Origin of the sequence: Paenibacillus faecalis, assembly GCF_900289175.1 — a bacterium.
In the GTDB taxonomy this organism is placed as follows: Bacteria; Bacillota; Bacilli; order Paenibacillales; family Paenibacillaceae; genus Paenibacillus_AQ; species Paenibacillus_AQ faecalis.
The window spans coordinates 1607807-1663409 of the sequence record NZ_LT985747.1 but is presented as its reverse complement, the minus strand read 5'-3'; the positions used below and the strand labels follow the sequence as shown (position 1 = coordinate 1663409).

70 protein-coding genes, 1 pseudogene and 2 other annotated features (2 of these 73 cut by a window edge) are annotated in these 55603 nt (G+C 46.1%); of the genes and pseudogenes, 68 read left to right on the top strand and 3 right to left on the bottom strand.

All coding sequences use genetic code 11. The features are described 5' to 3' along the window. The 5 genes from C8268_RS08130 to pssA form a co-directional block, all read left to right on the top strand. Nucleotides 1-135, top strand: partial view of a protein-arginine kinase McsB gene (locus C8268_RS08130; protein ID WP_106767198.1) — the 3' portion only. 945 nt of this gene lie to the left of the window's left edge; 135 of the gene's 1080 nt are visible here — the last part of the coding sequence; its start codon lies beyond the left edge, outside the window; the stop codon is at nt 133-135. 110 nt (nt 136-245) lie between these two features. After that, nucleotides 246-2699, top strand: coding sequence for an ATP-dependent protease ATP-binding subunit ClpC (gene clpC / locus C8268_RS08125; RefSeq protein ID WP_106767197.1), 2454 nt, complete (start codon nt 246-248; stop codon nt 2697-2699). 269 nt (nt 2700-2968) lie between these two features. After that, entirely contained in the window at nt 2969-4336 is a 1368-nt protein-coding gene (gene radA, locus C8268_RS08120; RefSeq protein WP_106767196.1) for a DNA repair protein RadA, read from the top strand. A gap of 13 nt (nt 4337-4349) precedes the next feature. Then, entirely contained in the window at nt 4350-5426 is a 1077-nt protein-coding gene (gene disA / locus C8268_RS08115; RefSeq protein ID WP_106767195.1) for a DNA integrity scanning diadenylate cyclase DisA, read from the top strand. Between the two features lie 53 nt (nt 5427-5479). Beyond that, the gene (gene pssA, locus C8268_RS08110; protein ID WP_106767194.1) at nt 5480-6208 is read left to right on the top strand and encodes a CDP-diacylglycerol--serine O-phosphatidyltransferase; all 729 of its coding nucleotides are present in this window, start codon (nt 5480-5482) and stop codon (nt 6206-6208) included. Between the two features lie 96 nt (nt 6209-6304). Here the strand turns inward: pssA and C8268_RS08105 are convergent, their stop codons facing one another. Further along, complete coding sequence (locus C8268_RS08105; RefSeq protein ID WP_106767193.1) at nt 6305-6700, bottom strand: nucleoside triphosphate pyrophosphohydrolase family protein; 396 nt, start codon at nt 6698-6700, stop codon at nt 6305-6307. A 275-nt stretch (nt 6701-6975) separates the two neighbouring features. On the opposite strand from C8268_RS08105, the gene C8268_RS08100 reads away from it, so the two are divergent. The 60 genes from C8268_RS08100 to rpsI all read left to right on the top strand — a co-directional run bounded on the left by C8268_RS08100 (nt 6976) and on the right by rpsI (nt 51716). Then, nucleotides 6976-8064 (top strand): PIN/TRAM domain-containing protein, encoded by a 1089-nt coding sequence (locus tag C8268_RS08100; protein WP_106767192.1) that lies wholly within the window; start codon nt 6976-6978, stop codon nt 8062-8064. A gap of 87 nt (nt 8065-8151) precedes the next feature. Beyond that, entirely contained in the window at nt 8152-8847 is a 696-nt protein-coding gene (gene ispD / locus C8268_RS08095; protein ID WP_106767191.1) for a 2-C-methyl-D-erythritol 4-phosphate cytidylyltransferase, read from the top strand. Beyond that, nucleotides 8844-9332: a 2-C-methyl-D-erythritol 2,4-cyclodiphosphate synthase gene (gene ispF, locus C8268_RS08090; protein WP_106767190.1), complete on the top strand. Its 489-nt coding sequence runs from the start codon at nt 8844-8846 to the stop codon at nt 9330-9332. Before ispD ends, ispF begins: the two co-directional genes overlap by 4 nt. 35 nt (nt 9333-9367) lie before the next feature. Further along, nucleotides 9368-10831 carry a glutamate--tRNA ligase gene (gene gltX / locus C8268_RS08085; RefSeq protein ID WP_106767189.1) on the top strand — a complete coding sequence of 488 codons (1464 nt, stop codon included), beginning with the start codon at nt 9368-9370 and terminating at the stop codon, nt 10829-10831. A gap of 79 nt (nt 10832-10910) precedes the next feature. Then, nucleotides 10911-11196, top strand: a binding site (T-box leader). Nucleotides 11197-11299: 103 nt separating this feature from the next. Continuing rightward, entirely contained in the window at nt 11300-12004 is a 705-nt protein-coding gene (gene cysE, locus C8268_RS08080) for a serine O-acetyltransferase (RefSeq protein WP_106767188.1), read from the top strand. 24 nt (nt 12005-12028) lie between these two features. Beyond that, nucleotides 12029-13435 carry a cysteine--tRNA ligase gene (gene cysS / locus C8268_RS08075; protein WP_106767187.1) on the top strand — a complete coding sequence of 469 codons (1407 nt, stop codon included), beginning with the start codon at nt 12029-12031 and terminating at the stop codon, nt 13433-13435. After that, on the top strand, nt 13432-13875 hold the full coding sequence (locus tag C8268_RS08070; protein WP_106767186.1) for a Mini-ribonuclease 3: 444 nt from the start codon (nt 13432-13434) through the stop codon (nt 13873-13875). The genes cysS and C8268_RS08070 overlap by 4 nt, the downstream gene beginning before the upstream one ends. An 83-nt stretch (nt 13876-13958) precedes the next feature. Continuing rightward, nucleotides 13959-14705, top strand: a complete 747-nt coding sequence (gene rlmB / locus C8268_RS08065) for a 23S rRNA (guanosine(2251)-2'-O)-methyltransferase RlmB (protein ID WP_106767185.1) — start codon at nt 13959-13961, stop codon at nt 14703-14705. A 6-nt stretch (nt 14706-14711) separates the two neighbouring features. Then, nucleotides 14712-15233, top strand: coding sequence for an NYN domain-containing protein (locus C8268_RS08060; protein WP_106767184.1), 522 nt, complete (start codon nt 14712-14714; stop codon nt 15231-15233). A gap of 160 nt (nt 15234-15393) precedes the next feature. Next, on the top strand, nt 15394-16041 hold the full coding sequence (gene sigH, locus C8268_RS08055; RefSeq protein ID WP_106767183.1) for an RNA polymerase sporulation sigma factor SigH: 648 nt from the start codon (nt 15394-15396) through the stop codon (nt 16039-16041). A 425-nt stretch (nt 16042-16466) separates the two neighbouring features. Then, entirely contained in the window at nt 16467-16616 is a 150-nt protein-coding gene (gene rpmG / locus C8268_RS08050) for a 50S ribosomal protein L33 (RefSeq protein WP_006212941.1), read from the top strand. A gap of 21 nt (nt 16617-16637) precedes the next feature. After that, the gene (gene secE, locus C8268_RS08045) at nt 16638-16829 is read left to right on the top strand and encodes a preprotein translocase subunit SecE (protein ID WP_106767182.1); all 192 of its coding nucleotides are present in this window, start codon (nt 16638-16640) and stop codon (nt 16827-16829) included. 21 nt (nt 16830-16850) lie between these two features. Then, nucleotides 16851-17384, top strand: coding sequence for a transcription termination/antitermination protein NusG (gene nusG / locus C8268_RS08040; protein WP_106767181.1), 534 nt, complete (start codon nt 16851-16853; stop codon nt 17382-17384). 171 nt (nt 17385-17555) lie between these two features. After that, complete coding sequence (gene rplK, locus C8268_RS08035; protein WP_106767180.1) at nt 17556-17981, top strand: 50S ribosomal protein L11; 426 nt, start codon at nt 17556-17558, stop codon at nt 17979-17981. 81 nt (nt 17982-18062) lie between these two features. Beyond that, nucleotides 18063-18755 carry a 50S ribosomal protein L1 gene (gene rplA, locus C8268_RS08030; RefSeq protein ID WP_106767179.1) on the top strand — a complete coding sequence of 231 codons (693 nt, stop codon included), beginning with the start codon at nt 18063-18065 and terminating at the stop codon, nt 18753-18755. A gap of 70 nt (nt 18756-18825) precedes the next feature. Next, nucleotides 18826-18984 (top strand) — a sequence feature (ribosomal protein L10 leader region). A 53-nt stretch (nt 18985-19037) separates the two neighbouring features. Then, nucleotides 19038-19544, top strand: a complete 507-nt coding sequence (rplJ, locus tag C8268_RS08025; RefSeq protein WP_106767178.1) for a 50S ribosomal protein L10 — start codon at nt 19038-19040, stop codon at nt 19542-19544. A gap of 66 nt (nt 19545-19610) precedes the next feature. Beyond that, on the top strand, nt 19611-19976 hold the full coding sequence (rplL, locus tag C8268_RS08020; RefSeq protein ID WP_106767177.1) for a 50S ribosomal protein L7/L12: 366 nt from the start codon (nt 19611-19613) through the stop codon (nt 19974-19976). A gap of 165 nt (nt 19977-20141) precedes the next feature. Continuing rightward, complete coding sequence (locus C8268_RS08015) at nt 20142-20750, top strand: class I SAM-dependent methyltransferase (RefSeq protein WP_106767176.1); 609 nt, start codon at nt 20142-20144, stop codon at nt 20748-20750. Between the two features lie 340 nt (nt 20751-21090). Beyond that, a complete protein-coding gene (gene rpoB, locus C8268_RS08010) occupies nt 21091-24636 on the top strand; it encodes a DNA-directed RNA polymerase subunit beta (RefSeq protein ID WP_106767175.1) in 3546 nt (1181 codons plus the stop codon). Nucleotides 24637-24724: 88 nt separating this feature from the next. Then, the gene (rpoC, locus tag C8268_RS08005) at nt 24725-28339 is read left to right on the top strand and encodes a DNA-directed RNA polymerase subunit beta' (RefSeq protein ID WP_106767174.1); all 3615 of its coding nucleotides are present in this window, start codon (nt 24725-24727) and stop codon (nt 28337-28339) included. A gap of 168 nt (nt 28340-28507) precedes the next feature. Continuing rightward, nucleotides 28508-28759, top strand: coding sequence for a ribosomal L7Ae/L30e/S12e/Gadd45 family protein (locus tag C8268_RS08000; RefSeq protein ID WP_106767173.1), 252 nt, complete (start codon nt 28508-28510; stop codon nt 28757-28759). A gap of 135 nt (nt 28760-28894) precedes the next feature. Further along, nucleotides 28895-29314, top strand: coding sequence for a 30S ribosomal protein S12 (rpsL, locus tag C8268_RS07995; protein ID WP_106767172.1), 420 nt, complete (start codon nt 28895-28897; stop codon nt 29312-29314). A 47-nt stretch (nt 29315-29361) separates the two neighbouring features. Beyond that, nucleotides 29362-29832 carry a 30S ribosomal protein S7 gene (gene rpsG / locus C8268_RS07990; protein ID WP_106767171.1) on the top strand — a complete coding sequence of 157 codons (471 nt, stop codon included), beginning with the start codon at nt 29362-29364 and terminating at the stop codon, nt 29830-29832. Between the two features lie 45 nt (nt 29833-29877). Beyond that, nucleotides 29878-31956, top strand: coding sequence for an elongation factor G (fusA, locus tag C8268_RS07985; protein WP_106767170.1), 2079 nt, complete (start codon nt 29878-29880; stop codon nt 31954-31956). Between the two features lie 100 nt (nt 31957-32056). Beyond that, the gene (gene tuf, locus C8268_RS07980) at nt 32057-33247 is read left to right on the top strand and encodes an elongation factor Tu (RefSeq protein WP_106767169.1); all 1191 of its coding nucleotides are present in this window, start codon (nt 32057-32059) and stop codon (nt 33245-33247) included. Between the two features lie 407 nt (nt 33248-33654). Continuing rightward, nucleotides 33655-33963: a 30S ribosomal protein S10 gene (gene rpsJ, locus C8268_RS07975; RefSeq protein ID WP_006676490.1), complete on the top strand. Its 309-nt coding sequence runs from the start codon at nt 33655-33657 to the stop codon at nt 33961-33963. Between the two features lie 40 nt (nt 33964-34003). Continuing rightward, nucleotides 34004-34627, top strand: a complete 624-nt coding sequence (rplC, locus tag C8268_RS07970; RefSeq protein ID WP_106767168.1) for a 50S ribosomal protein L3 — start codon at nt 34004-34006, stop codon at nt 34625-34627. 26 nt (nt 34628-34653) lie between these two features. Then, nucleotides 34654-35277, top strand: a complete 624-nt coding sequence (rplD, locus tag C8268_RS07965) for a 50S ribosomal protein L4 (protein ID WP_106767167.1) — start codon at nt 34654-34656, stop codon at nt 35275-35277. Then, nucleotides 35277-35570: a 50S ribosomal protein L23 gene (rplW, locus tag C8268_RS07960; protein WP_106767166.1), complete on the top strand. Its 294-nt coding sequence runs from the start codon at nt 35277-35279 to the stop codon at nt 35568-35570. Before rplD ends, rplW begins: the two co-directional genes overlap by 1 nt. Nucleotides 35571-35599: 29 nt before the next feature. After that, a complete protein-coding gene (rplB, locus tag C8268_RS07955; protein ID WP_106767165.1) occupies nt 35600-36430 on the top strand; it encodes a 50S ribosomal protein L2 in 831 nt (276 codons plus the stop codon). 70 nt (nt 36431-36500) lie between these two features. After that, entirely contained in the window at nt 36501-36776 is a 276-nt protein-coding gene (gene rpsS / locus C8268_RS07950) for a 30S ribosomal protein S19 (protein ID WP_106767164.1), read from the top strand. 35 nt (nt 36777-36811) lie between these two features. Continuing rightward, nucleotides 36812-37144 (top strand): 50S ribosomal protein L22, encoded by a 333-nt coding sequence (rplV, locus tag C8268_RS07945; protein WP_106767163.1) that lies wholly within the window; start codon nt 36812-36814, stop codon nt 37142-37144. A 13-nt stretch (nt 37145-37157) separates the two neighbouring features. Next, nucleotides 37158-37823 (top strand): 30S ribosomal protein S3, encoded by a 666-nt coding sequence (rpsC, locus tag C8268_RS07940; protein ID WP_106767162.1) that lies wholly within the window; start codon nt 37158-37160, stop codon nt 37821-37823. A 2-nt stretch (nt 37824-37825) separates the two neighbouring features. Next, nucleotides 37826-38260: a 50S ribosomal protein L16 gene (rplP, locus tag C8268_RS07935; RefSeq protein WP_106767161.1), complete on the top strand. Its 435-nt coding sequence runs from the start codon at nt 37826-37828 to the stop codon at nt 38258-38260. Then, nucleotides 38250-38447 carry a 50S ribosomal protein L29 gene (rpmC, locus tag C8268_RS07930; RefSeq protein ID WP_007132561.1) on the top strand — a complete coding sequence of 66 codons (198 nt, stop codon included), beginning with the start codon at nt 38250-38252 and terminating at the stop codon, nt 38445-38447. The genes rplP and rpmC overlap by 11 nt, the downstream gene beginning before the upstream one ends. A gap of 42 nt (nt 38448-38489) precedes the next feature. After that, on the top strand, nt 38490-38756 hold the full coding sequence (rpsQ, locus tag C8268_RS07925; protein ID WP_106767160.1) for a 30S ribosomal protein S17: 267 nt from the start codon (nt 38490-38492) through the stop codon (nt 38754-38756). A gap of 34 nt (nt 38757-38790) precedes the next feature. Continuing rightward, complete coding sequence (gene rplN / locus C8268_RS07920) at nt 38791-39159, top strand: 50S ribosomal protein L14 (RefSeq protein ID WP_106767159.1); 369 nt, start codon at nt 38791-38793, stop codon at nt 39157-39159. A gap of 47 nt (nt 39160-39206) precedes the next feature. Then, a complete protein-coding gene (rplX, locus tag C8268_RS07915; protein WP_106767158.1) occupies nt 39207-39563 on the top strand; it encodes a 50S ribosomal protein L24 in 357 nt (118 codons plus the stop codon). Between the two features lie 26 nt (nt 39564-39589). Continuing rightward, on the top strand, nt 39590-40132 hold the full coding sequence (gene rplE / locus C8268_RS07910; RefSeq protein WP_106767157.1) for a 50S ribosomal protein L5: 543 nt from the start codon (nt 39590-39592) through the stop codon (nt 40130-40132). Nucleotides 40133-40171: 39 nt separating this feature from the next. Beyond that, nucleotides 40172-40357, top strand: a complete 186-nt coding sequence (locus C8268_RS07905; RefSeq protein ID WP_062490520.1) for a type Z 30S ribosomal protein S14 — start codon at nt 40172-40174, stop codon at nt 40355-40357. 33 nt (nt 40358-40390) lie between these two features. Then, nucleotides 40391-40789, top strand: coding sequence for a 30S ribosomal protein S8 (gene rpsH, locus C8268_RS07900; protein WP_106767156.1), 399 nt, complete (start codon nt 40391-40393; stop codon nt 40787-40789). Nucleotides 40790-40819: 30 nt separating this feature from the next. Beyond that, the gene (gene rplF, locus C8268_RS07895; RefSeq protein ID WP_106767155.1) at nt 40820-41362 is read left to right on the top strand and encodes a 50S ribosomal protein L6; all 543 of its coding nucleotides are present in this window, start codon (nt 40820-40822) and stop codon (nt 41360-41362) included. A gap of 112 nt (nt 41363-41474) precedes the next feature. Beyond that, nucleotides 41475-41843, top strand: a complete 369-nt coding sequence (gene rplR / locus C8268_RS07890) for a 50S ribosomal protein L18 (protein ID WP_106767154.1) — start codon at nt 41475-41477, stop codon at nt 41841-41843. A gap of 27 nt (nt 41844-41870) precedes the next feature. Then, nucleotides 41871-42368, top strand: coding sequence for a 30S ribosomal protein S5 (gene rpsE / locus C8268_RS07885; RefSeq protein WP_106767153.1), 498 nt, complete (start codon nt 41871-41873; stop codon nt 42366-42368). 12 nt (nt 42369-42380) lie between these two features. After that, nucleotides 42381-42566, top strand: a complete 186-nt coding sequence (gene rpmD, locus C8268_RS07880; protein ID WP_106767152.1) for a 50S ribosomal protein L30 — start codon at nt 42381-42383, stop codon at nt 42564-42566. A gap of 44 nt (nt 42567-42610) precedes the next feature. Beyond that, the gene (gene rplO / locus C8268_RS07875) at nt 42611-43051 is read left to right on the top strand and encodes a 50S ribosomal protein L15 (RefSeq protein ID WP_106767151.1); all 441 of its coding nucleotides are present in this window, start codon (nt 42611-42613) and stop codon (nt 43049-43051) included. Next, nucleotides 43051-44349, top strand: coding sequence for a preprotein translocase subunit SecY (gene secY, locus C8268_RS07870; RefSeq protein WP_106767150.1), 1299 nt, complete (start codon nt 43051-43053; stop codon nt 44347-44349). Before rplO ends, secY begins: the two co-directional genes overlap by 1 nt. 79 nt (nt 44350-44428) lie before the next feature. Continuing rightward, nucleotides 44429-45073 carry an adenylate kinase gene (locus C8268_RS07865; protein ID WP_106767149.1) on the top strand — a complete coding sequence of 215 codons (645 nt, stop codon included), beginning with the start codon at nt 44429-44431 and terminating at the stop codon, nt 45071-45073. A gap of 5 nt (nt 45074-45078) precedes the next feature. Then, on the top strand, nt 45079-45831 hold the full coding sequence (map, locus tag C8268_RS07860; RefSeq protein ID WP_106767148.1) for a type I methionyl aminopeptidase: 753 nt from the start codon (nt 45079-45081) through the stop codon (nt 45829-45831). Nucleotides 45832-45840: 9 nt separating this feature from the next. Then, nucleotides 45841-46146, top strand: coding sequence for a KOW domain-containing RNA-binding protein (locus C8268_RS07855; RefSeq protein WP_106767147.1), 306 nt, complete (start codon nt 45841-45843; stop codon nt 46144-46146). Nucleotides 46147-46148: 2 nt separating this feature from the next. Beyond that, nucleotides 46149-46364: a translation initiation factor IF-1 gene (gene infA, locus C8268_RS07850; protein WP_054956046.1), complete on the top strand. Its 216-nt coding sequence runs from the start codon at nt 46149-46151 to the stop codon at nt 46362-46364. Between the two features lie 153 nt (nt 46365-46517). Continuing rightward, complete coding sequence (rpmJ, locus tag C8268_RS07845) at nt 46518-46631, top strand: 50S ribosomal protein L36 (protein ID WP_003333770.1); 114 nt, start codon at nt 46518-46520, stop codon at nt 46629-46631. Nucleotides 46632-46649: 18 nt separating this feature from the next. Beyond that, nucleotides 46650-47018 carry a 30S ribosomal protein S13 gene (gene rpsM, locus C8268_RS07840; RefSeq protein WP_106767146.1) on the top strand — a complete coding sequence of 123 codons (369 nt, stop codon included), beginning with the start codon at nt 46650-46652 and terminating at the stop codon, nt 47016-47018. A gap of 19 nt (nt 47019-47037) precedes the next feature. Beyond that, entirely contained in the window at nt 47038-47433 is a 396-nt protein-coding gene (gene rpsK / locus C8268_RS07835; RefSeq protein ID WP_106767145.1) for a 30S ribosomal protein S11, read from the top strand. 130 nt (nt 47434-47563) lie between these two features. Continuing rightward, entirely contained in the window at nt 47564-48508 is a 945-nt protein-coding gene (locus C8268_RS07830) for a DNA-directed RNA polymerase subunit alpha (protein ID WP_106767144.1), read from the top strand. Nucleotides 48509-48541: 33 nt separating this feature from the next. Beyond that, complete coding sequence (gene rplQ, locus C8268_RS07825) at nt 48542-48907, top strand: 50S ribosomal protein L17 (RefSeq protein WP_106767143.1); 366 nt, start codon at nt 48542-48544, stop codon at nt 48905-48907. 548 nt (nt 48908-49455) lie between these two features. Further along, nucleotides 49456-50232, top strand: a complete 777-nt coding sequence (gene truA, locus C8268_RS07820) for a tRNA pseudouridine(38-40) synthase TruA (RefSeq protein ID WP_106767142.1) — start codon at nt 49456-49458, stop codon at nt 50230-50232. An 86-nt stretch (nt 50233-50318) separates the two neighbouring features. Further along, a complete protein-coding gene (locus C8268_RS07815) occupies nt 50319-50648 on the top strand; it encodes a TFIIB-type zinc ribbon-containing protein (protein ID WP_106767141.1) in 330 nt (109 codons plus the stop codon). A 216-nt stretch (nt 50649-50864) separates the two neighbouring features. Beyond that, a complete protein-coding gene (gene rplM, locus C8268_RS07810; protein ID WP_106767140.1) occupies nt 50865-51302 on the top strand; it encodes a 50S ribosomal protein L13 in 438 nt (145 codons plus the stop codon). 21 nt (nt 51303-51323) lie between these two features. Then, complete coding sequence (gene rpsI / locus C8268_RS07805) at nt 51324-51716, top strand: 30S ribosomal protein S9 (RefSeq protein WP_106767139.1); 393 nt, start codon at nt 51324-51326, stop codon at nt 51714-51716. 121 nt (nt 51717-51837) lie between these two features. Here the strand turns inward: rpsI and C8268_RS07800 are convergent. Both C8268_RS07800 and C8268_RS22935 read right to left on the bottom strand, forming a co-directional pair. Beyond that, nucleotides 51838-51999: pseudogene (locus C8268_RS07800) on the bottom strand (tyrosine-type recombinase/integrase); the annotation flags it as partial. 187 nt (nt 52000-52186) lie between these two features. Next, on the bottom strand, nt 52187-52363 hold the full coding sequence (locus C8268_RS22935; RefSeq protein ID WP_199794824.1) for a hypothetical protein: 177 nt from the start codon (nt 52361-52363) through the stop codon (nt 52187-52189). A 777-nt stretch (nt 52364-53140) separates the two neighbouring features. Here C8268_RS22935 and C8268_RS22660 point away from each other — a divergent pair. The 3 genes from C8268_RS22660 to sat form a co-directional block, all read left to right on the top strand. Next, complete coding sequence (locus C8268_RS22660; RefSeq protein WP_158702699.1) at nt 53141-53302, top strand: hypothetical protein; 162 nt, start codon at nt 53141-53143, stop codon at nt 53300-53302. A 681-nt stretch (nt 53303-53983) separates the two neighbouring features. Beyond that, nucleotides 53984-54676 carry a phosphoadenylyl-sulfate reductase gene (locus C8268_RS07790; RefSeq protein ID WP_106767136.1) on the top strand — a complete coding sequence of 231 codons (693 nt, stop codon included), beginning with the start codon at nt 53984-53986 and terminating at the stop codon, nt 54674-54676. A gap of 35 nt (nt 54677-54711) precedes the next feature. Then, nucleotides 54712-55603: the 5' portion of a sulfate adenylyltransferase gene (sat, locus tag C8268_RS07785; protein ID WP_106767135.1), read on the top strand. 278 nt of this gene lie beyond the right edge of the window; only the first 892 of its 1170 coding nucleotides appear in the window; the start codon lies at nt 54712-54714; its stop codon lies beyond the right edge, outside the window.

Sequence of the window (55603 nt, the reverse complement as noted above, 5' to 3'; positions counted from 1 at the left end):
GAGCTTACTGTGATGATCGAGCCGGGTTTTTTGCAAAAGCGTTTCGCTGGTGCAATGAAGCCGGGAGAACGTGATGTTTATCGTGCAAAGTTGATTCGAGAAACACTTGGTCAAAACCATAATAAGCAACAGTAACAGTAGTATGTTGGAATTTTGCAAATAGCAAAAGGCGATTAAACCGATGGATGTACAGAAGTTGCATTATTCCAAGTTATAAAACAATCATTCGTGGAGGTGTAGGTACTATGATGTTTGGTAGATTTACAGAGCGTGCACAAAAAGTTCTGGCGTTGGCACAGGAAGAGGCTGTACGTTTGGGACATAACAACATAGGTACGGAACATATCCTGCTGGGACTCATCCGTGAAGGAGACGGCATTGCTGCTAAAGCGTTGATTGGTCTCGGTCTTGGGCTTGAAAAGATACAGGATGAAGTAGAATCGTTGATCGGCCGCGGTCAGGAGCAGCCGACAAATATCGCATATACTCCAAGAGCCAAGAAGGTCATTGAGCTCTCAATGGACGAAGCCCGTAAATTGGGTCACACTTATGTAGGTACAGAGCATATTCTGCTTGGCTTGATTCGTGAAGGTGAGGGTGTGGCTGCCCGGGTACTTAACAATCTGGGCATAAGCCTGAACAAGGCACGCCAGCAAGTGCTCCAACTGCTTGGCAGCAGTGAAGCTGTTTCCAGCCATCACGGGCAATCACAAAATGTAAGCACGCCAACGCTTGACAGTCTTGCGCGTGACCTTACAGCTATTGCAAAAGAAGGCAATCTGGACCCGGTGATCGGACGCAGCAAAGAAATCGAGCGTGTTATTCAGGTGCTTAGCCGTCGTACCAAAAATAACCCGGTTCTGATCGGTGAGCCTGGGGTAGGTAAAACCGCAGTTGCAGAAGGGCTCGCTCAAAAGATTGTGAACAATGAAATTCCGGAAACGCTTCGCGATAAACGGGTTATGACGCTTGATATGGGTTCTGTTGTCGCAGGCACGAAATATCGTGGTGAATTCGAAGATCGATTGAAGAAGATCATGGATGAAATCCGTCAGGCCGGCAATATCATTCTGTTTATTGATGAGCTGCATACCCTGATCGGGGCTGGCGGTGCGGAAGGTGCCATCGATGCTTCCAATATTTTAAAACCATCCTTGGCACGCGGAGAGCTGCAGTGTATCGGAGCTACGACGTTGGATGAGTACCGTAAATATATTGAGAAAGATGCAGCACTTGAACGTCGATTCCAGCCGATTACTGTCGATCAGCCAACACCGGAAGAAGCGATCCAAATTCTTTACGGATTGCGTGATCGATATGAAGCTCACCACCGGGTAAAGATTACGGATGAAGCGATTGAACAGGCGGTTAAATTGTCTGATCGTTACATTACAGACCGTTTCCTACCGGATAAAGCGATTGACCTTATTGATGAAGCGGGCTCCAAGGTTCGCCTGAATACGTATACGATTCCGCCAAACCTGAAGGATCAGGAAGCGCATCTGGAAAATATCCGTAAGGAAAAAGATGCAGCCGTTCAGAGTCAGGAGTTTGAAAAAGCAGCTGCACTGCGCGATACGGAGCAGAAGCTGCGGGAAGAGCTTGAAGTTACGAAAAACCAGTGGAAAGAGAAGCAGGGTCGTACCGATTCCGAGGTTACTCCGGAAGACATTGCAGACGTTGTGGCCAGCTGGACTGGTATTCCGGTTAATAAACTGCAAGAAGAGGAAACCGAGCGTCTTCTCAAAATGGAAGAACTGCTTCACAACCGTGTAATCGGGCAGGAAGAAGCGGTTAAAGCTGTAAGCCGGGCCGTTCGCCGGGCCAGAGCCGGACTGAAAGATCCGAAGCGTCCGATGGGATCGTTTATCTTCCTTGGACCTACAGGGGTAGGTAAAACTGAACTTGCCAGAGCACTTGCAGAAGCGATGTTCGGAGATGAGAATGCTGTTGTCCGGATCGATATGTCTGAATACATGGAGAAGCACTCTACGGCCCGTCTCGTTGGAGCGCCTCCGGGATATGTCGGCTATGAAGAGGGCGGTCAATTGACGGAGAAAGTTCGCCGCAAGCCGTATTCGGTAGTCCTGCTGGATGAGATTGAGAAGGCCCACCCGGAAGTGTTCAACATCCTGCTTCAAGTGTTGGAGGATGGACGTTTGACGGACTCCAAAGGTCGCGTTGTTGACTTCCGAAACACGCTGATTATTCTGACATCCAATGTGGGTGCTGAAGCGATCAAGCGCAACTCGACACTTGGTTTTACTGCTGTAAACGATGCAGGCAGAGATTACAACAACATGAAGGAAAAAGTGATGGATGAGCTGAAAAAGAGCTTCCGTCCAGAGTTCCTGAACCGGATCGATGAGATCATCGTATTCCATTCGCTTGAAGAGAAGCATATTGCAGAAATTGTAACGCTGATGTCTGATGAGCTTCGCAAGCGTCTGCGCGAATTTGACGTCGAATTTGAGCTGACGGATAAAGCGAAGTCCTTCCTCGCGAAAGAGGGATATGATCCTGCATTCGGTGCGCGGCCGCTCCGCAGAGCGATTCAGAAGCACATTGAAGACCGTCTCTCTGAGGAGCTTCTGAAAGGTAATGTTGCGACGGGCGATGAGCTGGTTATCGATGAAGTGGATGGCGAGCTGACAGTCACGAAGAAAAGCACATCATCTGCTGCAACGAAAGCTGAATAACAGTTCCGTTTGGTTTTAAGGCCCCGCTGGTATGCCGGCGGGGTTTTTTTAAATATAAGCAAGTATACAGTTTATATTGTATACTTGCTTATATTTCTATCAGAAACACGGTCGTCCCTTATAAAGACGATAAAGTGTTTCTTAGTTTGCTAAACTTTTTGAATGTTCTTTACGATAAATCATAATAAATGGTAAACTTTGATTAATGCTTGAATTTGCAAGGTTTTGACGATTATCGGCAGATGATTGCATATCATAAAGGAGAGGCTATGGCAAAAACAAAAACAAAATTCCTCTGCTTCGAATGCGGATATGAAACGCCCAAATGGTACGGGAAATGTCCCGGCTGTCAGGCCTGGAATTCCATGGTGGAAGAAACGGAAACCGTCATCAAGACACAAGGGATGAATTCCCCCCTTTTTCATAGTAAAGAAAAGCCCGTATCGATCATAAATATAGAAAGTGGAAAGGAACCCCGGATCGAGACCGGGATTGTAGAGCTGAACCGTGTGCTCGGCGGCGGTCTTGTCCCGGGTTCACTTGTGCTTGTTGGCGGTGATCCGGGAATCGGGAAATCTACACTGTTGCTTCAAACGTCCAATCAGCTTGCGCGAAACGGTCTTCGGGTGCTGTACATTTCCGGGGAAGAATCGGTCCGTCAAACGAAGTTGCGAGCAGACCGACTTGGAGCGCTGTCACCTGAGCTGTTTGTTCTCTGTGAGACGAACCTGGAAACCATAGAGGAAGCGATTGAGAACATGCAGCCTCAATTCGTTGTCATCGATTCCATACAGACGGTGTATCAGCCCGAGGTATCCAGTGCGCCTGGCAGTGTAGCTCAGGTCCGGGAATGTACGGCCAGGTTCATGCGTTTGGCCAAGGTAAAAGGAATCGCTACCGTTCTTGTCGGACATGTCACGAAGGAAGGTGCGATTGCAGGTCCAAGACTGCTTGAACATATGGTGGATTGTGTGCTGTATTTTGAAGGGGAGCGACACCATACGTATCGCCTTCTTCGCGCAGTGAAGAATCGCTTTGGATCGACGAATGAAATCGGTATTTTTGAGATGGGAGAAGAAGGGCTGCGTGAGGTCGGTAATCCATCCGAGCTGTTTCTGTCAGAGCGGCCGCTTGGCGTGGCGGGGTCCACTGTTGTGGCGAGCATGGAGGGAACCCGTCCGGTGTTGGTGGAACTTCAGGCACTTATATCGTCAACCCATTTTCCTTCACCGCGAAGAATGGGTACCGGGGTGGATCATCATCGCATGAATTTAATTATTGCTGTGCTTGAGAAACGGATGGGGATGTTCCTGCAAAACCAGGACGCTTACCTGAATGTCGCTGGCGGGGTGAAACTGGATGAGCCTGCGGTAGACCTGGCCATTGCCGTCAGCATCGCTTCGAGCTTTCGGGATATGCCTACCAAACCATATGATGTTATTTTCGGTGAAGTGGGGCTAACCGGTGAAGTTCGAGCGGTTTCAAGAGCAGAGCAGCGGGTAAAAGAAGCAGAGAAATTAGGATTCAAAAGAGTAATTATGCCTGAGAAGAGCTTGAAGGGCTGGAAGCATCCGAAAGGCATACAAATTATTGGAGTCAATACCGTGGCAGATGCACTAGCAGTTGCGTTAGATTAGGGGGCATACTAAGGTGAAAGAAACGAGCCAAATGGACAGAATGAATGACCTGCTGAAGCTGGTGGCGCCGGGAACACCGTTTCGTGACGGGCTTGAAAATGTGTTAAGGGCAAAAACCGGTGCGCTGCTCGTCGTTGGTTACAGTCCTGAGGTTATGGAGGTTGTTGACGGGGGGTTTTCCATCAACTGTGATTTCTCGCCTAACTATTTGTATGAATTGGCGAAAATGGATGGAGCTATTATTTTAAGTGAAGATTTAAAACGCATTTTATATGCAAACACTCAGCTTATTCCGGACTCCTCCATATCCTCTACAGAGACAGGGATTCGTCATCGAACGGCGGAGCGGGTAGCTAAACAGACCGGAAAGCTGGTCGTCTCGATTTCACAGCGCCGAAACATCATCACATTGTATCAGGGGTCGATACGTTACGCGCTTAAGGAAATCGGAGTTATTTTAACAAAGGCCAATCAGGCTATTCAGACGTTAGAGAGATATAGAGTCGTATTGAACCAGTCTTTAACTAATCTTTCGGCTTCAGAGTTTGAAGAGATGGTTACGATCCATGAGGTTGTGAACGTCGTTCAGAGGGTTGAAATGGTTCTTCGAATCAAGAAGGAGATCAAGCGTTACATTAATGAACTGGGGAACGAAGGACGTCTGATCAGCATGCAAATGGACGAATTGGTCAGCAATATTGAGGAAGAAGCTTGGCTGCTTTACGCCGATTATGCACGTGAGTATAGCGAGGAAAATATCCGAGAAATCATTATGTCGCTGAAACGTTTGACGGATGATGAGCTCTTGGATATGCATCACATCGTTCGAATTTTGGGGTATCCATCTTCAGCTGCATCCTCTGAGGAAGAAATTTTGCCGCGCGGCTACCGTATATTGAATAAAATCCCTCGCTTGCCTAATGTGATTATACGTAATCTGGTGGATCGGTTTGAAGATTTGCCCAGCATCATGTCTGCGACCATCGATGAACTGGATGAAGTCGATGGAATTGGTGAGGTTCGTGCTCGCACCATTAAGGACGGCCTCAAAAGAATGCAAGAACAAGTATTTATTGACAGGCAAATGTAATTCTCATAAAATCGATGAATGTGATGTGAGAAATTAACGAGGTGAAAATACAAATGACGAAGTCGATTCCGAACATGTTTACTTTAGGTAACCTGTTTCTCGGAATGATTGGCATAATTCTGGCGACCAAGGGCAGCACGAATATGGCCGCCATTATGATCATTATTGCCATGCTTCTCGACGGATTGGATGGCCGCGTTGCACGTGCGCTTAATGCACAGAGCGAATTTGGCAAGGAGCTGGACTCCCTGTCTGATGTTATTTCATTTGGAGTAGCTCCTGCTCTTATTATGTATACCGTGGCTTTTGGTGGGATCAATGAAGCTTTTGCCTGGACGATTACAGCTATTTTTCCGATGTGCGGTGCACTTCGTTTGGCCCGTTTTAACGTTCGTCCTGGGATTCCGGGGTATTTTATCGGTCTGCCTATCCCGGCAGCGGGGGGTGTACTGGCTACTTTAGCCCTGTTTCATGAAGAGATTACAGCACCTTATATGATCATTGCCATGTTATTGCTTTCTTATCTCATGATCAGCAGTGTCAAATATCCGAATTTTAAAAAAATCGGTCTGCCGAAAAAAGCGATCAAGTACACGCCTATAGTGGTCATCGCGGCTGTGATGGTAGCTGTGTTTTTCCCTGAACAAACCTCGAAGCTGATTTTCGTACCGCTCTTGCTCTATGCTGGTTACGGTTTGAAACAGAATTTTCGCAAGCTGAGTCGTAAGAAGCGTCAAGAAGACCGCAATCCCGATGAGGCGTATCATTCCTCAGACCGTTAATTATATTTGCATAATAAAAAGCATTTATTTCACTGTCCTGTGGCAGCGATCTAAATGCTTTTTTTGTGTTAAGCATATGAAAGCGATAGCGAGTTCTTAAGAGAGGTTAAATAAACCTAGTGTTGAGCATTTCTTGGATTCCTCGATAACGACTTCATCCAACTGGATGTCGAGTAAATTAGCCATAGCGGACATATAGAACAAATTTCGGCCGAGCTCCGAGCTGATCGCTTCCCGGCAATTTTCGCATAAATGACCGTTCACGTGAGTACCCGCGAGTTCTTTGGCCTGTTCGAGATCCGCCTCCATATCGAAGGTTTGCTTCGTGGCGTGAAGTTCGATGCAGCCGCATTCCGTAATTGCTTTGGTAACAGCGCGGTTGACGGACGCATTGCTTTGACCATTTTTGGACAGCACATCCAAGAGACTACGGTGACGGAGCAACAATTCGGAAACTTGGTCCTGAAAAGCCTGTAAACTAGGAGCACTCATTATTATTATCCACCTCGATATCGATATTATGAATTGAGTTCATTATATTCCAGCCGTTCCGGGAATTTCAACCGATTTTCACACACTGGAAAGGTTCCATAATTATAGCTTAACACAGCCTTTGTCAGAAAAGCTCCCTTTCTTTGCTAATCTTTAGAAATTAAATCATAGGGAATAATTTTGAGAAAAACATAGGATGCACGATTATAGCTTGAAAAATTGGACCATACTGGAAAATATACAACAAATCAAGAAAAAGGAGGTGCGCCGAGCCTATGTTTAAAAAAGCTATTTTAGCATTTGCGGTACTGTGTGGAGCATGGACCGGACATACGTTATATGATGTATTGGAGCGGTCGTTTCCTGAGTTCTCCCTGATCTTCAGGCAAGGATTGATACCAGGAGGCAGCGGTGTATTTATACTGCTGGGGGGACTGACGTTTGGGATGATCGGAGCGCTTGTTTCAGATAAGTTCGATGGTAGAGTTCAATCGATGATTGCATCTTTTTCCCGGATGCCGATGAATGATCTTGCCGCCGGTATGGCAGGTTTGCTTGCGGGATTGCTAATAACTCTGCTCTTATCACCAGGGCTTTCCTGGCTTGGCCAAGGAGGACATTTGCTGCAAGTAGGCATCACCATGCTTGGGGGATATGTCGGATTAAGGATTGGACTGGAGAAGAAAGAAGAGCTTGCCTCCCTGTGGATGTCAGGAAGATGGAGTCAAGCTGTTGAGCCAGAAGGTCGACGGATTGAAGAGCATAAAATTTTGGATACCAGTGTCATCATTGACGGCAGGATTGCTGATATTTGCAAAACAGGATTTATAGAGGGAACTATCGTTATACCGGAATTTGTGCTTGAGGAGCTTCAGCACATTGCAGATTCTTCGGATCTGTTGAAGCGGAACCGCGGAAGGCGGGGGTTGGATATTTTGAATAAAATCCAGAAGGAACTGGATGTAAAGGTGCTTATTTATGAAGGGGATTTCGAGGAAATATCCGAGGTGGACAGCAAGCTGGTGAAACTGGCTAAAGTTCTTCAGGGCAAAGTGGTTACGAATGATTTCAATCTGAATAAAGTGTGCGAATTGCAAGGTGTATCGGTGCTTAACATCAACGATCTGGCCAATGCGGTGAAGCCTGTTGTGCTGCCTGGAGAGGAAATTTTAGTACAGATCATTAAGGATGGCAAGGAGCATGGTCAGGGGGTAGCCTATTTGGATGACGGCACGATGATCGTTGTTGAAGGAGGACGCGAATATATCGGTACGATGATGGAAGTGCTGGTGACCAGTGTGCTGCAGACATCAGCTGGGCGGATGATTTTCGCGAAACCAAAACTGTTGGAAAAAGCCCAGTAAACAGGGTATGATGTAGTGTGTACTGTACATATCCGTTCCCGGCAGGGATGAAGATCAAGGTGCCGGGTAAAGACAGGGGTTTTAAACATGAATACTAACTTCGGTGCTGTCATCGTGGCAGCGGGGAAAGGTTCGCGCATGGGAACCGCTGAGAGCAAGCAATTTTTGCAAATTGACGGCAGACCCATCGTTGTGCATACAATGGACATATTCAACCGATTGCCATGGCTGCAGGAGATTGTGCTGGTTACAGGCAAGGATGATGTAGCCCGCTGCGAGGCATGGGTTGAGCAATATGGCCTGGACAAGGTGTCGGCTGTTATCCCAGGCGGAAGTGAGCGACAGGAATCGGTTTACCAAGGAATCAAGCAAATGAATACAGAGTGGGTAATGATACATGACGGCGTCAGGCCGTTTGTTACCCACGACGAGATTTATTCTTGCTGCAAGACGGCTCTTCGCGAAGGCGCTGCCGTTCTTGGAGTTCCTGTGAAGGATACGATCAAACAGGTGAACGGACAGGGGCTGATTACAGCAACACCTGATCGTCATAGTCTGTGGGCTGTTCAGACCCCACAGGCTTTTCGTCTTTCTGACCTGCTGGATGCACATGAGTTGGCCCGCCGGAACGGTTTTTTTGGAACGGATGATGCAATGCTGTTGGAAAAAGCGGGTTTGCCGATTGCTGTAGCGGAAGGAAAGTATACGAATATCAAGATTACAACGCCAGAGGATTTGGAGTATGCTGCATTTTTAAAGTACAAGGGGGAGAAGGGAAAATGATTCGAGTGGGTCAGGGATTTGATGTGCATCAGCTCGTGGAAGGAAGGCCATGTATTATCGGCGGTGTGACCATTCCGTATGAAAAAGGCTTGGCTGGGCATTCCGATGCCGACGTGCTGCTGCATGCAATTACAGACGCTGTTTTAGGTGCTTTAGGCCTTGGAGATATCGGCCGTCACTTTCCAGATGATGATCCAGCGTTCAAAGATGCCGACAGCCTGAAGCTATTGGAGAAAGTATGGGAGATGGCCAAGGAAAAAGGGTATCGTCTGGCGAATGTGGATAGTACAATTATTGCACAGAAGCCAAAGATGGCTCCGTACATTCCGCAGATGACCGAAATTATCGCTAAAGCGCTGGAAGCGGATGAAGCTCAGGTTAATGTGAAGGCGACCACGACAGAGCAGCTTGGCTTTCCAGGACGGGGCGAAGGAATCGCCGCACAATCTGTTGTATGCCTTGTTCAAGGTATGCTATCATCTTGAAAGAATATTTGTAGAATGTAACGGAGGGATTGCAAATGACCGAAGAAGTCCGTGTTCGCTATGCACCGAGTCCAACGGGACATTTACATATCGGAAACGCCAGAACGGCATTATTTAATTATTTATTCGCACGTAAGCATAATGGGAAATTTATTATCCGCATTGAGGATACAGACGTAAAGCGCAATATAGAAGGCGGAGAGGAAAGCCAGCTTAAATATTTGAAATGGCTGGGTATAGACTGGGATGAAAGCATCGATGTCGGTGGCGATTACGGTCCTTATCGTCAGACGGAGCGGCTGGATATTTACCGCAAATATTGGCAAGATCTGCTCGACCGCGGACTTGCTTATCGATGCTACTGCACTGAAGAAGAGTTGGAGAAGGAGCGGGAGGAACAGATGGCTCGCGGGGAAACGCCGCGTTACTCTGGCAAGCACCGTGATTTGACGGAGGAGCAGTGCCGCGCCTTTGAAGCGGAAGGACGAGTTGCAAGCATCCGGTTCCGGGTTCCGGAAGATAAGACGTATACATTTGATGATATGGTTAAAGGGACTATTTCGTTTAATACGAAAGAGACCGGAGATTTTGTCATTGTGAAAAAAGACGGCATCCCGACATACAATTTCGCGGTTGCTATCGATGACCATTTGATGAAGATCACTCATGTACTTCGGGGAGAGGATCACATCTCCAACACGCCTCGCCAGCTTATGATTTATGAAGCGTTTGGCTTTGAGCCTCCACAATTCGGGCATATGACGCTGATTGTAGGGGAGAATCATAAGAAGCTCAGTAAGCGGGATGAGTCGATCATCCAATTTATCGAGCAGTATGATCAGCTCGGATATTTGCCGGAAGCCTTGTTTAATTTCATCGCCCTGCTTGGCTGGTCTCCAGAGGGTGAGGAAGAGATTTTCTCGAAAGAGCAGCTGATTGAAATCTTTGATGCGAAACGACTTTCGAAGAGTCCGGCAGTGTTCGATACGAATAAATTAGCTTATTTGAATAACACTTATATTAAGCAGTCCGATCCAACCCGGATTGCAGAACTGGCCATTCCTCATTTGCAGCGCGCTTCGCGTCTGCCTGCTGAGTTGACGCCGGAGCAGGAAGAGTGGGCTCGCGCTCTTGTTGCACTTTATCAGGAACAGATGACTTCGGCCTCTGACATCGTTGATTTATCCGATGTGTTTTTCCGCACTCATCTGGAGCTGGATCAGGAGGCTACTTCCATTCTTGCTGAAGAGCATGTCCCGGCTGTATTGTCCGCTTTCCTTGCGAAGCTGGAACTTTCTGAGGAATTCACAGCGTCTAAAATTGCAGCCTTGATCAAGGAAGTGCAGAAGGAAACCGGCTTTAAAGGCAAACAGCTCTTTATGCCAATCCGTGTGGCTCTTACAGGACAGATGCATGGACGTGATCTGAATCAGACCATCTGGCTGCTTGGTAAAGACAGAGTACTGGATCGTTTGCGTTCCCAGATTAAAGGTGCTTAAAAGGGTGAGCAAAACATAGCTGTACATCTTCTTGTCAGCGATCGAACTTTTGAGTAATATAAATAAGAAAGTATACATCGAAAAAGCTGGGATCAGGAAAAGTACGCATAATATCGTTAGCATCCAGAGAGGATAACCGGAAGAAGATGCAGAGCCATTTACTTCTTCCAGGCTGAAAGTTATCCTGCTGACATTAAGCGGAAATGCGCCTGTGAGCTGTATAATTGAAGCGATTCGTTTCGTTAGATTATACCGGTCGTCACCGTTAAAGACTTGAGTGAAACCTGGCATTCTTCTCTTTCGGATGAGGGAGGGATATCAGCTAGGTTTAAGCAGAGTGGAACCGCGTGTCTGACGTCTCTGCAGCGAAAGCTGCAGAGGCGTTTTTTTTGTAAGAAATAATCAGGAGTCGCTGCTTTCGTCTGAAATATCTTTATGCCGGTATAGCTGGGGGAGGAGGAGAAGTTGATGTTCCAGCAGATGAAGTCGGATATTAGAACGGTGTTCGAGAATGATCCGGCTGCCCGGGGACTTTTTGAGGTGGTATTCACCTATTCGGGTCTTCACGCTTTATGGTTACACCGAATAGCGCATGCTTTGTTTAAACGGCGTTGGTACTCTTTGGCCCGCATGGTTTCACAGTTCAGTCGGTTCATGACCGGCATTGAAATTCACCCCGGAGCAAAGATTGGCAAGAGGCTGTTTATTGACCACGGGATGGGTGTGGTGATCGGAGAAACATGTGAAATCGGTGATGACGTCGTGATTTACCAGGGAGTGACACTTGGCGGAACAGGGAAAGAGAAGGGAAAGCGTCACCCGACAATCGGCAGCAATGTAGTCATTGGATCAGGCGCCAAAGTTCTTGGATCTTTCACGATTGGCGATAACTGCAATATTGGCTCCAATGCTGTTGTGCTTCGGGAAGTGCCTCCAAACAGCACCGTTGTCGGTAATCCGGGAAAAGTCGTGAAACGTAACGGTGAACGGATTCGTGACCGGCTTGATCATACGAAGCTTCCAGACCCGATCGTGGACACACTTAGGGGGATGCAGAAGGAAATAGATGATATGCGCAAGGAACTGGCCGTATTGAAAGAAGGGAAGCCGTCAGCACCGGAGGAAGCCTTTATAGCGGCCTCTTTGAATAAAAATGACAGAGAAAAGCAATAAGATGAAAGGATCGTGACGTTACGTATGGCACTTCAAATTTATAATACGTTAACCCGCATGAAGGAGACGTTTAAGCCTCAGGAGCCGGGGAAAGTAAGCATGTACGTGTGCGGGCCAACCGTATACGACTATATCCACATCGGAAATGCGCGCCCGATGATCTTTTTTGATGTAGTACGCTCGTACTTTGAGCAGCAAGGATATCAGGTGAATTATGTTGTCAATTTTACCGATGTGGACGATAAAATGATCCGTAAAGCGGAGCAAACCGGAACCACTGTGCCGGAGATTGCAAGCAGATTCATCACGGCTTATTTTGAGGATTTGGACGGATTAGGTATCCCTAGAGCATCATCCAATCCGCGTGTTACGGAAAATATGGACAGCATTATTGATTTCATTCGTGAATTGATGGAAAAAGATTTTGCTTATGAAAACGGCGGGGACGTTTTCTTTCGGACAAGAAAGTTTGATAAATATGGGGAGCTGTCTCAGCAAAAACTCGACGAACTTCAGTTCGGCATTCGAATTGAAGTGGATCAGCGTAAGGAAAGCCCTGAGGATTTTGTCCTTTGGAAAGCGGCCAAACCGGGAGAGATTTTTTGGGAAAGTCCATGGGGCAAAGGCCGTCCGGGGTGGCATATAGAATGCTCTGCAATGGTCCGGCGTTATCTGGGAGATACGCTCGATATTCACGGCGGAGGCCAGGATCTGCAATTTCCGCACCATGAATGTGAGCTGGCGCAGTCGGAGGCGTTGACAGGCAAGCCGCTTGCGAATTATTGGATGCATAACGGCTATATTCGAATCAACAACGAGAAAATGTCAAAATCGCTCGGGAATGGTGTGCTGGTGAAGGAGTTACGGGAGCAGTACACGAAGGAAGCTATCCGATATTTCATGCTTTCAACGCATTATCGTAATCCGCTTAACTACAGCGATGAGGTCATGAAGCAAGCGCAGAACAGCGTAGATCGGATTGCCAATGCAGCTCTAAACGTGAAACATCGGTTGGAGAAGGCTGTTAATTCGACAGAAGGGAAAGCGGGAGTCGATATTTCCCGGAAAATGACTGAAGTGCTCGAAGAGTTTCACAATAAAATGCAGGATGATTTCAATACACCGGATGCGATTACGGCTATGTTCCAATGGGCTACCGAGACCAACCACCTGTTGCAGCAGGCGTCTGTTCCGGCGGAGGATCTTCGGGCGGTGTTGGATGTTTTTGAAGAAATGAACGGAGTGCTGCGCATTGTGGACTCATCCGCTGATGAGCTGCTTGATGAAGATATCGAGCGCTTGATTGAGGAAAGAGCCGCTGCTCGCAAAAACAAAGATTGGGCGCGTGCTGATGAAATCCGTGATATGTTGGCTGCAGAAGGCATTGTGCTTGAGGATACAGCGCAGGGTATGCGCTGGCGGCGCAAATGAGCGGCGCAGGCAAAGAGCTGGGAGGCGGGTGGTTGTTTCCCTACCCTCCTTCCAAGCCTGTCCGTTTGATTCCGCCGATCGTGCTTGCCTACATTGGAGATGCTATTTATGAGGTTGCAGTACGTCAGTATTTGATTTCCCTGCCGAATCTCAGGCCGCATCATTTACATCGTACGGCGACAAGCCTTGTATCAGCAAAGGCGCAGAGCAAGATATTATCTTTTCTCGATCCGATGCTGACAGAGGAGGAACGGGATGTTGTAAGGCAGGGGCGAAATGCCAAATCAGGTACTCTTCCGAAGAATGCCGACGTTCTGGAATATCGTCATGCGACAGCATTTGAATGCCTGGTAGGTTATCTTTATTATGCGGAACAGCATCATCGTCTTCACGAATTAATCGGGCAAGCCATTGAGTTTATGGTCAATCCCGCTAAATAGCGCACTACAGCCTAGACAAAAAATACATCTAAACCGCCGGCTTTAAATAATAAGTTCGGACAGGTATTCGGGAGGAAGAAATTATGCAGGAAGAAATGATTGCGGGGAAGCACTCTGTAACCGAAGCGCTCCGTTCCGGGCGTACGATCAACAAGATCTGGATCGCTGATCATGCACAGAAGCATCTGACGATGCCGATTATTGCGGAAGCTAGAAAGCATGGAATCGTGATTCAAAATGTTGATAAACGCAAGCTGGATCAGATGGTCCCGGGTGTACAGCACCAGGGTGTTGTTGCTCAAGCTGCTCCATATGCTTATGTAGAAGTGGATGATTTGTTGAAAATTGCCGAAGAAAAGGGACAGGCTCCTTTTTTGCTGATTCTTGACGAAATTGAGGACCCGCATAACCTTGGGTCTATTCTAAGAACGGCTGATTGCACAGGCGCACACGGTGTTATTCTGCCCAAACGACGCTCAGCCCAGATCACAGCGACCGTCTCGAAGACATCTGCTGGTGCAGTTGAATATGTGTCGGTGGCAAGAGTTACGAATCTTGCTCAAACGATAGAGCAGCTGAAAGAGATGGGGGTATGGGTTGTCGGAACCGTCGTGGATGCAGATCAAGAAATTTACGACACCGATGTGTTCAATGGGCCGGTTGCGGTCGTTATCGGTAATGAGAGCAAAGGGATGGGCAGACTTATTCGCGAAAAATGTGATGTGCTTGTCAAACTGCCAATGGCTGGACAGATCAATTCGCTCAATGCTTCGGTAGCTGCCGGTGTTGTCATGTATGAAGTATTCCGCCGTCGTCGCCCTCAAGGTTAGGGAAAAATGGCCGATTGGCGGGATGTGCTGCTGGTCGATGGATATAATATGATCGGCGGGTGGCCTTTCCTTGCACAGCTTGCACAAGACAGCATGCAGGAGGCCCGGGATGCTCTTCTGGAGAAACTGGCGGATTACCAGGCGTTCTCGGGCCTTCGCGTCATTGTTGTTTTTGATGCTTATCGAGTTCCGGGGCTCGGCAAATCTTTCACTCAAGGAAAGGTTCAGGTCTATTTTACGAAAGAAAAAGAAACCGCCGACGAATGCATTGAACGTCTTGTTATAGATTTCAGTCACCGGCGGCGTAAGATTTATGTTGCTACGAGTGATCTGATGGAGCAGCATATCATTTTTTCACTTGGAGCTCTTCGTATTTCAGCCCGGGAACTTCTTAATCAGGTAGAGTTGAGTGAACGTGAAGTGAAACGTAAAATCAAGGAGGACCAGTCCAAAGGAACGAGAAACACGCTGGATGGTCAATTGTCAGAGGATGTTCGTAAAATGTTTGAGAGATGGCGTCGTGAATAGTTGAAATGTTAATATAAATCATCAAAGTCCTTACATTTAGGTTGTTATCCCTTTATTTTAGGGATGTCGTGGTTGACGGTCTTATAGACATCATATATACTTGTCATATATTTCAAGCGAGTGACGGGGTACCGTGCGTTCCGGGGCCGGAGGGATTCTATTGAGTGTTAACCTCAAGGAAGTCATGATGTCGGGGTATGATTTGTTAAGTGATGAAGACATTGTTGAAGCGGTCCGCCAAGGTGACAGCGGAGCGCTTGAATATTTGATCAATAAGTACCGGAACTTTGTACGTGCCAAGGCTCGTTCGTATTTCTTAATTGGCGCTGACCGCGAAGATATCGTACAGGAAGGCATGATTGGCCTTTATAAGGCGATCCGTGATTTTAAAGGGGACAAGCTGTCCTCGTTTAAGGCTTTCGCTGAACTGTGTATTACACGGCAGATTATTACGGCAATTAAGACAGCAACGAGACAGAAGCACATACCACTAAATTCCTATGTTTCTTTGGATAAGCCCATTTATGATGAGGATTCAGACCGTACGCTGCTTGATGTTATATGCGGAACGGCGGTATGTGATCCGGAGGAACTGGTTATTAACCAGGAAGAGTTTGTTGGCTTGGAAGACAAAATGTCCGAAATACTGAGTGATCTGGAGCGGAAAGTACTGATGCTTTATTTGGATGGCCGTTCCTATCAAGAGATCGCAGTAGATTTGAGACGCCATGTTAAATCTATTGATAATGCCCTCCAACGGGTTAAGCGGAAGCTTGAGCGTTATTTGGAGGTTCGGGATAATTCGTGATAGAATTAGAGTTGAACGATATGTAGAAGGCTCGATTTGAGCCTTTTTTTACAATTTAAGAAAATATAACTCTTATGTTGTAAGTCAGAAGAAACGCTCTTTTCTTCCTGCAGAGGGAAGCGGCAAGCGTTTCTTTTTAACAATTCGGCGTTTCATTTGTCAAAAGAATGATCATAATGGAAAGTAGATGCAGCCCCTGCATTCAGAGAGAAAAAGGCTTGAAAAGGCGTTAACCATGTGATAAAGTGTTTTAGGTAGGCCTAAATTCGCGTGTTTTATGAATGAACGTTGTTACTGCACAGGAACAACGGTTTTGTTCATCTCGCAGAAATTTCGCTTGTCTGTTACAGGACGGGTCGATCTTTCTACTAGGATCAATATAGGGTTCTTCTGATGAAGAAGGACGTCTTCGGGAGGTGCACATCATGCGGGTAATTATTACTTTGGCTTGTACTAGCTGCAAACAAAGAAACTACACAACCACAAAGAACAAGCGAAATCACCCCGACCGCATGGAGATGAAGAAATTTTGCAAGTTTTGTAACGAGCAAACTCCTCATCGCGAAACCAGATAGTTTTTTGGAGGTGTAGTCGGCATGAAACGTGGTTTCAAGTCTCTGTTTTCCTTTTTCTCTGAAAGCTGGGCGGAACTTAAGAAAGTTCGCTGGCCTAATCGTAAAGAGTTGACAAACTATACGCTCATCGTTTTCGGCACTGTTGCGTTTGTCACGATTTATTTTTGGGTTTTAGACATCGGTATTTCCGCTGTGATCGAAGCGATAATTTAGAAGGGTCCCAGGTGGCTTGATATGGAAAAAAGATGGTACGTAGTTCATACCTATTCCGGGTATGAGAATAAAGTCAAAGCCAATTTGGAAAAACGTGTCGAGTCTATGGGCATGGAGGACAAAATATTCCGCGTTCTTGTTCCTATGGAAGAAGAAGTTGTAAACAAGGACGGTAAGAAAAAAACCGTCATGCGTAAAGTTTATCCGGGATATGTCTTGGTCGAAATGATTCAAACCGATGATTCTTGGTATGTTGTCCGCAATACACCCGGAGTTACGGGCTTTGTCGGTTCGACTGGCTCCGGTTCTAAACCTACGCCTTTGCTGCCAGAAGAAGTTGAACAGATTCTGAAGCATATGGGCATGGAGGAACCGAAACCGAAGATTGAATTCGATATCAAGGAATCTGTTCGAATCAAGGTTGGTCCTTTTGCGAATTTCGTGGGCTCCGTGGAAGAGATTTTGGCTGACAAGAGTAAGCTTAAGGTTCACGTTAACATGTTTGGACGGGAAACCCCGCTGGAGTTAGACTATACTCAAGTGGAGAAGTTATAAATTCTTCAGGTTTCTTGAAATCTAAGAGGGTATAAGTGAGACACTTTACTTTTATCTTAGATTCTTACGCGAAACGTAAGCTTTGCCAGTCCAAGACGGCGAAGCCGTTTACGCTTGTGGTAGGGCGTAAGGAACGTCCAGTACCACTATTGATGCAAGGAGGTGTCTTTCATGGCGAAGAAAATTATCAAGATGGTAAAACTGCAAATTCCTGCAGGTAAAGCGAACCCAGCTCCTCCAGTAGGTCCAGCATTGGGTCAAGCAGGTGTCAACATCATGGCATTCTGTAAAGAATTTAACGCTCGTACTGCAGATCAAGCAGGCTTGGTTATTCCGGTTGAAATTTCGGTGTTTGAGGATCGTTCCTTTACATTCATCACCAAAACTCCACCGGCTGCTGTTCTGCTTCGTGTGGCTGCCAAGATCGAGAAAGGGTCCGGCGAGCCAAACAAGAAGAAAGTTGCAACGGTTAAACGCGACGATGTACGCAAAATCGCTGAAACCAAAATGCCTGACCTGAACGCTGCAACCGTTGAGGCTGCAATGAAGATGGTTGAAGGTACAGCCCGTAGTATGGGTATTGCAATCGAAGATTAATTGTCTTTCGATGCTGTCGGACTTTAGTCCGGAATATTGTGGGAGGAAATTCCGCTATCACCACAAAGGAGGAAAATAATCATGGCTAAACACGGTAAGAAATACCTTGAAGCTGTTAAGCTGATTGACAGCGAAGCAACATATGAGCCTTTGGAAGCTGTTGAGCTTGTGAAGAAGGCGGCATCTGCCAAATTTGACGAAACTGTTGAAGTGGCAGTGCGTTTGGGGGTAGACCCTCGTAAACAAGACCAGGCTGTTCGTGGCGTTGTAGTCCTGCCTCACGGTACGGGTAAAACAAAGCGCGTTCTGGTATTTGCTAAAGGTGAAAAAGCGAAGGAAGCAGAAGCAGCTGGCGCGGATTTTGTTGGCGATCAGGATATGATCAACAAAATTCAACAAGGCTGGTTTGACTTCGATGTCTGCGTAGCTACACCTGATATGATGAGCGAAGTCGGTAAATTGGGCCGTCTGCTCGGTGGTAAAGGCCTGATGCCTAACCCTAAAGCCGGTACGGTTACTTTCGATGTTGGCAAGGCTGTTCAAGAAATCAAAGCCGGTAAAATCGAATACCGTCTGGACAAAGCAGGTCAAATTCACGCTCCAATTGGTAAAGTGTCCTTTGACGCGGATAAACTCTATGACAACCTCAAGGCTCTTGTGGATGCATTGAACCGCGCGAAGCCAGCGGCTGCTAAAGGTGTATTCCTGAAGAATATCGCTGTATCTTCGACAATGGGCCCTAGTGCTCGCGTGAACGCAACTTCTTTTAAATAATATATGCCATTGACTTCATTGTCAGGGTTTGATATTATGAAAAAGTTGTGAGTCCTTGTGACTGACCATTTAAAGTTGAATATGCTTACCGTAGACAGTAGGTGCCGTTAGCTGGCTTAATTTCCTACCGAGGTGTTATGATAGAACGTCAGCATTTTGTTCGGGTGACCGGCATAATGATGCTTTCATCAGGCCTTCGTGATTCTACGGAGGCTTTTTTAGTGCCCGTAGGATGGTGGCCGTTGAGGTCCCAGCTAACTATACAATCAGGAGGTGTAGACATTGGCAAACGCAAAAGTGATTCAAGCTAAACAAGAAGCGGTTGACGTATTAACTTCCAAATTCCGTGAAAGTGCGACAACAGTTGTAGCTGACTACCGCGGTTTGAACGTTTCTCAAGTTACAGAACTGCGTAAACAGCTTCGTGAAGCTGGCGTGGAATTTCAAGTATTGAAGAACTCCTTGCTTCGCCGTGCGACAGCAGCTGCAGAGCTGACTGATCTGGACGAAGCATTGACAGGTCCGACAGCTGTTGCTTTCAGTGTCGAGGATGCTGTAGCTCCAGCGAAGATTCTGAACGACTTCGCGAAGAAGAACGATGCCTTGAAACTGAAAGGTGCAGTAGTAGAAGGCCGTGTCGTTGGAGTGGAAGAAATCAAAGCGTTGGCGGAACTTCCGTCCCGCGAAGGTCTCTTGTCCATGCTCCTCAGCGTGCTTCAAGCTCCAATGCGCAACTTCGCGCTTGCGGTTAAAGCCGTGGCTGAAAAGGAAGAAGAGCAAGGTGCGTAAGCTCCTTATTCAACCAGCAGTATAAATATTATTTAATCTAAAATATAAAATGGAGGTTCAACCCAAATGAGCAAAGAGCAAATCTTGGAAGCAATCAAAGGCATGTCCGTTCTGGAACTGAACGATCTCGTTAAAGCAATCGAAGAAGAATTCGGCGTAACTGCTGCAGCTCCAGTTGCAGTAGTAGGTGGCGCTGCAGGTGCAGATGCTGCAGCTGAGCAATCCGAATTCGACGTAGTATTGACTGGCGCAGGCGCGTCCAAAATCAACGTTATCAAAGTTGTTCGCGAAATTACAGGCCTCGGCTTGAAAGAAGCGAAAGAACTCGTTGACAACGCTCCAAAACCATTGAAAGAAAAAGTAAGCAAAGACGAAGCTGAAGCTGTTAAAGCTAAGCTGGAAGAAGCTGGCGCATCCGTAGAAGTGAAGTAATTCCTTCTATCATTGCAGCATGAATCAAACCCCTTGAATATGTTCAAGGGGTTTGTTATTGTCATGGACTGATATTTGTGGAAGAAGGCTATACTGCTAGAGTTGGAGAATGTTTGAGGTTGGTGCCGTCATCACGGCAGCAGATTTTGTGATACGGAGGTTGTCATGCCGAATCAGCATTATTATTCAAAAAAGCCGGTGACCGGACATGACCGAAGGGAACTGGAAACGGAATTGCGTGGCAGCAAATTCAGGTTCATTAGCGATGCAGGCGTCTTTTCCAAAAGCGGAGTCGATTATGGGAGCAGGGTACTGATTGAGGCGTTGGATATTCCGAGTGCTTCTCATGTACTTGATGTCGGATGCGGTTATGGGCCGATCGGGCTTTCTGCGGCGAAAATGGTAAAAGACGGCCATGTAACGATGATCGATATCAACAGCCGTGCTGTTGAGCTGGCCAGAGAGAATGCGAAGCTTAATGGTATTCATAATGTTACCGTCCTGGAGAGTGATCTGTTCTCAGCTGTGGAAGGCAAAGAGTTTGATGTGGTTCTAACCAATCCGCCAATCCGGGCTGGAAAAGAGACGGTGCATAACATTTTTGAACAAGCCTTTAAACATCTGAAGGATCAGGGACAGCTGTGGGTCGTTATTCAGAAAAAACAAGGCTCTCCATCGGCAAAAGCCAAATTGGAAAGCCTGTTCCCCCAAGTGGAGGAAGTAACGAAGGATAAAGGATACCGAATTTTCAAAGCGGTAAAATATTCATCTTAAAAATGAGTCCTTGACTCGGATTTCCGGTTGTGGTATTATTATAAAATGTCAGTATTAGGATGGTCATCGTGTCTTTAGTTTGCTGAAATGTCAAGACTTAATATGCTTATCTTTGCATAAAGTCAGTCGTATTAACGTATAATATGTACATTTTGGGCAAATCTACTGGATATGAGAGGATTATCATAACCATGGATAAGCTGCTCTTTTTTCGAAAGATATTCGATAAGGGCTTTTCTCTATTTATGGGAGATTCCTCTGTTATGTTCCATTATAGTGTTACAAACAGAGGTTCGCAATGAATTTTTAAAAGTGAGTAGACATGAGGGGTGAGTTTAAGTTGGCAGGACATCTTGTTCAATATGGTCGACGCACTCGGCGAAGTTATGCACGTATTAATGAGGTACTCGAAGTTCCGAACCTGATTGAAATCCAACAGAAATCTTATGAATGGTTTTTGGAGGAAGGGTTGCGCGAAATGTTCCAAGACATCTCGCCGATTCAAGATTTCACAGGCAATTTGGTGCTGGAGTTCATTGACTACAGCCTTGGAGAACCGAAATATACCGTCGATGACGCGAAAGAACGCGACGTAACTTATGCGGCGCCGCTCCGTGTTAAAGTCCGGCTCATCAATAAAGAGACTGGAGAAGTGAAGGAGCAAGAAGTGTTCATGGGAGATTTCCCGCTCATGACGGAAACCGGAACATTTATCATTAATGGTGCCGAACGGGTCATTGTCAGCCAGTTGGTTCGCTCTCCCAGCGTCTATTTCAGCACTAAGGTTGATAAAAACGGCAAGAAAACATACACTGCGACCGTTATCCCGAATCGCGGCGCGTGGCTGGAGCTGGAGACGGACGCCAAGGATATCGTATATGTGCGGATCGACCGTACTCGTAAAATCCCAGTAACCGTTTTGCTTCGAGCGCTCGGTTTTGGTACAGACGCAGAGATTATAGACCTGCTGGGGGATGACGAATATATTCGGAATACCCTGGATAAAGACAATACGGATTCGACGGAAAAGGCGCTGATCGAGATTTACGAGCGTCTGCGTCCGGGCGAGCCGCCAACGCTGGACAATGCCAAGAGTCTTTTGGTAGCGCGTTTCTTTGATCCGAAGCGTTATGATCTGGCGAACGTGGGTCGCTATAAGATCAACAAGAAGCTTCATATCAAGAACCGTCTCTTTAATCAACGTTTGGCTGAGAGTCTGATTGATGTGGAAACCGGTGAGATCATTGCAGAAGCAGGTCAAACCGTGGACCGCCGTCTTTTGGACGAGATCATGCCTTATCTTGAGAAAAACGTTGGCTTTAAAACGTATCATGTTGCCGGCGGTGTTCAGGATGGTGAAGATATTACACTTCAGATGATCGATGTGTTCTCTCCGATTGAAGACGGGAAGGTCGTCAAGATCATCGCGAATGGAAATATCGATAAGTCGGTAAAACATATTACGCAATCGGACATTATTTCGTCCATCAGCTATTTCATGAACTTGCTGCATGGTATCGGCAATACAGACGACATTGACCATTTGGGCAACCGTCGTTTGCGTTCTGTTGGTGAGCTTTTGCAGAACCAGTTCCGCATCGGTCTGTCCCGTATGGAGCGCGTTGTTCGTGAAAGAATGTCGATCCAGGACGCGAGTGTAATCACACCGCAAGCTCTGATCAACATTCGTCCGGTAATTGCATCTATTAAAGAGTTCTTCGGTAGTTCACAGCTGTCTCAGTTTATGGACCAGACGAACCCGCTTGCTGAATTGACGCATAAACGTCGTCTCTCTGCACTCGGACCTGGTGGTTTGACAAGGGAGCGCGCGGGCTTTGAAGTTCGGGACGTTCACCACAGTCACTACGGCCGTATGTGTCCGATCGAGACGCCGGAGGGGCCGAACATCGGTCTGATCAACTCTTTGTCGACATTTGCTCGTATTAATGAATACGGCTTTATCGAGGCGCCTTATCGCTGGGTTGATCCGAAGACAGGTCAGGTAACGGATCAGATCGACTATTTGACTGCCGATGAGGAAGATAACTACGTTATCGCTCAGGCGAATGCAGAATTGACAGAGGACAATAAGTTTAAAGACGATATGGTTATCGTCCGTTATAACAAACAGTCCGATAACATTTTGCCAATGCCTAACGATCGTGTAGATTACATGGATGTATCGCCTAAGCAGGTCGTATCCGTCGCGACGGCATTGATTCCGTTCCTGGAGAACGATGACTCGAACCGTGCCCTTATGGGATCTAACATGCAGCGTCAAGCTGTTCCGCTTCTTGTTCCGAAAGCTCCGCTTGTTGGAACAGGTATGGAACATAAATCGGCGAAAGATTCCGGTGTGTGTATTGTATCCAAATATGACGGAATTATTGAGCGTTCAACCGCTAATGAAATCTGGCTTCGCCGTGTGGAAATGGTGGATGGCCAAGAGGTCAAAGGCGATATTGTTAAATATAAATTGCACAAATTTATGCGTTCGAACCAAGGGACATGCATCAACCAGCGTCCGATCGTCAAACGCGGTGATGTCATCAAGAAGGGAGATATCCTAGCGGATGGTCCTTCGACTGAGATGGGCGAATTGGCACTGGGACGCAACGTCGTTGTAGCCTTTATGACTTGGGAGGGTTATAACTACGAGGATGCGATTCTTCTTTCTGAGAAGCTTGTGAAAGAGGATGTGTACACTTCGATTCACATTGAAGAATATGAATCTGAAGCGCGGGACACGAAGCTTGGTCCTGAAGAAATTACTCGCGACATTCCGAATGTCGGAGAAGAAGCGCTGAAAAACCTGGATGAGCGCGGAATTATCCGAATCGGCGCCGAGATTAGTGCGGGCGACATTCTGGTTGGTAAAGTAACGCCTAAAGGCGTGACGGAGCTGACTGCTGAAGAGCGTCTCCTTCATGCGATTTTTGGTGAGAAAGCTCGTGAAGTGCGTGACACCTCGCTGCGCGTTCCTCACGGTAGTGACGGTATCATCGTGGATGTGAAGGTGTTTACTCGCGAGAACGGCGACGAATTGCCGCCAGGCGTAAACCAGCTGGTTCGCGTATATATCGCACAGAAGCGTAAAATTTCCGAAGGTGACAAAATGGCCGGACGTCACGGTAACAAAGGTGTCGTAGCCCGTATTTTGCCTGAGGAAGATATGCCGTTCCTGCCTGATGGCACACCTGTACAGGTTGTCCTTAACCCGCTGGGTGTACCTTCACGGATGAACATCGGTCAGGTACTGGAAGTTCACCTTGGTATGGCTGCTATGAGACTCGGCATTCATGTGGCGACGCCTGTATTTGACGGAGCTAATGAATACGACGTGTTCGATACGATGGAAGAGGCAGGCATGAAGCGTGATGGTAAGACTGTTCTATATGACGGTCGTACTGGTGAGCGATTTGAACGTGAAGTTACGGTTGGTGTCATGCATATGATCAAGCTGGCACACATGGTTGACGATAAGATCCACGCTCGTTCTACGGGACCATACTCTCTCGTTACGCAGCAGCCGCTCGGTGGTAAAGCACAATTCGGCGGACAGCGTTTCGGTGAGATGGAAGTGTGGGCGCTTGAGGCATACGGCGCTGCTTATACACTGCAAGAGATTCTTACTGTCAAGTCCGATGACGTGGTCGGCCGGGTGAAAACTTACGAATCGATCGTTAAGGGTGAGAATGTACCGGAGCCAGGCGTTCCGGAATCGTTCAAGGTATTGATCAAGGAGCTTCAGTCTCTCGGTATGGATGTTAAAATCCTGAGTGAGAACGAAGAAGAAATCGAGATGAAAGAGCTCGATGATGAAGACGATGCTGCAGGCGATAAACTGAGCCTTAACTTGGAAGGCACTGAAGTCGGAGTGGAATAACGAACAGATCACCCCGCCAGTTCAAAGCTGGCGGCGGTGTTATGCTCGTAAGGCACATAATTAGGACTAAGTTGAGGAGGGTTGCTCCTTGTTGGACGTTAACAATTTTGAGTATATGAAAATCGGCCTGGCTTCCCCGGAGAAGATTCGTTCCTGGTCTCGCGGTGAAGTGAAGAAGCCTGAAACAATTAACTACCGAACATTGAAGCCGGAGAAGGAAGGTCTTTTCTGTGAACGTATTTTTGGTCCGCAAAAAGACTGGGAGTGCCATTGCGGAAAGTATAAACGCGTCCGTTATAAAGGCGTAGTTTGCGACCGTTGCGGCGTTGAAGTTACCCGCGCTAAAGTCCGTCGTGAGCGTATGGGGCACATTGAGCTGGCTGCTCCTGTATCCCACATCTGGTATTTCAAAGGCATTCCAAGCCGTATGGGTCTGGCTTTGGATATGTCTCCGAGATCACTAGAAGAGATTATCTATTTTGCATCTTATGTTGTCACAGATCCGGGCGATACGCCGCTTGAGAAGAAGCAGCTGTTGTCCGAGAAGGAATATCGCAGCTACCGCGAGAAATACGGATACGGATTTCAAGCAGGTATGGGCGCTGAGGCTGTGAAGAGACTTCTTCAAGATCTGGATATAGAGAAAGAGCTCGACTTCCTGAAAGAAGAGTTGCGCACTGCACAAGGTCAGCGCCGTAACCGGGCTATCAAGCGTCTTGAGGTTATCGAGGCGTTCCGTAACTCCGGCAACAAACCGGAGTGGATGGTCATGGACGTGCTGCCGGTTATTCCTCCAGAGCTGCGCCCGATGGTTCAGCTGGACGGTGGACGCTTCGCGACCTCAGATCTGAACGATCTGTATCGCCGAGTTATTAACCGGAACAACCGTTTGAAAAGATTGCTTGATCTTGGCGCGCCTGATATTATCGTTCAGAACGAAAAACGGATGCTTCAAGAAGCTGTTGACGCATTGATCGATAATGGCCGTCGCGGTCGTCCGGTGACAGGTCCGGGTAACCGTCCTTTGAAGTCCCTCAGCCACATGCTGAAAGGTAAACAAGGGCGGTTCCGTCAGAACTTGCTCGGTAAACGGGTTGACTACTCCGGTCGTTCCGTTATCGTAGTAGGCCCTTATTTGAAAATGTACCAGTGCGGTTTGCCTAAAAAGATGGCACTGGAACTGTTTAAGCCTTTTGTTATGAAAGAGCTGGTCAATAAAGGTCTGGCTCATAATATCAAGAGTGCCAAACGTAAAGTGGAACGCGTAAGTCCAGAAGTATGGGATGTGCTCGAAGAAGTAATTAAAGAACATCCAGTACTTCTGAACCGTGCACCTACCCTTCACAGACTTGGTATCCAAGCGTTTGAACCGATTCTCGTTGAAGGTCACGCGATCCGTCTTCACCCGCTCGTATGTACAGCTTACAACGCTGACTTTGACGGTGACCAAATGGCTGTTCACGTTCCGTTGTCTGCAGAAGCACAAGCGGAAGCGCGTCTTCTGATGCTTGCATCAGGAAACATCCTGAACCCTAAAGACGGTAAGCCTGTTGTTACACCTTCACAGGATATGGTTCTTGGTTCCTTCTATCTTACGATGGACAACAAGGAAGCCAAAGGAACAGGTATGATCCTGGGCAGCGTGAACGAGGCTGTGTCTGCATATCAGCGTGGTATAGCAGATCTGCATGCACGCGTTGCGATTCCGGTCAAAACACTGGGTAAGACTGTCTTTACGGAAGAACAGCAAAATGCGATGCTTATTACAACAATAGGTCGGATTATCTTTAATGAGATCTTCCCGGCCAGCTTCCCTTACATCAATGAAGCAACGCGGGAGAACCTCTTCCAAGGTACGCCTGAGAAATACTTTGTGTATGAAAAAGGCGTCGATCTGCGCGAAGTTATGCAGAACTTGCCGGTCAGCGGTGCTGTAGGGAAAGAATATTTAGGTCAAATTATCGCCCGCTGTTTCGAAAATTATCATACAACAGAAACGTCGATCATTTTGGATAAAATCAAGCAGATCGGTTTCACATACTCCACTCGTGCAGGTGTGACCGTTGCCGTATCGGACGTTATTGTTCCGGCTGAGAAAGCTGAAATTCTCAAGGAATCTGAAGAGAAGGTTACGGTTGTAACGAACCAGTATCGCCGTGGTTTGATTACGAATGAGGAACGCTATGACCGTGTTATCGATATTTGGTCCAAGGCCAAGGACGATCTTACCGATGTGCTTATGAAATCGATGGATCGTTTCAACTCGATCATGCTTATGGTTGACTCCAAAGCACGGGGTAACAAATCTCAGATTACTCAGCTCGGCGGTATGCGTGGTCTGATGGCCAACCCGTCCGGACGGATTATTGAGATGCCGATTAAATCGAACTTCCGTGAAGGTTTGACAGTACTCGAATACTTCCTGTCTACGCACGGTGCTCGTAAAGGTCTCGCCGATACGGCTCTTCGTACAGCTGACTCCGGTTATTTGACCCGTCGTCTGGTGGACGTGGCGCAGGATGTTATCGTCCGTGAAGAAGAGTGCAGCACGGATAAAGGCTTTATGGTTGGCCGTATTCAAGACGGTAAGGAAGTTATCGAGGATCTGTACGACCGTATCGAAGGACGTTATGCGTTTGAAACGGTCCGTCATCCGGAAACGAAAGAAATCATCGTTAACCGCAACGAGTTGATCGACTCCGACAAGGCAGACGAAATCGTCAAAGCCGGTGTTGAACAGCTTCAGATCCGTTCCATTCTCAGCTGCCGTGCCCGTCATGGCGTCTGCAAAAAGTGTTACGGACGAAACCTGGCGACAGGTAAATTCGTTGAGATCGGTGAAGCAGTCGGTATTATCGCTGCTCAATCGATCGGTGAACCGGGAACACAGCTCACCATGCGTACGTTCCATACTGGGGGCGTTGCGGGTGATGACATTACCCAAGGTTTGCCGCGTATCCAGGAGCTCTTCGAAGCTCGTAACCCTAAAGGTCAAGCTACGATCAGTGAGATTGACGGTGTGGTTAAGGAAATTCGTGAAACGAAGGACCGCCGTGAAATCGAAATCCAAGGTGAGGCGGAAACGAAAGTATATTCCGTTACGTATGGTTCCCGTCTGCGCGTAAGCGAAGGCAAACATGTCGAAGCCGGGGATGAACTGACGGATGGTTCGATCGACCCTAAAGAAATGCTTCGTATTAAGGGAATTCGCGGTGTGCAGAACTATATCCTTCAGGAAGTTCAACGCGTATACCGGAACCAAGGTGTAGAAATTAATGATAAGCATATCGAAGTGATGATTCGTCAGATGCTTCGTAAGATTCGCATCGTCGATGCGGGGGATACCGATCTGCTGCCAGGTTCTTTCGTGGACATTCACGAGTATGAAGCAGCGAACAAAGAAGCTATTCTTGACGGTAAAGAGCCAGCAGTGGCTAAACCAGTTCTGCTCGGTATTACGAAAGCTTCCCTGGAGACCGATTCATTCTTGTCTGCAGCTTCCTTCCAGGAGACAACGCGCGTGTTGACTGACGCAGCCATTAAGGGCAAGGTCGACCAGCTGCTCGGACTGAAAGAGAATGTTATCATCGGTAAACTGATCCCTGCGGGTACAGGCATGAGTCGTTACCGCAACGTGAAGTTTGAAGGTCAGGATGAGGCGAACGACGAAAGTCAGGAGCTCGAAACCGCAAGTGTAGAATAAGAAAGAATGATTTTTGGGGAGGGAATTTCCCGGCGGAAGCGGGGGATATTCCTTTCCCTGAATTTCTTTTTTGCGTTGATAATTTGCTTGACATCATTTAATGCAGATGCTAATATAGCAAAGGTGCGTGAGTAGTAGCTTTATCCCTGTTCTTTTGGAGGAATATAAATGTCTAATGATAAAGGATTACAGGATGCTCATGTTAAGATTGGCACCAAACAAACAATGAAGGCCGTTGAAAACGGTCAAGCCACAGAAGTGTATGTGGCTGAAGATTGCGACCCGCGTTTGATTTCCAAGATCGAAGCTTTGTGCACAAAGCACAGTGTAGATATTACCCATGTTCCTACCATGAAAGAACTTGGTGAAGCATGTGGCATCGAAGTTGGCGCAGCAATGGCAGCAGTCTTAAATCAATGATTACGAAACTGTTTTTGTTGGAGAAGGCAACTTCTTTCGGCAAAAACTTTTCATTTGTTCTTTTATGAACCGCCTGGGTCTGTGGACTTAAAAAGGTTTGTACTAGGATGAGAAATACAGGAAGGGGGTGGCAGCATGCCAACGATTAACCAACTGGTCCGTAAAGGCCGTCAAGCGAAAGTTTACAAGTCAAAGTCACCGGCACTGCAAAAAGGATACAACGCTTTGAAACGTGAGGATACTAACTTGAGTGCTCCACAAAAACGCGGTGTATGTACTCGTGTAGGTACGATGACTCCACGTAAACCGAACTCTGCACTTCGTAAATATGCGCGTGTTCGTTTGACGAACCGCATCGAGGTGACTGCTTACATTCCAGGTATCGGACACAACTTGCAAGAGCACAGTGTTGTTCTGATTCGTGGTGGTAAAGTAAAAGACCTTGCAGGGGTACGTTATCACATCGTTCGCGGTGCGCTTGATACCGCTGGTGTTAACAACCGTATGCAAGCTCGTTCCAAATATGGCGCGAAGCGTCCTAAAGCAAAAAGCTAAACAGTGATTTGCTGAATTAACACAAGATTTAAGAAAGGGGGATATCCATGCCACGCAAAGGTCCAGTTGCTAAAAGAGACGTACTGCCAGATCCGGTGTATAACAGCAAGCTTGTTACACGTCTGATCAACCGCATCATGTTGGATGGTAAAAGAGGTGTCGCTCAAAGCATCCTCTACAATGCATTCAATATTATCCAAGAACGTACGGGTAATGACCCAATGGAAGTATTTGAAGCAGCCATCAAGAACATCATGCCGGTTCTGGAAGTTAAAGCACGCCGTGTAGGTGGTGCAAACTATCAAGTGCCTATCGAAGTAAAACCAGAGAGACGTACTTCCCTGGGATTACGTTGGCTCGTTAATTACGCCCGCAACCGCGGCGAGAAAACAATGGAAGAGCGTTTGGCGGCTGAGATTATCGATGCCTCCAACAACACAGGTGCTTCCGTTAAGAAACGTGAAGACACACACAAAATGGCTGAAGCGAACAAAGCGTTTGCTCACTACCGTTGGTAGGATAAAGCCGTTACTAAACTTTAATTTTGAAGGGAGACTATTCGAATGGCAAGAGAGTTCTCCTTGAAAAATACACGTAATATCGGGATTATGGCGCATATTGACGCTGGTAAGACCACGACAACAGAGCGTATCTTGTTCTATACCGGTCGTACTCATAAAATCGGTGAAACCCACGAGGGTTCCGCTACGATGGACTGGATGGAGCAAGAGCAGGAGCGCGGAATTACGATTACTTCCGCTGCGACTACCGCTCAATGGAAAGGTCATCGCGTTAATATTATCGACACCCCGGGGCACGTTGACTTCACTGTAGAGGTTGAACGTTCCCTTCGTGTATTGGATGGGGCAGTAGGTGTATTCAGTGCGAAAGAGGGCGTAGAGCCTCAGTCGGAAACCGTATGGAGACAAGCAGACCGTTATGGTGTGCCACGGATCGCATACGTAAACAAAATGGATATTATCGGTGCTGATTTCCTCAATGTTGTTAACGACATGAGAGATCGTCTCCAAGCCAATGCGGTAGCTATTCAGCTTCCTATTGGCGCGGAAGCAGATTTTAACGGCATCATCGATATTATCAAGGAAAAAGCTTATATGTATAAAGATGACCTTGGTCAAAATGTCGAAGAAACCGATATTCCTGAGGAATACAAGGATCAAGTTGAAGAGCTTCGAAACGATCTGGTTGAGAAGGTTGCAGAACTTGATGAAGATTTGACGATGAAATACCTCGAAGGTGAAGAGATCACGGTTGACGAGATCAAAGCAGCCCTTCGTAAAGGTGTAGTAGAAGTTAAAATCTTCCCAGTAATCTGCGGTTCTTCTTATCGTAACAAAGGGGTTCAGCTGATGCTGGATGCTGTTATCGATTACTTGCCAGCTCCAACGGATGTTCCTAGCATCAAAGGTCAATTGGAAGATGGTAGTGAAGTAGAGCGTCACTCGTCTGACGATGAGCCGTTCGCTGCGCTGGCATTTAAAATCATGACAGACCCTTATGTTGGTAAGTTGACGTTCTTCCGTGTGTACTCCGGTGTTTTGCAATCCGGCTCTTACGTACTGAATGCAACGAAAAACAAACGCGAACGTATCGGACGTATCCTTCAGATGCATGCAAACAGCCGTCAGGAAATCACCGTGGTATATTCCGGTGATATCGCAGCTGCTGTAGGTTTGAAAGATACGGGAACAGGTGATACACTGTGTGATGAGAAGAATCCAGTTATTCTCGAATCCATGAATTTCCCTGATCCGGTTATCGAGATCGCAGTTGAACCTAAAACCAAAGCTGACCAAGATAAAATGGGTGTAGCTTTAGGTAAATTGACTGAAGAGGACCCTACTCTTCGTGCTCATACAGATGAAGAAACCGGCCAAACGATCTTGGCAGGTATGGGTGAGCTTCACTTGGACGTTATCATCGACCGTATGCGTCGTGAGTTCAAGGTAGAAACCAATGTGGGTAAACCACAGGTAGCTTATCGTGAAACCTTCCGTACACCTGCGCGTGTTGAAGGTAAATTCGTCCGTCAGTCCGGTGGTCGTGGTCAATACGGTCACGTATGGGTTGAGTTCGAACCTCTGGAGCCAGGTACTGGCAACCAATTCGACAGCAAAATCGTTGGTGGTGCCGTACCAAGAGAATACATTGGACCAGCACAACAAGGTATTGAGGAACAAATGAAGAACGGTGTACTTGCCGGCTTCCCGCTTGTTGACGTTAAAGCAACAATCGTAGACGGTTCCTACCATGATGTTGACTCCAGTGAAATGGCGTTTAAAATCGCCGGTTCCATGGCTCTTAAAGCAGCTAAAGACAAGTGTAACCCTGTCCTGCTTGAGCCAATCATGAAAGTAGAAGTTACTGTGCCTGAGGAATACATGGGCGACGTAATGGGTATGTTGAACTCCCGCCGTGGACGGATCGAAGGTATGGATTCCCGTGGTGGTACTCAAGTTATCCGTGCGAAAGTGCCTCTGTCCGAAATGTTCGGTTACTCTACTACACTTCGCTCCGGTACGCAAGGACGCGGTGTGTTCTCTATGGAGCTCTCACACTATGAAGAAGTTCCTAAGAACATCTCCGAAGAAATCATATCGAAAACGAATGGCGGAGAGTAAGAAAAAGTTTTTCATGCTGGGCAAAAAGGGCGGGATGAATATCCCGTTAACCTTTAGTCCGGCCCTAACATATAAATCCCCTTAAGGAGGAATTGTTCAAATGGCAAAGGCTAAATACGAACGTACTAAACCCCATGTTAACATTGGTACTATCGGTCACGTTGACCATGGTAAAACTACATTGACTGCTGCAATCACTACTGTATTGTCTACTACTTACGGTGGTGCAGCTATGTCCTTCGACCAAATCGACAAAGCTCCAGAAGAGCGCGAGCGCGGTATCACAATTTCTACTTCCCACGTAGAATATGAAACTGACACTCGTCACTATGCACACGTTGACTGCCCAGGTCACGCTGACTATGTTAAAAACATGATCACTGGTGCAGCTCAAATGGACGGCGCAATCCTGGTTGTATCCGCAGCTGACGGTCCTATGCCGCAAACTCGCGAGCACATCTTGCTGTCCCGTCAAGTAGGTGTTCCTTACATCGTTGTATTCTTGAACAAATGCGACATGGTAGAAGACGAAGAGCTTCTGGAATTGGTTGAAATGGAAGTTCGTGACCTTCTGAACGAATATGACTTCCCTGGCGATGACACTCCGATCACTCGTGGTTCCGCTCGTGAAGCTCTCATGAACCCAACTGGCGAATGGGCACAAAAAATCGTTGAAATGTTCAAAACAATCGACGAGTACATCCCACTTCCAGAGCGTGACACTGACAAACCTTTCTTGATGCCAGTTGAGGACGTATTCTCCATCACTGGTCGTGGTACTGTTGCTACAGGCCGTGTAGAGCGTGGTACGATTAAAGTTGGTGACGAGATTGAAATCGTTGGTATCGCTGAAGATATCAAGAAATCCGTTGTTACGGGCGTTGAAATGTTCCGTAAATTGCTGGACTCCGCTCAAGCTGGTGACAACATCGGTGCTCTTCTTCGCGGTGTTGACCGTACTCAAATCGAGCGTGGACAAGTATTGTCCAAGCCAGGTTCCGTTAAGCCTCACACGGAATTTACTGCTCAAGTATACGTATTGAGCAAAGAAGAAGGTGGACGTCATAAGCCATTCTTTACTGGATACCGTCCACAATTCTACTTCCGTACTACGGACGTAACTGGTGTAATCAACCTTCCAGAAGGTACTGAAATGGTTATGCCTGGTGATAACATCACCGTTACTGTTCAACTGATCGCTCCAATTGCGATTGAAGAAGGTACTAAGTTCTCCATCCGTGAAGGCGGCCGTACCGTTGGTGCAGGTTCCGTTGCTTCCATCATTAAGTAATTAAGGCTTAAAGGCCACGAATATATAAGCAACAATGTACTGTAACGAGCAACAGTGTGATGTAACGATCAATAGAGCCTGATCCTATGCGATCAGGCTCTATTTTTGAGAATAGTAGATCAGGTATGAATTACAGCGCTCATTTATATATGAAGAGAAAATTGAAGATGCAATTTAATCGGTTTGGCGGCAAGAAAAAAGTACCAGGTTTATTTTTTAATAAATAAAATAAAGTTTTGCTTGCATCGAGCCCGCCTTTTCTATATAATAATGAATGTTGTTCTGCGACGTTGCGATGATGTGAGAGGTTACTGACACACCCGGCCCCTTTGCCATGAGGTGGGTGGTCAGAAAATTTTCACGGAGTATGTCCGATACCAAATTGGGCGATAGAAGGAGGGAATGAAATGGCAAAGCAAAAAATTCGTATTCGTTTGAAAGCATACGACCACAGAATTCTTGATCAATCCGCAGAGAAAATTGTTGAAACAGCAAAACGTTCGGGTGCAGGTGTATCCGGTCCGATTCCGCTTCCAACTGAAAAACAAGTGATTACTATTCTCCGTGCGGTGCACAAGTATAAGGACTCTCGGGAGCAATTCGAGATGCGTACACATAAACGCTTGATCGATATCGTAAACCCGACTCCACAAACTGTGGATGCCTTGATGCGCTTGGACCTGCCGTCCGGTGTAGATATCGAAATTAAATTGTAAGACAAGAAGAATGAATTAGTGAGAGAAAAGAGGTGTCAACATGAAAGGTATCTTAGGGAGAAAACTTGGAATGACTCAAGTGTTTACCGCTGAAGGTAATGTAATTCCTGTAACGGTTATCGAAGCAGGACCTTGTGTTGTTTTGCAAAAGAAAGACCAGGAGAACGACGGATACGAAGCTATTCAAATCGGTTTCCTCGATAAGAAAGAGAATACTTCCAATAAACCAGAAGCAGGACATGCGAAAAAAGCAAATACTGCACCTAAGCGCTACGTTCGCGAAATTCGCGGTGTTGACCTCGCGAGTGTCGAGGTTGGACAAGAAGTAAAGGTAGATATCTTTGCAGAAGGCGAATTTGTTGACGTAACAGGGATTTCCAAAGGTAAAGGTTTCCAAGGTGTTATCAAACGTTGGGGACAAAGCCGCGGACCAATGTCTCACGGTTCCCGTTACCATCGTGGACCTGGTTCCATGGGTTCGATCCAAGCTAACCGCGTTCCTAAAGGAAAGCGTCTGCCAGGTCACATGGGTAGTGAAACGGTGACGATTCAAAAGCTTGAAATCATTAAAGTAGACGTTGATCGTAACGTGTTACTTGTTAAAGGATCTATTCCTGGACCTAGAAGAGGTCTGGTTCAAATTAAAGAAACGGTGAAGAAATAATCGACTGAAGAAAGGAGGAACAATCAATGCCTAAAGTAGCACTTTTTAATATTGAAGGCAGCCAAGTTGGCGAAGTTGAGTTGAACGATGCGGTATTTGGCATCGAGCCAAATGCACATGTTATGCATGACGCAGTATTGCTGCAACGCGCATCTTTGCGTCGTGGTACTCATAAAGTGAAAGGACGTTCTGAAGTACGTGGCGGCGGCCGTAAGCCTTGGAAACAAAAAGGTACAGGTCGTGCTCGTCAAGGTTCGATTCGTGCACCACAATGGAAAGGCGGCGGCGTAGTATTTGGACCAACTCCACGTAGCTACTCCATCAAGCTTCCTAAGAAAGTTCGTCGTTTGGCGATCAAATCCGCTTTGTCTTCTAAAGTGGTTGACAATGCAATCATCGTACTGGATCAATTGACGCTGAATGCGCCAAAAACGAAAGAGTTTGCAAACATCTTGAGTAATCTTAAGGTTGATCGCAAAGCTCTGATCGTTGCTCCTAGCTATGATGATAATGTTGCCCTTTCCGCTCGCAATATTCCTGGAGTGAAATTTGTAGCGGCTGACGGCATTAATGTTCTTGATGTACTGACATATGATCAACTGATCATTACGAAGGAAGCAGTTCAGAAGGTAGAGGAGGTGTTCGCGTAATGAAGGATCCTCGCGATATAATCAAACGCCCTGTAATCACAGAACGTACAGCTGATTACATGGTTGATCTGAAATATGCTTTCGAAGTAGATATTCGTGCGAACAAAACCGAGATTAAACAAGCGGTTGAATCTATTTTTAAGGTGAAAGTATCGAACGTGAATACGATGATCGTTCCTGCGAAACCAAAGCGTTACGGCCGTTATTCCGGTTACACAACCGAATGGAAGAAAGCAATCGTAACTCTGACACCTGACAGCAAGCCGCTTGAGTTCTTTGAAGCGGTTGAATAAGAAATTTTTGAGTAAGGAGGGAAAAATCAGTGCCTATTAAAAAGTATAAACCGACAACACCGGCGCGTCGTAACATGTCCGTTTCGACTTTCGAAGAGATTACGACAAACCAGCCGGAGAAATCGCTCTTGGCACCGCTGAGCAAAACAGCTGGCCGCAACAACCAAGGTAAAATTACAGTTCGTCACCATGGCGGCGGACATAAGCGTAAATATCGGATCATTGACTTTAAACGTACAAAAGACGGCATTCCGGGCCGCGTTGCTACGATTGAGTATGACCCGAACCGTACTTCCAACATCGCTTTGATTCACTATGCGGATGGTGAGAAACGTTACATCATCGCACCTAAAGGACTGAAAGTTGGAGATCAGGTTATTTCTGGTGCTGGTTCCGACATTAAAATCGGTAATGCTCTTCCGTTGGAGAACATTCCTGTAGGTACAGTTATCCACAACATTGAATTGCAACCAGGTAAGGGCGGACAATTGGTTCGTGCAGCTGGTACAGAAGCACAGCTTCTTGGTAAAGAAGGTAAGTATGTTACTGTACGTCTGTCTTCCGGTGAAGTTCGTCACATTCTGAAAACTTGCCGTGCTACAATCGGTGCTGTAGGTAACGGAGACCATGAGCTGCTCAAGATCGGTAAAGCTGGTCGTAGCCGTTGGCTCGGAAAACGTCCTGAAGTACGCGGTGTAGTAATGAACCCTAACGATCACCCTCACGGTGGTGGTGAAGGTCGTGCTCCAATCGGACGTAAATCTCCAGTATCTCCTTGGGGTAAACCGACCCTTGGTGCTAAGACTCGTAAAAAAGGAAAAGCCTCTGATAAATATATCGTTCGCCGTCGCACGAAGTAATACACGTTGTGCGTAGCTTCGTGCAAGGTAGCGAACTTTCGAAACAAATTTGTGAAGGGAGGATTTCTGTATGAGCCGTAGTTTGAAAAAAGGGCCTTTTGTTGACGGATACCTGCTTAAAAAAGTGGAAGAAATGAATGATTCCAACAAAAAAGCTGTGATCAAAACTTGGTCCCGTCGTTCCACGATTTTCCCGCAATTTATTGGTCACACGTTCGGCGTTTATGATGGACGTAAACACGTGCCTGTATATGTAACGGAAGATATGGTGGGTCACAAGTTGGGCGAATTCGCGCCAACACGTACCTATAAAGGTCACGAAGACGACAAGAAAACAAGAAGATAATTTAAGAAGCTCTTTGTTTGAGAGGAGGTTAAACAATGGAAGCAAAAGCACAGGCAAGAATGATTCGGATTGCTCCTCGTAAAGCTCAACTCGTTGTTGACTTGATTCGCGGTAAGCAAGTTGGTGAGGCGATCGCGATTCTTCGTCACACTCCGAAAGCCGCATCTCCTGTTGTGGAGAAATTGCTTAACTCAGCTATTGCCAATGCTGAGCATAACTACTCTATGGATGTTAGCAAGTTGGTCGTAACTCAAGCTTACGTCAACCAAGGTCCGACAATGAAACGTTTCCGTCCTCGTGCGATGGGGCGTGCAAGCCGGATTAACAAACGTACCAGCCACATTACTTTGGTGGTAGCTGAAAAATAAGGAGGGAAAACGTGTGGGCCAAAAGGTGAATCCAGTAGGACTCCGTGTCGGTATTATCCGTGACTGGGAATCCAAATGGTATGCAGATAAAGATTTTGGTGATCTTTTGCTAGAAGACGTTAAAATCCGTGAATACCTGAAAAACAAGTTGAAAGACTCCGCTGTATCCCGTATTGAAATCGAGAGAGCAGCGAATCGTGTGAACGTAACGATCCACACTGCGAAACCAGGTATGGTTATCGGTAAAGGTGGTTCGGAAGTTGAAATCCTGCGTGGTCAAGTGACTAAGATTGCAGGTGGTAAGAAAGTACACATCAATATTTCTGAAATCAAAAACCCTGAGCTGGATGCAATTCTTGTTGCTGAGAGCATTGCACAACAATTGGAGCGTCGTGTTTCATTCCGTCGTGCATTGAAACAAGCGATTCAAAGAACGATGCGTGCTGGTGCTAAAGGGATTAAAACATCGGTCAGCGGACGTCTTGGCGGAGCCGAGATCGCTCGTACAGAAGGCTACAGTGAAGGAACTGTTCCACTTCATACGCTTCGTGCAGACATCGACTATGGTACAGCAGAAGCGCATACGACTTACGGCCGTATTGGCGTGAAAGTATGGATCTATCGTGGAGAGGTTCTTCCTACGGCTAAGAAACAAGCTGCTAAGGAAGGAGGCAACTAATCATGTTGGTACCAAAACGTGTAAAATACCGCAAGCAACAGCGCGGCCATATGAGAGGCCAAGCAAAAGGCGGTACTGAACTGAACTTCGGCGAATTCGGCCTGCAAGCTACAGAGCCAGGCTGGATCACGAACCGCCAAATCGAAGCAGCGCGTATTGCGATGACTCGTTACATCCGTCGTGGCGGTAAAGTTTGGATCAAGATTTTCCCAGACAAGCCGATCACTCAAAAGCCTCTCGAGGTGCGGATGGGTAGCGGTAAAGGTAATGTTGAAAAATGGGTTTCTGTTGTAAAACCAGGCAAGATTATGTTTGAACTTGGAGGCGTGCCTGAGGAAATCGCGCGCGAAGCGATGCGTCTTGCCGCTCACAAGCTGCCTGTGAAAACGAAGTTTGTGAAACGTGAAGAAGTGGGTGGTGAAGCAAATGAAAGCTAATGAACTGCGCAACTTAACCACTGCAGAAATCGAGCAAAAAATCGCCGGATTTAAAGAAGAACTCTTTAATCTCCGTTTTCAATTGGCTACTGGCCAGCTTGATAATCCAACCCGGATTCGCGACGTGCGCAAAGAAATAGCTCGTGCTAAAACCGTTATCCGTGAAAGAGAACTTGGGATTAGTTAATGAAAAAGACGATCTCGTCTGCATTCAGGAAGGAGGCTAACAATGAGCGAAGAACGCAATGCTCGTAAAGTGCAAGTTGGTAAAGTTGTCAGCGATAAAATGGATAAAACCATTGTTGTAGCTGTTGAGACTTATAAGAAGCATAGCTTGTATCATAAGCGCATTAAATACACGAAAAAGTTTAAAGCGCATGATGAGAACAATACGGCTAAAATCGGAGATACCGTTAAAATCATGGAAACTCGTCCTCTGTCCAAAGATAAGCGTTGGAGACTTGTTGAAGTGGTAGAGAAAGCGGTCACCATCTAAGACGTAATCAGTTTTCCGAAAGGAGGATATTTAAATGATTCAACCATTTACACGCTTGACTGTTGCCGATAACTCCGGTGCGAAGGAACTGATGTGTATCCGCGTATTGGGTGGAACAGGTCGCCGTGCGGCTCATATCGGTGATTTGATCGTATGTTCTGTCAAACAAGCAACACCTGGCGGCGTTGTCAAAAAAGGCGATATCGTTAAGGCGGTTGTTGTTCGCACTAAACGTTCCGTTCGTCGGAAAGATGGATCATATATCGCATTTGACGAGAACGCAGCGGTTGTTGTCAGAGACGATAAAAGCCCACGTGGAACTCGTATTTTCGGACCAGTTGCTCGCGAGCTTCGCGAAAGAGACTTCATGAAAATCGTTTCCTTGGCTCCGGAAGTAATCTAATCGGATAAGTAATGCTTGCATGAAGCAGGCCCCAGGAGGTGTAACGAATGCCTAGAGTGAAAAAAGTTCTGGAATCTCACAACAATAAATTGCACGTGAAGAAGGACGATACAGTTATCGTCATCAGCGGTAAAGATAAAGGGAAAAAAGGCCGCGTGATCGCAGCATACCCTCGTGAGAACCGCGTTTTGGTGGAAGGTGTGAACATGATTAAAAAGCATCAGAAACCAAACCAGCAAAACCCGCAGGGCGGTATTATCGAGCAAGAAGCTCCGATTCATGTCTCGAACGTAATGCATGTTGATCCGAAGAACGGAGGCGTAACCCGTATCGGTTACAAAGTGTTGGACAACGGCAAAAAAGTTCGTGTTGCTAAGAAATCTGGAGCAGTAATCGATAAATAAGTTGTAAGAAAGGAGGTCCTTGAATCATGGCAATAAGAATGAAAGAACGTTTTCTGAATGAAGTAACTCCTGCCTTGATGCAGAAGTTCAACTATAAAACGGTAATGCAAGTACCTAAAGTTGAGAAAGTAGTTATCAACATGGGTGTGGGTGACGCTGTTGCTAACTCCAAAGTACTTGATTCCGCAGTAAATGATATGCAATTGATTGCTGGTCAAAAACCGGTCATCACACGCGCAAAGAAATCCATCGCCGGATTCAAACTGCGTGAAAACATGCCTATCGGCGTTAAAGTAACTCTGCGCGGCGAGCGTATGTATTACTTCCTTGACAAGTTGTTCAATGTTACGCTTCCACGTGTCCGCGACTTCCGTGGTGTGTCCACCAAAGCTTTCGACGGACGTGGTAACTATACACTCGGATTGAAAGAGCAGCTCATCTTCCCAGAGATCGAGTATGACAAAGTAGATAAAGTTCGTGGTATGGATATCGTAATCGTTACAACGGCTAAAACTGACGAAGAGTCCCGCGAACTGCTTGCTCAACTGGGCATGCCTTTTGCGAAATAAGACGGTTTCTCCGAAACTATTTAGGAGGTGTCAGGCTAAGTGGCAAAAACTTCGATGAAAGTTAAACAACAACGCAAACCTAAGTTCAAAGTACGGGCTTATACCCGTTGTGAGCGTTGTGGTCGTCCACATTCGGTACTGCAGAAGTTTAAAATTTGCAGAATTTGTTTCCGTGAATTAGCTTATAAAGGCCAGATTCCTGGCGTGAAAAAAGCAAGCTGGTAAGAAGTTTATAACCGGGAAGGAGGTTTACCCCACATGACTATGTCCGATCCAATTGCAGATATGCTTACTCGTATTCGTAACGCTAATACAGTGCGTCACGAAACAGTAGAAATGCCTGCTTCAACGATTAAGAAACAAATCGCTGACATCTTGAAGCGTGAAGGTTTCATCCGTGATGCGGAATTTGTGGAAGATAACAAACAAGGGATCATCCGCGTTTTCCTGAAGTACGGCGCAAACAACGAACGTGTTATTACAGGTCTGAAAAGAATTAGTAAACCAGGTCTTCGCGTGTACACGAAAAGCAATGAAGTGCCTCGTGTTCTCGGCGGACTGGGTATTGCGATCATCTCCACATCTAAAGGAGTTATGACCGACAAAGAAGCTCGTCAAGCCAAAACCGGCGGAGAAGTTCTCTGCTACGTATGGTAATCAACGTCACAAGATAGGAGGTGTAAGTGAATGTCCCGTATTGGTCGTAAACCAATTGCTATCCCAAACGGTGTGGAAGTCACACTTGATAACTCTGTAATTACAGTTAAAGGACCGAAAGGTACTCTGACTCGTGAACTGCATAAAGACATGCAGGTTACAGTAGAAAATAACGAAATCAATGTTGTTCGGCCTTCCGACAACAAAACTCATCGTTCTCTTCACGGTACGACCCGCAGCATTGTTTCTAACATGGTTAGCGGCGTAACTGAAGGATTCGCGAAAAACCTGGAGCTGGTTGGTGTCGGATATCGTGCCAGCAAATCCGGAGATAAAGTGGTTCTGAACGTGGGTTACTCCCATCCGGTTGAAATTACACCGGAGCCAGGAATCGAATTCGAAGTAGCTTCCAACACGAAAATCACCGTCAAAGGAATCGATAAAGAGCGCGTAGGTGCATACGCAGCTAAGATCCGTTCCGTTCGTGAGCCTGAGCCTTACAAAGGTAAAGGGATTAAATATGAAGGTGAGCGTATTATTCGTAAGGAAGGTAAGGCTGGTAAGAAGAAATAAGGTAGTAACCTTCGGGATTACCCGTTGGCTTGCTAGCCTGTTTGTCCTTACTTACCCGATGAGTCTAAAAGTGAAGCTGTTTAGGCAAAACTGAAGGGAGTGAAAGGGAAGCATGATCACAAAACAAGACAAGAATAAAGCTCGTCTGAAAAGACATTTGCGTGTGCGGAAAAAAATCCAGGGCACTGCAGAGCGTCCTCGTCTGAATGTGTTCCGTTCTTCGAAGCACATTTATGCTCAACTGATCGATGATGTAGCCGGCGTAACCTTGGCTTCGGCTTCTACATTGGATAAAGAATTGAGCGGTGAGATCCAAAACGGCGGTAACGTTGAGTCTGCTCGTAAAGTTGGCGAACTCGTTGCAAAACGTGCAGCTGAAAAAGGTTATAAATCGGTCGTATTTGACCGTGGTGGATATTTGTATCATGGACGTATTCAAGCATTGGCTGACGCAGCTCGCGAAGCTGGCCTTGAATTCTAAGATATTTTCAAAAGGAGGTAAACGACTTTGCGTGTAGATCCTAACACTTTAGAACTGACTGAAAGAGTAGTGAATATTAACCGCGTTGCTAAAGTTGTAAAAGGCGGACGCCGCTTTAGCTTTAGCGCATTGGTAGTTGTCGGGGATGGAAAAGGTTGGGTTGGTGCAGGTATTGGTAAAGCTGGCGAAGTGCCGGATGCAATCCGCAAAGCTATTGAAGATGCCAAGAAAAACCTGATCCACATTCCATTAGTAGGAACAACGATTCCTCACCCAGTAACGGGTCATTTCGGTGCGGGCCGTGTGCTTTTGAAGCCAGCATCAGAAGGTACCGGGGTTATCGCTGGCGGACCGGTTCGTGCAGTACTCGAACTTGCTGGCGTAGGCGATATTTTGACAAAATCATTAGGTTCTTCGAACTCCATGAATATGGTCAATGCGACTTTGGAAGGACTGTCCCGTCTGAAGCGTGTTGAAGAAGTTGCCAAGCTTCGCGGCAAATCCGTCGAAGAGCTGTTGGGTTAAGGAGGGAATCTCATGGCTAAACTTGAAATCACCCTCGTACGCAGCGTGATCGGCCGTTCGGAAGATCAGCGTGTGACCGTGAAAACTCTTGGATTGCGTAAAATCAACCATTCTGTGGTTCATAATGACAGTCCAGCTATTCGCGGAATGATTAAAAAAGTAAGTCACTTGGTTTCGGTTCAAGAAATCGAAGGTTAGTCCCGGGGAAGGATCCCGGATATATTAAGGAGGTGCAACGAACGATGAAGTTACATGAGCTGAGCCCAGCTCCTGGTTCACGGAAAGAACGCAAACGCGTTGGACGCGGACCAAGTAGCGGTACGGGTAAAACATCAGGTCGAGGTCACAAAGGACAAAACGCTCGTTCCGGCGGTGGTGTACGTCCAGGCTTCGAGGGCGGACAAAACCCGCTGTATCGTCGTCTGCCTAAACGCGGTTTTGTGAATCCAACTCGGAAAGAGTACGCGGTTGTGAACATCGAAGAACTGAACAGCTTTGCAGCAGGTACCGAAGTTACTCCAGAAGTTTTGGTCGAGAGCGGAATCGTGAAAAATACGAAGAGCGGCATCAAAGTTCTTGGTAACGGTGAAGTTACTGTTAAGTTGACTGTAAAAGCGAATAAGTTCTCTCAATCTGCGGTAGAGAAGATCGAGGCTGCCGGCGGTAAAACCGAGGTGATCTAATGTTTAAAACCCTGAAAAATATATGGCGTGTAGAAGATCTTCGCAAACGTATTTTATTCACCTTGTTCGTACTGTTTGTATTCCGTATCGGTTCATTCGTACCGGTTCCGGGTGTAAACACCGATGTGTTTGTTCAGGCAAACCAGGCAGGGAATGAATTGTTTGGTCTCCTCAACACGTTCTCGGGGGGCGCACTTCAGCAATTCTCGATTTTCGCCCTTTCGATCTTTCCATATATTACATCGTCCATTATCGTACAGTTGATGTCGATGGACGTCATTCCGAAGTTTGCGGAATGGGCCAAACAAGGGGAACATGGTAAAAAACAACTAGCTCAAATTACTCGTTATGGTACGATACTGTTGGGCTTCATTCAAGCTTTCGCGTTGTCCATCGGTTTCAACCGTCTCTACGGAACCGAAATGATACTAAACGCAACATTTGTTGATTACCTCGTTATCGCGATCGTGCTCACTGCGGGTACAGCTTTCTTGATGTGGCTCGGTGAGCAAGTGACGGAACATGGAATCGGGAACGGTATTTCGATCATTATCTTTGCTGGTATCGTTGCAGCTATTCCAACGCATATTCGTACAACGATCGAATCTGAATTTATTCAAGACAATCAGGCTTTCATGAACACCTTGAAGGTTGTTATCCTTCTTCTGGTGCTGGCTCTGATCGTTATTGGGGTAGTGTTTATTCAGCAAGGTATCCGTAAAATCCCGGTACAGTATGCGAAGCGGGTTGTAGGAAACAAGATGTACGGTGGACAGAACACGCACATTCCATTGAAAATCAATGCCGCTGGCGTTATTCCGGTTATCTTTGCAATGTCGTTGCTTCAGTTCCCTGTTATTCTTGCAAGCTTCTGGTCTACACTGCCTTGGGCTAAGTGGGTTACCACTTACCTTGCATATGACCAACCGCTCGGTATGGTTCTCTTTGTTATCATGGTCATTGGTTTCACATTCTTCTACACCTTCGTGCAGATGAATCCAAATCAGATGGCTGACAATATGAAGAAGAACGGCGGCTATATTCCAGGTATTCGCCCGGGTAAAGCTACCGAGAAGTATTTGACTCGGGTTATGACCCGTTTGACAATGACAGGATCTATCTTCCTGGCATTCATCTCTGTACTGCCTGTGTTCTTAGGAGCACTAGCTAACCTTCCTCGTACGGTTCAAATCGGTGGTACTTCTTTGCTGATCGTTGTCGGTGTTGCACTGGATACGATGAAGCAGATTGAAAGCCAGTTGATCAAACGTCATTACAAAGGATTTATTAATAAATAGTCGATAGGTTCCGGTTAGTGTCAACTGCTTCCGGCACCTATTGTGCTGTTCTTACTATAAGTTAGGAGGAGGGACTAAGGTGAATATCTTGATTATGGGCCCTCCTGGGGCTGGAAAGGGAACACAAGCAGAATCCATTGTCAATGAATTTGGCGTTCCTCATATCTCTACAGGCGATGCATTTCGTCTGGCGATCAAACAAGGAACTCCGATCGGAATCAAAGCGAAAGAATACATGGACAAAGGCCTGCTGGTACCTGATGACGTGACGATTGGTATTGTGGAAGAACGTCTGCAGCAGTCCGATTGCGAAAAAGGTTTTTTATTGGACGGTTTTCCAAGAACCCTTTCGCAAGCGGAAGCGCTGGATGACATCCTTTCTCGTTTGAATACGAAGCTCGACCATGTCATCAACCTGAGAGTTGACCGTGAAAAGCTGATGGCTCGTCTTACCGGAAGGCGAATCTGCAAGAATTGCGGCGCGACGTATCATGTGCTCTTCAATCCGCCTAAACAGGAAGGTATTTGTGATAAATGCGGCGGTGAATTGTATCAACGCTCCGACGATCAGGAAGAGAGCGTAGGCATTCGCTTGGACGAATATATCAACAAAACGGCACCACTCCTCACATTTTATGAACAAAAAGGTCTTCTGCGTCAAATTGATGGTGATCAGGAAATCGGCGCGGTTTCCACTGAAATTGCGTCAGTACTGCGAGGTTAAGTGTAATGATCATTTGTAAATCCGAAAAGGAACTGGGTCTGATGAGAGAGGCAGGGCGGATTGTGGCTGAATGTCATAAACTCCTTTCTGCTCATATCGAGCCTGGTATAACTACCGAGGAACTGGATCAAATGGCCGACCGATTCATTCGCAGTCAAGGCGCCGTGCCGTCTTTTAAAGGCTACAACGGATTTCCTTCCAGCATTTGCGCATCAGTTAATGAAGAATTGGTGCATGGATTTCCAAGCAAACGCAAATTAATCGAAGGCGATATCGTTACGTTTGATATCGGTGCACAGTATGAGGGTTACCACGGTGACTCAGCATGGACCTACCCAGTAGGGAAGATTACCGAAGAAGCCCAGCGTCTGCTGGATGTGACGGAAGGTTCTCTTTATGCCGGACTTGCGCTGATCAAACCCGATGTCCGCTTGTTTACAATCTCTCATGCCATACAGCGTCATATCGAGGACGCAGGGTTCTCTGTCGTTCGCGAGTACGTAGGTCATGGTGTGGGCACCGACTTGCATGAAGATCCGCAAATTCCGAACTACGGCATCCCGGATCGGGGGCCAAGACTCAAACCGGGTATGGTTTTGGCGATTGAGCCGATGGTTAACGCCGGCAAGCGCCATGTCAAGACGTTGGAAGATAATTGGACGGTCGTTACGGTTGACGGCTCATTGTGTGCTCATTTTGAACATACTGTGGCTGTCACTCCAGATGGCATGGAAATCCTGACGAAATTGGCTGATTAGGTGATTGATTTGAACAAAGAATTGATTCCGCAAATCGGTCAGATCGTCAAAGTTTTGAGAGGCAGAGATGCTGATCAATATGCCGTTATCGTTTCGATAGAAGACAGCAAGTTTGTAACTATTGCGGATGGGAACAAACGAAAGTTTGACCAGGCGAAGAAGAAAAATCTGATTCATCTGGAACTCCAATCCTTCATAAGCAGTGAGGTTGTAAACAGTTTGCAAGAAAGCGGTCGGGTAACGAATGGGAAGCTGCGGTTTGCCATTAACCAATTTTTATCCGACAAATCCAATGCTGATCAGAAAGGAGAATAACTGTGGCCAAAGAAGATGTTATTGAAGTTGAAGGTACGGTTATAGAACCGCTGCCGAATGCAACATTTAGAGTCGAGCTGGAGAATGGTCATCAAATTCTCGCTCACGTTTCCGGGAAGCTGCGGATGCACTTTATCCGCATCCTTACAGGTGACAAAGTGGTCATACAATTATCACCATATGATTTGACCAAAGGTCGTATCACTTACCGTAAATAGCATGACGTTCCCCTGGGGAACAAAGGAAAGCTGCGAAGCGGTTTTACTGGTGTAAAACTCAGCAGCGGTTACGAACAGTTTTGCAGCTGCAAAACGACAGTCTAGTTTTCGAAGCTGGTTTTACAAACGTAAAACTTGGAGGAGGTAATTAACATGAAGGTAAGACCTTCTGTGAAGCCTATTTGCGAAAAATGCAAAGTCATTCGTCGCAAAGGCAATGTAATGGTTATCTGTGAAAATCCAAAGCACAAACAAAAACAAGGTTAAAGAAGGGGGTGTAGCGTAATGGCTCGTATAGCTGGTGTGGATTTGCCACGTGACAAACGCGTTGAGATCGCCTTGACTTACATTTTCGGAATCGGTAAAACGACTTCTCAGAAAATTATTAAAGAAGCAGGCATCAATCCGGACACTCGTGTTCGTGATCTTACGGAAGATGAAGTTGGTAAATTGCGTGAAACGATCGACAAAGGTGTTAAGGTAGAAGGTGACCTTCGTCGTGAAATTTCCTTGAATATTAAACGTTTGACTGAGATCGGTTGCTACCGCGGTGTTCGCCACCGTCGTGGATTGCCGGTTCGTGGACAACGTACTAAAACGAATGCTCGTACACGGAAAGGTCCTCGTCGTACGGTAGCGAACAAGAAGAAATAAGAAAGGGGGATAACAGACAATGGCTAAAGCAAAAAAAGTCGTACGTACTAAACGTCGTGACCGCAAAAATATTGAGTCTGGCGTGGCACATATTCGTTCCACGTTCAACAATACGATCGTAACGATTACGGATCCCCACGGAAATGCTATTTCTTGGGCGAGCTCCGGCGGCATGGGCTTCAAAGGCTCCCGTAAATCCACTCCATTCGCAGCACAAATGGCTGCTGAAACAGCTGCTAAAGCTGCAATGGAACATGGTATGAAGTCCGTTGAAGTCATGGTTAAAGGACCAGGTGCCGGTCGTGAAGCAGCGATTCGTTCCCTGCAAGCAGCAGGTCTGGAAGTTAACCTTATTAAGGACGTAACACCAATCCCGCATAACGGATGCCGCCCACCAAAACGTCGTCGCGTATAATGAAGTCATCCTGTTATGTGGTATAAATCCGGTGCAATCTGCTAAGAATGGTTGTTTAGGCATACTACATGGATTAGTGGATAAGATGACAGTTTCATATAGGAGCGACGTTTGAAGGAGGGGTACTTGCGTGATTGAAATCGAAAAGCCGAAAATTGAGACCGTTGATGTCAATGAAGAAGGAACCTATGGGAAATTCGTAGTAGAGCCGCTAGAGCGTGGGTATGGTACAACGCTGGGGAATTCACTTCGGCGCATTCTGTTGTCCTCACTGCCTGGTGCAGCTGTAACATCTGTTCAGATTGACGGTGTTCTGCATGAGTTCTCCACTATTCCTGGTGTCATGGAAGATGTGACTGAAATCATTTTGAACCTGAAAGCTTTGTCGTTGAAGATCCATTCCGATGAAGAAAAAGTGTTCGAGATTGATGCGGAAGGCGAAGGAGTTGTTACCGCTGGCGACATTCGCGCGGATAGTGATGTGGAGATTCTTAATCCGGATCTTCATATTGCAACGCTTGGCCCTGGTGCGAGACTTCACATGCGAATTTTTGCCAGTCGCGGTCGTGGCTATGTCCAGGCGGATCGGAACAAACGCGATGACCAGCCTATCGGCGTCATTCCCGTCGATTCGATCTATACACCGATTAACCGTGTAAACTACGGTGTAGAAAATACGCGTGTTGGTCAGGTAACCAACTATGATAAGTTGACACTCGAAATCTGGACCGATGGTAGCATTCGGCCGGAAGAGGCTGTCAGCCTCGGTGCTAAGGTTCTGACTGAACATCTGTTCCTGTTTGTCGGTTTGACTGATGAAGCCAAGGATGCAGAGATCATGGTTGAAAAAGAAGAAGACAAGAAAGAAAAAGTGCTTGAAATGACGATCGAAGAGCTGGATCTCTCCGTTCGTTCCTACAACTGTCTCAAGCGTGCCGGTATTAATACGGTACAAGAGCTGACTACGAAAACGGAAGAGGATATGATGAAGGTTCGTAACTTGGGCCGCAAATCCTTGGAAGAAGTTCAGGAAAAGCTTGCTGAGCTCGGTTTGGGACTCCGTACGGAAGAATAGTTCGAGATCGTTCTAGCAAAGGAGGGAAAACACATGGCATATCAAAAGTTGGGCCGCGACTCCAGTGCGCGTAAAGCGTTGTTCCGTGACCTGGTGACCGACCTTTTCCTATATGAGCGCATTCAAACAACTGAAGCTAAAGCTAAAGAAGTTCGCTCGATCGCTGAGAAGCTGATTACGAAGGCAAAGCGTAACGACTTGCATTCTCGTCGTCAAGTAGCTGCATTCGTACGTCGCGAGACTGTTGATGGTGAACAAGATGCTATTCAAAAATTGTTCTCCGAAATCGCACCACGTTATGCTGAGCGTCCAGGTGGATACACTCGTATCCTGAAGCTGGGACCTCGTCGTGGTGACGCAGCTCCGATGGTTTACTTGGAACTGGTAGATCGCGCGTAGTTTACTCGATCCCGTTAGACTAATGTTTGATGCTGGGATGCCAACACATCCGAACATCAGAGTAAGCACTGCATTCTGAAGTGACTGTAGTTATGTATGCCCGGCTGTACACTTGTTTATCCATCAAGGATAAATAAGCTTTCAGCCTAACCACTCGGGTCGTGGTTCGAGATGGAACATAGCCGTTTTTCGGCTCATCTCGGCTACCCCAGGGGCATCGTAAGCAAGGACCTTCTAGTCATGCGGCTGAACATATACAATAAGGGATCGGCTGGCATGATGAAAAGGAGCTCCTTGGGGGCTCTTTTTTAAAAGTATAAGGAAATATCTTTCACATGAATCATGAAATATCTTTCGAAGAAACGCACATCATCTTTACGCAGGATGTCAAAAGCGTTTCTTCTTGGATATTAAATGATTCGTATATTTCCTGCCGGTATCCGCCTTTTGTGCAGGTAGCGCTGCGTAATTGGCAGTTGACTAAATGCTAGGATTCCAGCTTAGTTCTGTTTGAAGGCAGCCTAAGGAAGTGAACCAGGAGGGGAACCATGCGTAATCTTCTGATGAAGGTCACTTATGACGGAACCAACTATAATGGCTTTCAGACCCAGCCTGGAGGAAACACAGTACAGGATTTATTGGAAGAAGCAATTGAATGGCTTTCTGGTGAGAAGCTAAAGATTACGGCTTCAGGACGGACAGATGCCGGTGTGCATGCACGCGGGCAGGTGTTTAATTTCTATACCGTTTCCAAAATCCCGGTAGAACGTTGGTGTATGGCACTGAATACACGGTTGCCTGAGGACATCATCGTTACGGATGCGATGGAAGTACCGCTTGAGTTTCATTCACGTCGGGAGGCAAGACAGAAGACGTATCGATACACGATCAATGCCAATCAGTTTCCCGATCCGTTTCAACGGAAGTATCAGTTCCATCATCATGGCCGACTGGATATATCTGCAATGGAACAAGGGCTACGCCATTTAATTGGTACTCATGATTTTACAACCTTTGCTTCAAAAAAATCGACGAAACCATCACATGTACGGACGATTTACGATGCCTGGATCGAGACAGACACAAGTATGTGTCGTCCAGGTACAAGAGATCAGGGCATTATCCATACATTTGTGACGGGAAATGGATTTTTACAGCATATGGTCAGAATTATTATGGGAACGCTCATACAAGTGGGAGAAGGAAAACGAACACCGGAGAACATCTCTGAAATACTGGAAATTAAAAACCGGGCTGCAGCTGGTCCTACAGCGGTGAGCAAAGGATTAATGCTTTGGGATGTTGAATACGATATACTTCTTTGATGAAACCCGATTCTGCATAATACGTATCATCCCACCTATTGGGTTAGAAACACGTATTTTTCAAAAATATGAGGAGGGTTTATTTCATGAAATGTCCGGTGTGTAATGACGTGCGGTTGCGTGAAGTACAAAAGGACGACGTTATGATCGATATCTGCCCTGAGTGTAAAGGGGTATGGCTCGATCGCGGGGAACTTGAGAAGCTTATGCAAGAAGTTCGTGAAGTGCGGCCAGCATTTAATGAATGGTATGATAAGCATGAGGATGATCGCAAATATTACCGTAACGATGAGGACTATCGCCCATCGGGGAGAGAAACGGAATATGGCAAGCGATACCCGCACCATGGACAGGGCTATTATAAGAAAAAGAAGAAAAAATCGGTGCTCGATGTTTTTGGCGATCTGTTTGATTAAGCTGTAAAAAACGTTTATACCACCAGAAAAATCGCTTGCGATTTAACGGCTGTTGCTGTATTATATAAGTTGTGTTTTCTTGGCGGCTCTCCCACAGCCCCGGTCAAGAAAATGCCGAAAATAATCCATCACTTAAAAAAATGTATGATATATGAACGAAGATAGATGAAGAAAATTCAAGTTGAATTTTCGGATGAAAACAAGGAGGAACTATTCATGCGTACCACTTATATGGCGAAGCCAAATGAAGTTGAGCGTTCTTGGTACATCGTTGATGCGGAAGGCCAAACGCTTGGTCGTCTGGCAAGCGAAGTTGCTGCTTTGATTCGCGGTAAACATAAGCCACAATTTACTCCACATGTTGATACAGGAGATTTTGTAATTGTAATCAACGCTGAGAAAATCGCTTTGACAGGCAAGAAAATGACTAACAAGAAATACTATCGTCACTCCATGCATCCAGGTGGATTAAAAGTGACTTCTGCTGAAGATATGATTAAAAAATTCCCTGAGCGTGTGATCGAAAGCGCAGTTCACGGTATGCTTCCTAAAACTCGTATGGGCGAGAAAATGAAGCTGAGACTCAAAGCTTATGCAGGCACAGCACATCCACACGAAGCTCAAAAACCAGAAGTTTACGAACTTCGCGGTTAAAATTAAAAGGAGGACAGTTTCATGGCACAAGTACAATACTATGGGACAGGTCGTCGTAAGCACTCGGTAGCACGTGTTCGCCTTGTACCGGGTGAAGGACGAATTGTTATTAATAAACGTGACATCAATGAATACTTCGGTTTAGAAACTCTTAAACTGATCGTTAAACAACCTTTGAATCTGACAGAAACATTGGGCAAATATGACGTTCTCGTCATCGCTCATGGCGGCGGTATTTCCGGTCAAGCTGGTGCAATCCGTCACGGGATTTCCCGTGCATTGCTGAAAGCTGATCCTGAACTTCGGGGTTCTCTGAAAAAAGCTGGATTCCTGACTCGTGACCCACGCATGAAAGAGCGTAAGAAATACGGTCTTAAAGCGGCTCGTCGCGCACCTCAGTTCTCCAAGCGTTAATATCCTTTTATGTATCAAGCAAACTCAGCCCTTGGCCTTTATTGGTCAGGGGTTTTTGTTTTTGAGTCAGAAAGAGCCGTGACCATATTTTGACCATATATTTTTTTGACCATGTATGACCTCATACATCCATAAACTTTTCGAAGCGTGTTGCTGTTTGTTCTTTGAACGTTTTAGTGACGTGAGTATAGATGTTCATGGTCATTTTAATATCAGAGTGTCCTAGACGCTCCTGAACCTCTTTAATGCTGACTCTTGCTTCAAATAGGAGAGAGGTATGAGTTCCGCAGAGCGATTTTTTAAAGGGAATAACACCTTAACATATCGAATACTCCATCCTTGATTAAAAGTGCTAATAAGCGCCTCCTTTTTGAGCCGTGACTGGATGCGGTTAAAGGATGGATCTCCAGACGCAAGCCGACGCGTAAACAAGGGTCGGTAAATAAAAAAAGGCCCGCCATCAAGACGGGTTATTCCAGAGTGGATATAATGGAATCCACTTTTACTTTTATTTCCGGACGGCGATCTACATATTCCTGAAAGGCTTCCTGCAGCAACGCTCGTTGATCCGTCTCGGTCACGAAAGCCCAAGTACGGAGTAGTTTTACAAATTCATCAGGAAAGCGAAACGATAACGGTTTAGACATAAGCATTACCTCCTGTTCTTCAAAGCTTGGAACAGTGCAGCCAGTGAAACGATTAAGGCAGCAACAGCGATGACAAGGGTTAGTGTTTCCATTGTGGCGCCTCCTATTTTAGTAAATTATATTTTACAAAAAAGTATTAAGAGGGTATGATAAGCATAAGATGATAGGGTGCAGGGCGGGGATTTCTCCCCGTTCCTGCGGTGTCTCGGCCTCTTACGGTGCTAGCGTAAGGGGCTTTTACTTTAGCCTCCGGTTTTTTCGCTTGGACGATTGATAGTTAAGCCAAGCCGTTACCAAGTTAATTATAGCCGTTAGCAGAAGTACGATTTCAATCAGCCCCATCGTCTTATCCTCCTTTCCGGAGTGCTTACCGCACCCTCTATGAATATGTTACCATGATACTGTATTGCTATCAATACATAATACAAATTAAGTCGCTGATTATCGGCGGCTTTTTGTATTTAGGAGGGATAACATGACCTGTATTGTTGGTATCGAGCATGAGGGAAAAGTATTCATTGGTGGAGACAGCGCCGGGGTAGGAGGCTTGAGGCCTAACCGTTCGTTATGATGAGAAGGTGTTTTCTAAGAGTGAATTCATTATGGGTTTTACCTCATCGTTTCGTATGGGTCAGTTGCTAAGGCAGTGCCTAAAGGACGGTGGATAGTCACGGGGACGATACAACATTGTTGAAATATTTGGTATATTATTGATGGTGATTTACAAATCTGATAAAAGAAGAAAGTCCGGACAATCGTTCTACATGGGGGTTCTAAATGATAAAAAAGATGGATATTGGTTACTTCATTTTGATTTTATTTACTATCGGTGTGGGTATTTATAAAATTATGTATCAAGATGGATACCACTTTTTCTTTGGTATATTCTTAATCATGCTTTCGCTTGTCGGTATTATCTTAACTATTATAGAACGTTAGAGTGGGATGAAGTCGCTGATAAAGCGGCTTTTTTTGTATGCTAGTCACGTGTATAAGAGATGTGAGTCAGAAGATCGGAAATCAAGAACATGATTGTTCATGACATTAGGCTCGCTTCGCCGATCTTTTGCATATAATGAACGATATAAGAGTATAGAAAATAAATGATGAATAAAAAAATACAAATTTTGCTTCGTCGATGAGAATTAGGAAAAGTGATGCTAATATTCCGATTGCATTAAATATTATTAATGCTGAAGATATTTTTTGAGCCCTTTGCGAATGCCCAAAAGAATAAAATAAATGATTACATTGATTGGTATGCAAAGAAGCAAAAAAATGAAAAAGTAAAAAAACCATTCGTTCCTGTCTGGAACTTGCAAGTCCCATGTGGCAATTATTATGGCTTGCGCTATAAATATAATGGGTGTTGTTACATACAGTTGAAATAATAATTCTTTGCTTTTTGACATGCATGATATCTCCTTTTTGGTATCAGTCAAAGGTTCTCCTTAATGAAAGACTTTTCTTTTAAATTTTAACAGAACCAATTCATACGATAAACTCGTCCTTATTTGCGGTCCTGTATTGACATTTATTAGGAATCCATTATACTGTACTTAATTCATACTATTTACATGGGATTTAATTGATTTATAAAAATGAAGGGGCTGAATAACTTTGAATTTGCTTGAGAAAGAGGATTGGATTAAGGACAGAGCTGTTCGATTCGAACAGGCTTCCGCTGACGAAATTATTGCAGAGGCGATCGAAACTTTTCCTAATCTGACGTTTGCCTGCAGCTTTGGTGCTGAGGATGTTGTTTTGGTAGACATACTTCAGAAGATCAGCCCGTCTACTGACATTTTTTATTTGGACACGGACTTTCATTTCCAGGAGACATACGATACACGGGATCGATTACAGCAACATTATGGAAAAGAGTTCCTTCGCGTTTCTCCTGTCCTGACTCCCGTAGAACAGGCTGAACAATATGGTGAAGCACTGTGGAGCACCAACCCTAATCAATGCTGTGGTATTAGGAAGGTTGAGCCTTTAACCCGCATTTTGTCTCAATATGATGCATGGATTACGGGGATACGGCGCGATCAGGCACCAACCCGTGCGAATGCGAAAAAGGTCGAGTATGACCAAAAATTTGGTTTGGTGAAATTCAACCCGCTTGCCGATTGGACGAATGATGATGTTTGGCAGTATATTCGTGCTCATGATGTGATTTATAACCCTTTGCATGACCGTAATTACCCAAGCATCGGCTGCAGCTATTGCACACGTGAGGTTCTTCCAGGAGAGGACCCAAGAGCAGGACGCTGGTCAGGGAATGAGAAGACGGAATGTGGACTTCATAAATAAAAAAGCTTTTTTATAAAAATGCAGGAGGTACTTATATGACATCCATACGGCCGCACGGTGGGACGTTGATTCAAAGATTAGTACATGAAGAAAGACGGGCTGAGTTATTCACTGTCGTAAATCAGTTGCCTCATATTCTAATAAATACTTGGACGATATCCGATCTGGATTTAATTGCTGTCGGGGCATTTTCCCCTTTGAAGGGGTTTATGAACAAAGAGGACTATCAATCGGTGCTGAATTCAATGCGGTTGTCAGATGGTACGGTATGGAGCATCCCTATTACGCTTGCAGTCGATGAAGGAATCGCTGCACAGCTTTCCGTTGGAGACCGTGCCGCCCTTGTAGGGGAGAGTGATGGTGTCATCTATGGCGTGATCAACGTGGAGAGTATTTTTCAGGCAGATCAACATGAAGAAGCTATTAAAGTATTTAAAACGGATGACCCGAAGCATCCAGGCGTACAAAAATTGTACGAACGTTCTTCGATCTACGTTGGTGGTCCTGTAGAGGTCATTCATCGACCCCAGCCAGAAAAATTCAGACAGTTTTACTATGATCCAGCTCAGACAAGGGCTTATTTTCAAAAACAGGGCTGGAGGACAGTCGTTGGATTTCAGACAAGAAATCCGGTTCACCGGGCACATGAATACATTCAAAAAAGCGCAATGGAAATCGTGGACGCCCTATTTCTGAATCCGCTGGTTGGTGAAACGAAGTCGGATGACGTTCCTGCGGACGTTCGAATGAAAAGCTATTTAACGCTGCTGGAACATTATTATCCTGACAACAGAACGTTCTTAGGTGTGTTTCCCGCTGCGATGCGATATGCAGGTCCAAGAGAAGCGATATTTCATGCGATCGTACGAAAAAATTATGGATGTACGCATTTTATTGTTGGCAGGGACCATGCTGGAGTAGGGGATT

What these genes read in the sequence shown, in the direction of transcription:
- clpC (WP_106767197.1), top strand. Translation starts at nt 246, where the DNA reads ATGATGTTTGGTAGATTTACAGAGCGTGCACAAAAAGTTCTGGCGTTG.
- radA (WP_106767196.1), top strand. Translation starts at nt 2,969, where the DNA reads ATGGCAAAAACAAAAACAAAATTCCTCTGCTTCGAATGCGGATATGAA.
- pssA (WP_106767194.1), top strand. Translation starts at nt 5,480, where the DNA reads ATGACGAAGTCGATTCCGAACATGTTTACTTTAGGTAACCTGTTTCTC.
- C8268_RS08105 (WP_106767193.1), bottom strand. Translation starts at nt 6,700, where the DNA reads ATGAGTGCTCCTAGTTTACAGGCTTTTCAGGACCAAGTTTCCGAATTG.
- C8268_RS08100 (WP_106767192.1), top strand. Translation starts at nt 6,976, where the DNA reads ATGTTTAAAAAAGCTATTTTAGCATTTGCGGTACTGTGTGGAGCATGG.
- ispD (WP_106767191.1), top strand. Translation starts at nt 8,152, where the DNA reads ATGAATACTAACTTCGGTGCTGTCATCGTGGCAGCGGGGAAAGGTTCG.
- ispF (WP_106767190.1), top strand. Translation starts at nt 8,844, where the DNA reads ATGATTCGAGTGGGTCAGGGATTTGATGTGCATCAGCTCGTGGAAGGA.
- gltX (WP_106767189.1), top strand. Translation starts at nt 9,368, where the DNA reads ATGACCGAAGAAGTCCGTGTTCGCTATGCACCGAGTCCAACGGGACAT.
- cysE (WP_106767188.1), top strand. Translation starts at nt 11,300, where the DNA reads ATGTTCCAGCAGATGAAGTCGGATATTAGAACGGTGTTCGAGAATGAT.
- cysS (WP_106767187.1), top strand. Translation starts at nt 12,029, where the DNA reads ATGGCACTTCAAATTTATAATACGTTAACCCGCATGAAGGAGACGTTT.
- C8268_RS08070 (WP_106767186.1), top strand. Translation starts at nt 13,432, where the DNA reads ATGAGCGGCGCAGGCAAAGAGCTGGGAGGCGGGTGGTTGTTTCCCTAC.
- rlmB (WP_106767185.1), top strand. Translation starts at nt 13,959, where the DNA reads ATGCAGGAAGAAATGATTGCGGGGAAGCACTCTGTAACCGAAGCGCTC.
- C8268_RS08060 (WP_106767184.1), top strand. Translation starts at nt 14,712, where the DNA reads ATGGCCGATTGGCGGGATGTGCTGCTGGTCGATGGATATAATATGATC.
- rpmG (WP_006212941.1), top strand. Translation starts at nt 16,467, where the DNA reads ATGCGGGTAATTATTACTTTGGCTTGTACTAGCTGCAAACAAAGAAAC.
- secE (WP_106767182.1), top strand. Translation starts at nt 16,638, where the DNA reads ATGAAACGTGGTTTCAAGTCTCTGTTTTCCTTTTTCTCTGAAAGCTGG.
- nusG (WP_106767181.1), top strand. Translation starts at nt 16,851, where the DNA reads ATGGAAAAAAGATGGTACGTAGTTCATACCTATTCCGGGTATGAGAAT.
- rplK (WP_106767180.1), top strand. Translation starts at nt 17,556, where the DNA reads ATGGCGAAGAAAATTATCAAGATGGTAAAACTGCAAATTCCTGCAGGT.
- rplA (WP_106767179.1), top strand. Translation starts at nt 18,063, where the DNA reads ATGGCTAAACACGGTAAGAAATACCTTGAAGCTGTTAAGCTGATTGAC.
- rplL (WP_106767177.1), top strand. Translation starts at nt 19,611, where the DNA reads ATGAGCAAAGAGCAAATCTTGGAAGCAATCAAAGGCATGTCCGTTCTG.
- C8268_RS08015 (WP_106767176.1), top strand. Translation starts at nt 20,142, where the DNA reads ATGCCGAATCAGCATTATTATTCAAAAAAGCCGGTGACCGGACATGAC.
- C8268_RS08000 (WP_106767173.1), top strand. Translation starts at nt 28,508, where the DNA reads ATGTCTAATGATAAAGGATTACAGGATGCTCATGTTAAGATTGGCACC.
- rpsL (WP_106767172.1), top strand. Translation starts at nt 28,895, where the DNA reads ATGCCAACGATTAACCAACTGGTCCGTAAAGGCCGTCAAGCGAAAGTT.
- rpsG (WP_106767171.1), top strand. Translation starts at nt 29,362, where the DNA reads ATGCCACGCAAAGGTCCAGTTGCTAAAAGAGACGTACTGCCAGATCCG.
- fusA (WP_106767170.1), top strand. Translation starts at nt 29,878, where the DNA reads ATGGCAAGAGAGTTCTCCTTGAAAAATACACGTAATATCGGGATTATG.
- tuf (WP_106767169.1), top strand. Translation starts at nt 32,057, where the DNA reads ATGGCAAAGGCTAAATACGAACGTACTAAACCCCATGTTAACATTGGT.
- rpsJ (WP_006676490.1), top strand. Translation starts at nt 33,655, where the DNA reads ATGGCAAAGCAAAAAATTCGTATTCGTTTGAAAGCATACGACCACAGA.
- rplC (WP_106767168.1), top strand. Translation starts at nt 34,004, where the DNA reads ATGAAAGGTATCTTAGGGAGAAAACTTGGAATGACTCAAGTGTTTACC.
- rplD (WP_106767167.1), top strand. Translation starts at nt 34,654, where the DNA reads ATGCCTAAAGTAGCACTTTTTAATATTGAAGGCAGCCAAGTTGGCGAA.
- rplW (WP_106767166.1), top strand. Translation starts at nt 35,277, where the DNA reads ATGAAGGATCCTCGCGATATAATCAAACGCCCTGTAATCACAGAACGT.
- rpsS (WP_106767164.1), top strand. Translation starts at nt 36,501, where the DNA reads ATGAGCCGTAGTTTGAAAAAAGGGCCTTTTGTTGACGGATACCTGCTT.
- rplV (WP_106767163.1), top strand. Translation starts at nt 36,812, where the DNA reads ATGGAAGCAAAAGCACAGGCAAGAATGATTCGGATTGCTCCTCGTAAA.
- rplP (WP_106767161.1), top strand. Translation starts at nt 37,826, where the DNA reads ATGTTGGTACCAAAACGTGTAAAATACCGCAAGCAACAGCGCGGCCAT.
- rpmC (WP_007132561.1), top strand. Translation starts at nt 38,250, where the DNA reads ATGAAAGCTAATGAACTGCGCAACTTAACCACTGCAGAAATCGAGCAA.
- rpsQ (WP_106767160.1), top strand. Translation starts at nt 38,490, where the DNA reads ATGAGCGAAGAACGCAATGCTCGTAAAGTGCAAGTTGGTAAAGTTGTC.
- rplN (WP_106767159.1), top strand. Translation starts at nt 38,791, where the DNA reads ATGATTCAACCATTTACACGCTTGACTGTTGCCGATAACTCCGGTGCG.
- rplX (WP_106767158.1), top strand. Translation starts at nt 39,207, where the DNA reads ATGCCTAGAGTGAAAAAAGTTCTGGAATCTCACAACAATAAATTGCAC.
- rplE (WP_106767157.1), top strand. Translation starts at nt 39,590, where the DNA reads ATGGCAATAAGAATGAAAGAACGTTTTCTGAATGAAGTAACTCCTGCC.
- rpsH (WP_106767156.1), top strand. Translation starts at nt 40,391, where the DNA reads ATGACTATGTCCGATCCAATTGCAGATATGCTTACTCGTATTCGTAAC.
- rplF (WP_106767155.1), top strand. Translation starts at nt 40,820, where the DNA reads ATGTCCCGTATTGGTCGTAAACCAATTGCTATCCCAAACGGTGTGGAA.
- rplR (WP_106767154.1), top strand. Translation starts at nt 41,475, where the DNA reads ATGATCACAAAACAAGACAAGAATAAAGCTCGTCTGAAAAGACATTTG.
- rpmD (WP_106767152.1), top strand. Translation starts at nt 42,381, where the DNA reads ATGGCTAAACTTGAAATCACCCTCGTACGCAGCGTGATCGGCCGTTCG.
- rplO (WP_106767151.1), top strand. Translation starts at nt 42,611, where the DNA reads ATGAAGTTACATGAGCTGAGCCCAGCTCCTGGTTCACGGAAAGAACGC.
- secY (WP_106767150.1), top strand. Translation starts at nt 43,051, where the DNA reads ATGTTTAAAACCCTGAAAAATATATGGCGTGTAGAAGATCTTCGCAAA.
- map (WP_106767148.1), top strand. Translation starts at nt 45,079, where the DNA reads ATGATCATTTGTAAATCCGAAAAGGAACTGGGTCTGATGAGAGAGGCA.
- rpmJ (WP_003333770.1), top strand. Translation starts at nt 46,518, where the DNA reads ATGAAGGTAAGACCTTCTGTGAAGCCTATTTGCGAAAAATGCAAAGTC.
- rpsM (WP_106767146.1), top strand. Translation starts at nt 46,650, where the DNA reads ATGGCTCGTATAGCTGGTGTGGATTTGCCACGTGACAAACGCGTTGAG.
- rpsK (WP_106767145.1), top strand. Translation starts at nt 47,038, where the DNA reads ATGGCTAAAGCAAAAAAAGTCGTACGTACTAAACGTCGTGACCGCAAA.
- rplQ (WP_106767143.1), top strand. Translation starts at nt 48,542, where the DNA reads ATGGCATATCAAAAGTTGGGCCGCGACTCCAGTGCGCGTAAAGCGTTG.
- truA (WP_106767142.1), top strand. Translation starts at nt 49,456, where the DNA reads ATGCGTAATCTTCTGATGAAGGTCACTTATGACGGAACCAACTATAAT.
- C8268_RS07815 (WP_106767141.1), top strand. Translation starts at nt 50,319, where the DNA reads ATGAAATGTCCGGTGTGTAATGACGTGCGGTTGCGTGAAGTACAAAAG.
- rplM (WP_106767140.1), top strand. Translation starts at nt 50,865, where the DNA reads ATGCGTACCACTTATATGGCGAAGCCAAATGAAGTTGAGCGTTCTTGG.
- rpsI (WP_106767139.1), top strand. Translation starts at nt 51,324, where the DNA reads ATGGCACAAGTACAATACTATGGGACAGGTCGTCGTAAGCACTCGGTA.
- C8268_RS22935 (WP_199794824.1), bottom strand. Translation starts at nt 52,363, where the DNA reads ATGTCTAAACCGTTATCGTTTCGCTTTCCTGATGAATTTGTAAAACTA.
- C8268_RS22660 (WP_158702699.1), top strand. Translation starts at nt 53,141, where the DNA reads ATGATAAAAAAGATGGATATTGGTTACTTCATTTTGATTTTATTTACT.